We start from the raw sequence: 54,613 nt of genomic DNA, 5'->3' as shown, positions 1-54,613 counted from the left end.
CGAAGCGGTCGGCCGGCTTCTCGTAGAGCTCGCGCTGGGTGCCGATCTGGCGAACCTGCCCCTTTTCCATGACGACGAGGCGGTCTGCCATCGTCAGCGCCTCCTCCTGGTCATGCGTCACCATGATCGTGGTCAGGCCGAGCTTCTGCTGCAATTCGCGGATCTCGATTCGCACCTCCAGGCGCAGCTTGGCGTCGAGATTGGAGAGCGGCTCGTCCAGCAGCAGCACCTGCGGCTCCATCGCCAGCGCACGGGCCAAGGCGACGCGCTGCTGCTGTCCGCCGGAGAGCTGGCGCGGATAGCGCTCGTCGAAGCCGCCGAGCCGGACGAGACGCAGCGCTTCGGCGACGCGCGGACCGCGCTCGGCCTGCGGCACCTTGTGCATCTCAAGCCCGAAAGCCACGTTCTGCGCGACGGTCATATGCGGGAACAGCGCGTAGCTCTGGAAGACCAGCCCGCAATGCCGCTTCCACGGCGGCAGGTTGGTGACGTCCTGCTCGCCGATGGTGATCGCGCCGGAGGTCGGCGCGATGAAGCCGGCGATCATGCGCAGGGTCGTGGTCTTGCCGCAGCCGGACGGGCCGAGCAGCACGAGGAACTCGCCATCGGCAACGGCAATATCGACATCGTCGACGACCGTCAGCGCGCCGTACGTCTTCTTCAGATGCGAAAGAGAGAGACGTGCCACGTTAGGATCTCGCCATCGTTAGGAACTTGCCATCCGTTCACACCACCCGGCTCAATTTGACATAGCGATCGGTCACGACCATCGCGACGCCGATCAGAACGATCTGAATGAGCGAGGCCGCCGCTACCGTCGGATCGATCTTCCATTCGAGATACTGGAGGATCGCGATCGGCAGCGTCGTGCGCCCTGGCCCGACCAGGAACAGGCTCATCTCGAGATTGCCGAACGAGGTCACGAAGCTGAACAACGCGGCGGCCACGATGCCCGGCCGGATGCTCGGCAGCGTCACCCGCCAGAAGGTCGTGACCGGGCCGGCGCCCAGATTCTGCGCGGCTTCCTCGATCGAGCGGTCGAAGCCGACGAGGCTCGCCGTCACCAATCGCACCACCCAGGGGATCACGACCAGCGTATGCGCCGCGACGAGCCCGGCGAGCGAGCCCATCACCTGCCATTCCGTGGCGATCTCGACCTCGATCTGGAAGACATAGGTCGCGGTGCCCAGCACGATGCCCGGCATCACCAGAGGCAGCAGCAGGAGCGTGCTGATACCACCCCCTAAAGGGATGCGGTGGCGCACCAGGGCAAGGCTCGCCGGCACCCCGAGCAGCAGGCCGATCAGCGTCGCCGCCACGGCGACCTGCACGCTCAGCACGAAGCCGTCGATGAAGGATTTGTTCTCAGCGGCCCCGGAGAACCATTTCAGCGAGTAGCCCTCCGGCGGAAAGGAGGGAATCTCCTGCCGGAAAAAGGCGAGCCAGGTCACGAAGATCAGGGGAAGCAGGATGAAGCCGAGCGACAGCCCGGCGGCACCGTTCAGCGCATAGCGCCCGATGCGCGGCGAACGGCCGCTCATCCGGTTGTTCCCCTGTGGCAGGGCATTCCTGTTCCCTGCCGCCTTTTGTCCGCTCTGAAGGTCAAGACCATCCCCTCGTTTGAGCGGCAGTGTGCGACGCCACTTACAAACAGTGAAGCCTGCATTTCCGTCATGCCGCGCCCGATTGACGGGCAGGCTTTCAGTGCAGCGTGTTCTTGTGGAAGGCGCCGCCCTTCATGATCGCGGCCAGATGCTTGCCCTGCTCCTGGAACAGCGCGAGATCCTTCAACGGGTCGCCGTCGACGAGGATCAGGTCGGCGAAGGCACCGGTCTGGACCGTGCCGAGCTTGCCTTCCATGCGCAGGATCTGGGCGCCGACCGTCGTCGCCGAGCGGATGATCTCCAGCGGCGAGAGCACCTCGCGGCGCAGCAGGAACTCGCGCGACTGCTCGCTCTGCAACTGGCCGAGCAGGTCCGAGCCATAGGCGACCGGCACGCCGGCGCGCTTGCAGATTTCAAGGGAACGCAGGCCGCCGTCGATGACGAGATCGTTCTTGGCCAGCATGTCGCTGGTCATGCCGAACTCGGCCGCCCGCTCCTTCATCGCGTAATAGGCGACAAGATTGGCGGTCAGGAACATGTTGTTCTCGGCCATCAGCTTGGCCGAGGCGTCGTCGATCAGATTGCCGTGCTCGATCGCGCGCACGCCGCATTGCGCCGCCCGCGTGATCGCCTCCGGGGTGTAGGCGTGGGCGCAGACATAGCGGCCGAAGGCCTTCGCCTCCTCGACCGCGGTCTTCACCTCGTCGACGCTGAACTGCATCGAATCCAGCGGATCATAGGGGCTGGCGACGCCGCCGGACATCATGATCTTGATATGGTCGGCGCCAAGCCGCATCTGCTCGCGCACCGATTTGCGCACCGAGGAGACGCCGTCGGAGACGTTCATCGTATAGGCCATGGCGTTACAGCAGTGGCAGCGCGCGCCGAAATCGGTGCGCCGGCGCGGATCGCTATGGCCGCCGGTCGGGCCGATGGCGGCACCAGCGATGAACAGGCGCGGCCCGGCGACATCGCCCTTCTCGACCGCCTCCTTGATGCCCCAGTCGGCACCGCCCGTATCGCGCACGCTGGTGAAGCCGCGATCGAGCATGCCCTTCATCAGCCGGACAGCGCGCGCCGTCATCAGCGTCAGCGGCATGCTCTCCATCGTCCGGATATAGACCTCGGACAGGAAGACATGGACATGGCTGTCGATCAGCCCGGGCATCAGCGTGCGGCCGCCGCAATCGATCACATCGGCCTTGGCCGGCTTCAGCGGCTTGTCGGAAAGCTCGCGGATCTGGTCGCCCTCGACAACGAGCTCGTAGCCCTGGCGCAGCTCGGCGAAACCGGGTTCGAGCAAAGCGAAGTTCTTGAAATGCAGCATCGTCATCACCGCCTCCGAACATGCCTGTCAGCGAGAACCCGCTTCGGACGGCAGCATGATATGCACGCAGCATCCAAGTTGTCGACAGCGTAAAAAGCGCACTTTGCGGCTCCATGCCGCCCGCCGCGCGCGGGGCGGGGGTGCCCCCGTCTCGAGCAGCGTTGCGCCTCGGGTGGATGGCGGCTTCACTGCGTCCCGAACGGAGATTCGCACGCGCATGCCGGGACCGCTGGACGGGATCAAGATCGTCGACCTGACCACGGTCATCGCCGGTCCCTATGCGACCCAGACGTTGGGCGACATGGGCGCCGACGTACTCAAGATCGAGCCGCCCGGCGGCGACATCATGCGCGCGCCCGGCCCCGCCCGCACGCCGGGCATGGGTGCGGCCTTCCTCAACTGCAATCGCAACAAGCGCAGCATCGTGCTCGACATGAGATCGGCCGAGGACTTGGCGCATCTGCGCGAACTCATCGCCAGAGCCGACGTCTTCATCCACAACATGCGGATGGAGGCTGCCCGCCGTTACGGGCTCGATCCGGAGACGCTGCTCGCCCAGCATCCGCGCCTGATCTACTGCGCCATCGTCGGCTTCGGGCAGGACGGGCCCTATCGCGACCGGCCGGCCTATGACGACGTCATCCAGGCCGCCTCGGGTTGGGCTGCACTCGCACAACGCACCGGCGACGCGCCGGCCTATGCGCCGACCATCGTCGCCGACAAGACGACTGCTCTCTTCGCCGTCAGCGCGATCAATGCCGCCCTCTATCACCGGGCGGTCTCGGGCGAAGGCCAGGCGATCGAAGTGCCGATGTTCGAGGCGATGGTCTCCTTCCTCGCGGTCGAGCATCTCGGCGGCCGCAGCTTCGAACCCGCGCTCGGCGCAAGCGGCTATTCCCGCGTCCTCTCGCGGCATCGCCGGCCCTACCGCACTGCGGACGGCTTCATCGCCGTCATGCCCTATACGGCCACACATTGGCGCGCCCTGTTCCAGGCGGCCGGACGCGAGGATTGGGCGACCGAACCCGCGCTCGGCGAGAGCGCCGCCCGCGCCGCGATGATCGACACGCTCTATGAGCGCCTCGCGGAGTGCCTGTCGCATCGCTCTTCCGCCGAATGGCTAGCGATCCTCGGCCGGATCGACGTGCCTTGCTCCGCCGTCAACACGCTCGACGACCTGCTGGACGATCCGCATCTGAAGGCGACGGGCTTCTTCGAGACCGTGGAACATCCCCAGGAGGGTCGTCTGGTCACCACGAAGCCGCCGATCCGCTTCAGTCGAACGCCATGCGCGATTACGAAGCCGGCGCCGAGCCATCCCGCCAAGCACGAAACATCGCCACCGACATAGGGCGCAACGACATGACCGGCCGGCCCATCTCGCCCTTGCTGCGAACGCCATGGGATGCGAGAACGCCGGGCAGTGCCGAGAGGACCGGCCGTGCCGGAATGGAAGCACTGTTTCTCCATTCACCCGCTTGCGAGCCGAACGGCACATCTGCTGTGATTTCAAATCGATGACACACCGTTCGCTCCTGACAGCCGCAGCACTCCCATTGCCCGATCGCACGACCGGCGACGCCTTGCGGCTGGATTACGGATTGTGAGGCCTCGCTTGCGCATTCTCCTGCTGAACCCCAACACGATGCCGGAAATGACGGCGCTGGTGACCCGCGTGGTCCAGCCCTATCTGCCGGCTGGGGCTGAGCTCGTGCCGGCCACCGGCCGCTTCGGAGCGCATTACATCGCCAGCCGCAGTTCCGGCGTCATCGCCGCCCATGCCGCGCTCGAAGCCTTCGCCGAGCATGGCCAGGATTGCGACGGCGTCTACCTCGCCTGTTTCGGCGACCCTGGCCTGCTGGCACTCAAGGAAATGGCGCGGATCCCGGTGATCGGCATGGCCGAGGCCAGCAGCCGCTATGCCGCGAAGAAGGCCGAGCGCTTCGCCATCGTCACCGGCGGCGAGCGCTGGGGGCCGATGCTGCATGAATTCGTCGGCTCGATCGGGCTGGGTGACCGTCTCGCCGCCGTCGAGACCGTCGCCCCCACCGGCGCCGATATCGCCCGCGATCCCAACGGCTCGATCGCCATGCTGGCCGAGGCCTGCCGCCGGGTTGCCAAACGTGATGGCGCAGGCGCCGTCATCCTTGGTGGGGCCGGGCTTGCGGGGCTCGCGCCCCGCGTCCAGCCGCATGTCGACGTGCCCGTGATCTGCTCGGCCGAGGCCGGCATCCGCATGCTGCTGGCCGAACTTGACCGGCCCCGGCCGAAGCCGCAGGAGGGCGACCTCGCCTTCCCCGCACCGGTCGCCAGCGTCGGGCTTTCGGACGGCCTGTCACAACTGCTGGCGCAGCCTGAACGCGGCTGATCAACCCTTGCCGGCAAGCGAGGTGCCGTTGAGCCCCGCGATCCAGTCAGAGAGCATCGGCACGTAATCCTCGCCCTTGCCGCTTGCGACGGCCGCGGCATAGCTGTTCTTCACGGCATTGCCGACCGGATTGGCGACGCCGGCCTCGTTGGCCACGCTCTCCAGATAGCGCACGTCCTTCAGCGCGTTGCTCAGCGTGAACCTGTGGGCGTCTCGGTCGCGCTCCAGAACGTACTTCATGAAGGTCTGATAGAACCCGCAATCCATCCGGCTGCCGCGAATGACGCTGTCGAAGGTCTGCGGCGTGATCCCGATCTTCTGGCCGAGCGTCAGCGCCTCCGCATAGATCGCGGCATAGCCGAGCGACAGGAAATTGTTGATCAGCTTCATCTTGTGGCCGTCGCCGACCGGCCCAAGATGCACGATCTTCTGGGCCCAGGCCTCGCAGGCCGGCTTGATCCGGGCGAACACCTCGGAAGACGCCCCGACCATCGCCGAGAGCTGACCGAGCGCCGCCTGCGCCGGCGTGCCGCCGAGCGGAGCGTCGGCGAGATGCAGGCCCTTCGCCTCCAGCTCCGCCGCGAGCTTCACCGTCACCGTCGGATCGGAGGTCGAGCAGTCTACGATCACGGTGCCCGGCTTCGCTCCGGCGACGATACCGTTCTCGCCTTTCAGCACCGCCTCGACCTGGGCCGAGCCGGTCACGCACAGGAAGATGATCCCGGCGCGCGCAGCAAGCTCCTTCGGCGTCTTGGCCTCGACCGCACCGGCCGCGACCAGCTCCTCGACCGGCTTGCGGTTGCGATGTCCCATCACGGTCAGCGGGAAGCCCTTGTCGAGGAGATTGCGGGCCATGCCCTGCCCCATCAGGCCGACGCCGATGAAGCCCACGGACTCTTTGGTTGCAGTCATCTTCAAATTCTCCCGCTGATATGGTTGAGATGGAGCCGGAAGTCGGCGAAATGGCCGGACCGGAAGCCGGCCCTGAGGCCCGCGCTCAGTGTGGACGAGTCATGACTGCCAGCGACCCGCCCGGGCCCCGACAGCCCAATAGCCCGCCACCTGCCGGCCGCAGCCGCGTCACGCTTCAGGTCATCGCCGAGCGTCTCTCGGTCTCGACCGCAACGGTGTCGCTGGCCCTGCGCGGCTCGCCGCTCGTCGCAGAAGCGACCCGCAACCGCGTGCGCGAGATCGCCCGCGAGATGGGCTACAGCTACAACCGCAGCGCCGCCTCGCTGCGCACCGACCGCACCAACATCATCGGCGTCGGCTTCCACGACATCACCAATCCCTATTTCGCCGAATTGCTCGCGGCGATCGAGGAAACCGCTGGCCGCTACGACCGCTCGATCCTCCTCGGGACCTATGCCGAGGACCTCAACCGGCAGCAGCGCGTGCTCGGCACGCTCGCCGAATACCGGCCGGACGGTATGGTCCTGTGCTCGGCCGGCGGTAGCACGGCGGAGAGCCTCGCTCCCCTGATCGATGCCGGCGTCCCGATCGTGCAGCTCTCGCGCGAGATCCCCGAGCTCGGTCTCGATTTCGTCGGCGCCGACGATCGCCACGGCGCCAATCTGGCGGTGGAGCACCTGATCGGGCTTGGCCACCGCCGTATCGCCTTCCTCTGCGCCAACGAGAACATCTCGACCGGCCGCAACCGCTATGCAGGCTATCGCGACGCGCTCGCCCGCCACGGCCTGCCCTTCGATCCCGCTCTCGTCCATTTCGACTACGGCACCCGCGAGAACGGGCTGAAGGGCATCCAGAAGGTGCTCGATGCCCATGATCCGCCGACCGCCGCCACCTGCATGAATGATCTCGCCGCCTTCGGTGCCATGCTCGGCCTGCGCCATCGCGGGCTGGAGGCCGGCCGCGATTTCTCGATCGTCGGCTGCGACGACGTGAAGGAGGCCGCACAGTGGTTCCCGGCGCTGACCACCATCTTCAACTTCCAGAACGACATGGGCGCCAAATCGGCCGAGTTCCTGCTGAACCGCATCGCCGATCCCACCGCCCCGGCGCAACGCCTGCTGCTGACGCCCGCGCTCATCGTCCGCGGAACGACCTGCCCGCCGCCGCGCTAGAGGCCTATCTCTCAAGCCCTCATCCTGAGGAGGCCCGCAGGGCCGTCTCGAAGGAGGTTCCAGCGTGCTCGGGAGCCTCCTGGAACCTCCTTCGAGACGCGCTTCTCCGAAGCGCTCCTCAGGATGAGGGCTGAGGATGTCCGCCATCGAGCCAACGCCCTTCACTCATCGTTCGCGGGCTTCGCATTGAGCGCGCGGTAGGCCCGCACAACCTGCGAATCGTCGCGTCCGCCATGACCGAGACCGGACGCCGAGAGAAACATCTGATGCGCCGCCGCGGCCAGCGGCAGCGCCGTCTTCGCGGCACGTCCGGCATCGAGCACGATGCCGAGGTCCTTGACGAAGATGTCGACGGCACTCGCCACCACCGGATCGGGCTCGTGCATGCGCGGCCCGCGATCCCTGAGCATCCAGGACGAGGCGGCCGAGCCGCCCATGATCTCGAAGAGCAGGCGCCCGTCGATCCCGGCCTTCTCGGCCAGCGACAGGGCCTCGGCCGCGACCGCGATATGCACGCCGGCGAGGAGCTGGTTCACGGTCTTCACCGTCGCGCCCTGCCCGGCCTTTTCGCCGACATGGAAGACCTTGTCGCCGAGCGCATCGAGCAGCGGCTTCGCACGTGCGAAGCTGTCGCTGGGCGCACCGACCATGATGGTCAGCGTCGCATTGCGCGCACCGTTCACACCGCCTGAGACCGGCGCGTCGATAAAGTGCCGCCCGGTCTTCGTGACCTCCGCCGCAATCGCCTCGGCCTCGCCCGGCGGGCAGGTCGCCATCAGGATCACGATCGCGCCCGGCGCCAGAGCATCCAACGCCCCTGCCTCGAACAGCACGGAGCGCGCCTGCGCGGCGTTGACGACCATCAGCACCAGCGCCTCGGCACCACTGGCCGCGTCCTTCGCGCTCGCCGTCGCATGCCCACCTGCTGCGACGAGCGCATCACGCGCCGCTTCGCGCATGTCGAAGCCTGTGACGCGGAACTGCTTCTTGACGAGGTTCTCGGCCATCGGCGCGCCCATGGCGCCGAGCCCGACGAAGGCGATGCTGGATATCGGTTGAGCGGACATAAGGCAGACACTCTCGGAACGAAAGCGGGCACAGCTCACGCCATGCCCGCAAGAAATCCGGCGCGAACGCCGGTTACTCCTTCACGGCACCCGTCATGGACGCGACGTAGTAGTCGACAAAGAAGGAATAGAGGATCGCGACCGGGATCGAGCCGAGCAGCGCGCCGGCCATCAGCGAGCCCCAGTGATAGACGTCGCCCTCGACGAGCTGGGTCAGCACCGCGACCGGAACCGTCTTCTTCTCCGCCGACTGGATGAAGGCGAGCGCATAGATGAACTCGTTCCAGGACAGGGTGAAGGCGAAGATGCCGGCCGAGATCAAGCCGGGCATGGCGAGCGGCAGTGTGATTCGCCACAGCGTCTGCAGGCGCGTCGCCCCGTCGATCATCGCGCATTCCTCAAGCTCGTAGGGGATCGACTTGAAATAGCCGATCAGGAGCCAGGTGCAGAACGGGATCAGGAAGGTCGGATAGGTCAGGATCAGCGCCAGCGGCGAGTCGAACAGGCCGAACTGGAAGATCAGCGTCGCCAGCGGGATGAACAGGATCGAGGGCGGCACGAGATAGGCGAGATAGATCGCCAGACCCACATATTGCGAGCCCTTGAACCGCAGGCGCTGGATCGCATAGGCCGCAAGCACGCTGGAGAACAGCGAGAGCGCCGTCGCCACGGCGGCAACCATCATCGTGGTCCACAGCCATTGCGGATAGTCCGTCTGGAAGAGCAGCTTGTGGATGTTCTCCAGCGTCGGCGACTTCACCCAGAACGGGTTGTTGTTCTTGTAGTCGAGCAGTTCGGCGTTCGGTTTGATCGCCGTGATCGCCATCCAGTAGAACGGGAACAGCAGCACGAGCAGGAACAGCGACAGCGGCAGGTAGAGCGTGATGAAGCGCCGCGGGCCGGACGACCAGTCGATGACGCCTTCACGCTCCTTGTCGGTCAGATGCGGGCGCGCTCCCAGGGTCTGATCAGTCATTGTCTTCCCCCTGCTGCCACTTGCGCCGGGACAGGCCGAAATAGCTGAACAGCGTAGCCATCACGAGGAACGGGATCATCGCGACCGCGATCGCCGCGCCCTCGCCGAGCTGGCCGCCCGGGATGCCACGCTGGAAGGCGAGCGTCGCCATCAGATGCGTGGCGTTGACCGGCCCGCCGCGGGTGATCGCGTAGACGAGCTGGAAATCGGTGAAGGTGAACAGCACCGAGAAGGTCAGCACCACCGCCAGGATCGGCATCAGCATCGGCAGCGTGACATGCCGGAAGCGCTGCCAGGAATTGGCGCCGTCGAGCATCGCCGCCTCGTAGAGCGAGGGCGAGATCGTCTGCAGGCCGGCCAAGAGGCTGATCGCGACGAAAGGAATACCGCGCCAGATATTGGCGGCCATCAGCGAGAACCGCGCCGGCCAGGGCTGGCCGAGGAAGTCGATGTAAGTGTCGCGCCAGCCGAGCACGTCGACCAGCACATAGGAGATGATCGAGAACTGCGGATCGTAGATCCACCAGAAGGCGATCGCCGAGAGCACGGTCGGCACGATCCAGGGGATCAGGATGATCGCCCGGAGCAACGACTTGAACGGCAGATGGTTGTTGAGCAGCAGCGCCAGCCAGAGGCCGAGCGCGAATTTCCCGAAAGTCGCCACGCCCGTATAGAGCAGCGTGTTCCAGACCGAGGTGATGAAGACCCGGTCGTACCAGAGCGACTCGAAATTCTCGAAACCGATGAAATGCCCGACGCGGCCGATGCGCGTGTCGGTGAAGGCGAGCCAGATGCCCAGCCCCAGGGGATAGCTGAGGAAGACCAGCAGGAAACCCGCCGCCGGCAGCAGGCACAGGAAGATCAGGAACGGCTTGTAATCGAACAGACGCACCAGCCAGTTGTGTTGCAGGCTGTGGACGGTTCGGGCTTCGGCGGCAGCTATGGCCATGGCGCCCTCGCGTGCGGGTCGGCTGTGGCATCGGTCCCAAAAGCGGAAGCGGCTTTTCGGAGCGTATTCGATGCGATGTCTCGTCGGCCGCCGGACAAGCCGGCGGCCGCGCATATCCGGGTTAGCGCTATCTGCGTGTCAGGTCCGGTAGTAGCGCTTGGCCCGGCGCTCGGCTTCCTTGGCGGCCTCTTCCGGCGTCGCCTGGCCGGAGCAGACCGAAGCAACCATCTGGACGACCACGTATTCGGCATTGACCGTGCCGGCTGCCTCGTTGATCGAGCCCTTGTAGCCGCTCCACAGCGCGCGCTCCCAGGTGTCGCGATAGACCACGATCTTCGGATCGCTCGACCAGACCTTGCTCTCGGCATAGGCCTTCAGGGGCTGGGTCCAGTAGCCGTAGCAGCCGGTCAGCCACTTGTCGTACTGCTCCTTCTCCATCATGAAGCGGAGATATTCCTTGGCCGCGTTCGGGAACTTGGTGTGCTTGAACGCCATGGCGTTGATGATCAGCGCCGGCTCCGACGGACGCCCGAGCGGGCCGACCGGCATGGTCGCGTGGTTCAGGTCCTTGCCGATCGCCGCAGTCTTCTCGTCCTTCGAGTTCTTGATCGAGAAATAGAGCGAGACGCCGTTCTGGGTGACGCCGATTTCACCGGCCGTCAGCGCCTTGTTGTTGCTGATGTCGAGCCAGGAGAGCGTGCCGGGGATGAAGGTCTCGTAGAGCGCCTTGGCGTATTTCAGCGCCTCGATCGTCTCCTTCGAGTTGATCGCGACCTTGTTGTTCTCGTCGACCATGTAGCCGCCATGCGTCCAGACGAGCCAGTTGCAGAAGGCGTTGCCGTCGCCCACCGCATTGCCGAGCGCGAAACCGGCGGGATGCCCGATCTCCTTGAGCTTGCGGCAGAGCTTGAGGAAGTTGTCGAGATCCTTCGGGAAGGTGTCGAAGCCCGCTTCCTTGACCCAGGATTCGCGATAGACCGCCGGCGCGCCGGAGGCGCCCATCGGGATCGAGATCCACTGGTTGGTCTTGTCCTTCTTGCCGTATTTCTCGGCAATCGGGTACCAGCCGCCGTATTTCTTGCCGAGCTCGTCGGCGATATCGGTGAGATCGATCAGCTTGTCCGAGAAGATGTGCGGGTCATCGGCCCAGCCGACCACGACATCCGGACCCGCGCCGGTATTGGCGGTCACTGCCGTCTGCGGGCGCAGGTCTTCCCAGCCGGCATAGTCGACCTTGACCTGCACGCCGGTCGCCTTGGTGAAGGCCTCGGTGTTCTCGTTGAAGATGGCCTGGTCGGGATCGACGAACTTGGTCGGGCGCAGCACGCGCAGCGTCGCGCCCGGCTCAATCTTGGCCTGGGCGATGGACGGGGCGAGCGGCAGTGTCGCGCCCGCCGCGAGACCTGCACCACCGATCAGAACGTCTCTTCGTGAAATGCTCATGGAAACCGTCTCCTCCGTTGGCGCGGCGGCGGCCTGCATGGGACCACCGTCCTGCATGATTATGGGCGTTGACAGCGATCATCCGTCGCCCAGCCTTGGGGCGACGAATTCCTTTGAGCCGACCCCGATCGCAAATCGGAAAGGCCGGTTCTGAACTCTCGATAGAGAACGCCTGATCAACCGGGCCGCAAATGGTCCGGACGCTCGGCGTATACCCTCAGATCCGCTTGCCGGTGGCAGCGTCGAAGAGATGCGTGACGCTGGTATCCGGCGTGATGCCGATCGTCTCACCGGGCTTGGACGAGATGCGCTCGCGGAAGATACAGGTCAGGTCCTGCCCGCCGCAGCGGACGACGACCTGCGTCTCCGAGCCCATCGGCTCGATCACGACGACCTCGGCCTTCAAGCCATTGGGATCGAGCCGGATATGCTCGGGGCGGATGCCCAGCACGGCGGCCTGCCCGTCGGAACCGACCGGATGCTTGCCGATCGGCCAGATGGTGCCGCCTTCGGTCTCGAAGCCGGCGCCGGTGATCTTGCCCTTGAGCAGGTTCATCGAAGGCGAGCCGATGAAGGCCGCGACGAAGAGATTGGCGGGGTTGTCGTAGAGATCGAGCGGGGCGCCCATCTGTTCGACGATGCCGTCATGCATCACGACGATCTTGTCGGCCATCGTCATGGCCTCGATCTGGTCGTGCGTGACATAGACCGTGGTGGTCTTCAGGCGCTGGTGCAGTTCCTTGATCTCGGTACGCATCTGCACGCGCAGCTTGGCGTCGAGATTCGAGAGCGGCTCGTCGAACAGGAAGACCTGCGGATCACGCACGATGGCGCGGCCCATCGCGACGCGCTGGCGCTGGCCGCCGGAGAGCTGGCGCGGATAGCGGTCGAGCAGCTTGGTCAGGCCGAGGATCTGCGCCGCCTTGTTGACGCGCTCGTCGATCTCGCTCTTCGGCGCCTTCCGCAGCTTCATCGAGAAAGCCATGTTGTCGGCGACCGTCATATGCGGATAGAGCGCATAGTTCTGGAACACCATGGCGATGTCGCGCTCCTTCGGCGGAACGTCGTTCACCACCTTCGGACCGATGCGAATCTCGCCGCCCGAGATGTTCTCGAGCCCCGCGATCATGCGCAGCAGCGTCGACTTCCCGCAGCCGGACGGGCCGACCAGGATGACGAACTCGCCGTCGTTGATGTCGATATCGACGCCGTGAATGACCTGCGTCGACCCGTAGGCCTTGCGCACATCGGCGATCTGGACTGAGGCCATGCCGTCCTTCCCTGCTTTCCGTTCCCTGACCACACGCTCGCCCCTTAGGCGGCTTGTGACCACAATCGGCTTCTTGTGACCGAATGATGAAAGCGGACATGCCTGTTACCGGCGATTGTGTCCGTTCCAATCTGCGATAAAGTCATACGATAGAAGCGGCCCTGTCAAGCGCCGCCACAACCTTCGGGATGCCGCAAATTCAGGCTGGCCGAAGGCGCCCGAGGGAGGGGCACAAGCGATGCGCGTACGCGACTTCTCGCGGCCGACGACGCTCAATCCGGACCGGCTCTTCGGCCAGGTCGCCCAGAAGCTCGCCGTCGCGGTCATCTCCGGCCGCATCAAGGCAGGCGAGGTCCTGCCGAACGAGGACGACCTGCGCTCGGAGATCTCGGTCTCGCGCACTGCCTATCGCGAGGCCGTCAAGATCCTGACGGCCAAGGGCTTGGTCGAGGCGCGCCCGAAGAGTGGCACCCGCGCCGCGCCGCGCGAGCGCTGGAACCTGCTCGATCCGGATGTGCTATCCTGGCATTTCGAAGCCGATCCCAACGAGAAATTCATTCGCGATCTCTTCGAGTTGCGCCGCTTCGTCGAGCCCAGCACCGCCCGCCTCGCCGCGCAGCGCCGGACCTCGGCTGACATAGCCCGCATCGAAGCCGCCTATCGCGGCATGGCCGATGGCGCACCCTATGCCGAGGCCACGATTCGGGCCGACCTCGCCTTTCACGAGGCGATCTTCTCTGCCTGTCAGAACGCCGCGCTGCAATGCCTCTCCAGTGCGGTCATCGCCACGCTGCAATGGTCATTGCTGCTCAAGACCGGCGACGAGGCCGCCTATATCGAATCCCTGCCCGACCACGAGCATGTCCTGCTCGCGATCATCGACCGCGACGGCGATCTCGCCTCGGCCCGCATGGCCGGCCTCGTCATCGACAGCCTGAACACGACGCTGGCCTCGCTCGGCACGCATGTCGCGACAGAGACTGGGAAAACCGCCAAAATAAAGCATACTAAATGAGCGCCTCGCCTCCATCGGCGAGGCGTGATGGGATAGCGCTCATGCGGCGGCGGGGCTATGCCGCTCCAGCAGGCCGCGCCATGTTTTCCCGCGCCCTATCAATTTAATCGATTCAGACAAGCCGAATCAACGACCTTCGCCACCACAGACGGACAGCTCACGATGACAGCCTCCACCAAGCCCGAAATCGTCCAGACCGGCCCGCTGATGGCCTATGCGGCCGACCAGCTCAAGGCGCGCTTCACCGTCCATGAATTGTGGAAGGCGGCCGATCGCGACGCCCTGCTGCGCGAGGTCGCGGGCCGGGTGCGCGGCGTCGCCGCCGGCGGCGGGCATAACCGGGTCGACGGCGCGCTGTTCGACGCCCTGCCCAAGCTCGAGGTCATCTCCAGCTTCGGCGTCGGCTACGACCATGTCGACGCGGCCGAGGCCGGCCGGCGCGGCCTTGTCGTCACCAACACGCCCGACGTCCTGACCGACGAGGTCGCCGATCTCGCGCTCGGCCTGCTGATCGCCACTGTCCGCCAGTTGCCGCAGGTCGACCGCTACCTGCGCGAGGGCAAGTGGCTGCAGGGCAATTATCCGCTCACCACCTCGCTGCGCGGCCGCAAGGTCGGCATCGTCGGTCTCGGCCGCATCGGCAAGGCGGTGGCGCAGCGCGTCGAAGCCTTCGGCCTGCCGGTCGTCTACCATGGCCGCTCGCGCCAGCCGGACGTGTCCTATCCCTACTATCCCTCGCTGGTCGACATGGCCGCCGATGTCGACACGCTGATCTCGGTCGCGCCGGGCGGCGCCTCGACCCACCACATCATCAATGCCGAAGTGTTGAAGGCGCTGGGTCCGAACGGCATCCTGGTCAATGTCGGCCGCGGCACGGTCGTCGACGAACAGGCGCTGATCAAGGCGCTCAAGGACAAGACCATCCTCTCCGCCGGCCTCGACGTGTTCGAGGACGAGCCGCGCGTGCCGGCCGAGCTGATCGCGATCGAGCATGCCGTGCTGCTGCCCCATGTCGGCTCGGCCTCGGTCCATACCCGCGAGGCGATGGGCCAGCTTCTGGTCGACAACATGGTTTCATGGTTCGATGGCAAGGGGCCGCTGACGCCCGTGTCGGAGACACCATGGAAAAAGGCCTGATCCACCGGCTGCTGCCGCTCCTGATCCTCGCCGCCGGCTCTCTGCCGGCGGTCGCGCAGACGGCGCCGCTGCCGCGCGGCGCCGACAAGGCGCCCGAGGCAATCCGCCGCTGGCTCGGCGCCTGGGAGCTCGCCCTCGCCGATGCCTCGCGAAGCTGCACCGTCACGCTCGGCGCGGAAGCGGCCGGCAACAGGCGCCAGTTGCGCTTTCCGGCCACCTGCCGCCGCGCCCTGCCGATCCTCGATACCGCCGCATCCTGGACGCTGAACGGTGCAGGGCAGCCGCAATTCATGGATGCCGGCGGCAAGGAAGTCGTCGCGTTCCAGAGCGGCTCGCCCGAAACCGGCCTCGACGGAAAGGGAAGCGACGGCAAAGTCTACAAGCTGTCGTCGGGAGCCCATCCGCGCGTCTCCCCGCAGCGCGCGCAGAGCGCCGCCGCAACGGCAGCCCAGCGCATCACGCAAGTCGACCCCGCGACTGCACCGGCGCCTGCTTCCCTGCCCGGGCGCTATGTCCTGATGCGCCAGCAGAACCGCGAGGCCTGCCGCCTCGTGCTGTCACCAGCATCCGCCGATGGCCGCCAGCTAGCGGCCTTCGAGGGGATGTGCCCGGATACCGGGCTGACGATCTTCGATCCTGTCGCCTGGCGCTATGCCGACGGGCATCTGACACTGGTCGCGCGCAGGGGCCATGGCACCGATCTCGTCTTCGAGAATGGCCAGTGGCGCAAGGACCCGGCGGTCGGCGCGCCACTCATGATGCGCAAGCTCACGCCGTAATCCGCATGGCCGGCCGAGCCGGCCATGCGATTGATCATTACTCCGCCGCGGCGGGGCTGAGCACACCCCTGCGGATCTGGTCCTCCTCGATCGACTCGAACAGCGCGCGGAAATTGCCCTCGCCGAAGCCGTCATCGCCCTTGCGCTCGATGAACTCGAAGAAGATCGGTCCGACCACCGTGGCCGAGAAGATCTGCAGCAGCACCTTGCTCATCCGGCCTTGCTTCTCGCCGAGCGCGACCGCGCCCTCGCCGTCGATCAGGATGCCGTTGGCCTCGAGCCGCGCGACCGGCTCGCCGTGGTTCGGCACGCGGGCATCGACCTTCTCGTAATAGGTCGCGGGCGGCGACGGCATGAACGGCAGGCCGTTGCCTCGCAGGGCCTCGACGCTGGCATAGATGTCGCGCGAGCCCATCGCGACATGCTGGATGCCCTCGCCCTTGTACTGGCGCAGGTATTCCTCGATCTGGCTCTTGTCGTCGAGCGACTCGTTGATCGGGATGCGGATCTTGCCGCAAGGCGAGGTCAGCGCCCGCGAGATCAGGCCGGTCAGCTTGCCCTCGATGTTGAAGAAGCGGATTTCGCGGAAATTGAACAGTTTGCCGTACCAGTCGGCCCAATGATCCATGTGTCCGCGCATGACGTTATGGGTGAGATGATCGAGATAGTAGAGCCCGGCCTGCTCCGGATGCGGGTCACGCTCGCCGATCCATTCGAAATCGACGTCCCAGATCGAGCCCTTCTCGCCATAGCGATCGACGAAATAGAGCAGCGAACCGCCGATGCCGCGCACGGCGGGGATCGCCAGCTCGTCCGGCCCGATCGCGCTCTCATAGGGCTCGGCGCCGAGCGACACCGCCCGCTCGAAAGCGTGCTTGGCATCGACGACGCGAAAGGCCATGGCGCAGGCGCAGGGACCGTGCTCGGCCGCGAAGGCCTGGGCGAAGGAATCGGGCTCGGCATTGACGACGAAATTGACGTCGCCCTGCCGATAGAGCGTCACCTGCTTCGAGCGGTGGCGGGCGACCTTGGTGAAGCCCATCATCTCGAAGAGGGAGCCGAGCTTCTCCGGCTCGGGATGGGCGAACTCGACGAACTCGAAGCCGTCGGTTCCCATCGGGTTGGCGGCCGAAATCGCGGGCGGGGCAGTATCGTGCGGAAACGGACCCATGGGCATTCCTCCTGTCTGCTCTTGTCGGATTGCGCCAATGATCGCGCAGACATCAGGCAATTTGCATGCAAACTTGCCTCATTCAGAATTTTCGATGCATGATATGCGCATCAATAGTGCCATGGATACATGATATGGCCACGCTCGACGCGCTCGACTGGCGCCTTCTGGACGCGCTCCAGACCGACGCTTCGCTTACCAATGCGGCGCTGGCCGAGACGGTCGGCCTGTCGGCGAGCCAGGTCTCGCGCCGCCGGCAGCGCTTGGAACAGGAAGGCGTCATCCGCGGCTATCGCGCGGCGCTGGAGCCCTCCGCCGTCGGCCTCGGCGTGATCGTCTTCATCCATGTCGCGCTCGATACGCATACGCGCGACAATGCCCGCCGCTTCCGCGACCTCGTGCGCCTGACCCCGGCGATCCTCGAGGCCCATGCCCTGACGGGCGAGGCGGATTACCTGCTCAAGGTCGCGGTCGGCGACCTCAAGGCGCTGGCCCGGCTCGTCAACGAAATCCTGATGCCGCATGAAAGCGTCGCCCGCGTCCGCTCCGAAATCGCGCTGGAAACGCTGAAAGAGCCGGGCGTGCTGCCGCTGCCGATGACATAAGCCCGCGGCTATGCAAACTGGCGCCTTGGTCATGCCGCTTTCATGCGGCTGATCGATCCCGACTGTGCGGCGCGATGGCCGCCAACAGGAGAAATAGCGACATGTTCAACGCCAAATCCCTGCTCGACGCCCTGATCAGCGCCGGCAGCCAGGCTGGCGCGCAAGCCGGGCAACAGGGCGGAATCGGCGGCATGCTCGGCGGGCTGGCCGATCAGGTCCAGCGCTCGGGCGGGCTCGGCGGTCTCGCCGGCCAGATTCTGACCCAGGCGACGCAAGGGTTGGGCGATGCCGCGCGGCAGACGGGCGTGCAGCAGGGTGCCGGCGATGCGCTCGGCCGCGTCACCGGTGGCAGGACGCCCGAGCAGTTGATCGAGCAGGCCAAGGGCATGTTCAACAGCAATCCGGCCCTGGCGACCGCCGTGCTCGGCGGCCTCGGCGCGCTCGTCTTCGGCACGAGCACAGGCCGCGCGGTCGCCGGCTCCGCTGCCAAGCTCGGCGGCCTCGCGCTGATCGGCGGCCTCGCCTACAAGGCCTATCAGAACTATCAGGCCGGCAAACCGCTGCTCAACGCCGGCCAGCAGGAATTGCTGCCTGCGCCGGCTGGCACCGGCTTCGAGCCGCAGGCTGCAAGCGAAGCCACGACCCTGACCTTCATTCGCGCCATGATCGCGGCGGCAGCGGCTGACGGCCATATCGACGATGAGGAGCAGGGCGCGATCCTCGGCGGCCTCAAGGAAGCCGGCCTCGATCGGGAGGCCCACGACTGGCTGGCGAAGGAGATGGCGAACCCGGCTTCGATCGATACGTTGGTCGAGGCAGCCGAAAGCCCCGAGCTCGCGGCGCAGATTTACACGGCGGCGCGCATCGCCATCAACCCGGACAATGCCGCCGAGAAGGACTTCCTCGCGGGTCTGGCCGGCTCGCTCGGCCTCGATGCCGAACTCGTCGCGAATATCGACGCCGCCGCCAGCGCAGCGAAGGTCTGAAAATAATACCGCGTCTCCTTTGAACCGACCGATCGGAGCCCGCGACCAATGGGCATGGAGGGCGAGACCTTCGCCCTCGCAACGATCGGGAGAGACGAGCATGACCACGTTCCGCAAGACGCTGACCGCGACCCTCGCGGCCGTGACTCTGGCCGCCACCTTCGCGGCTTCCGGCGCCGAGGCGCGCCCGCGCTGGGGTTACCGCTATGGCGGCTGGGGCGTCGGAGCCGGCGTGGTCGGCGCGATCGCAGCGGGTGCCATCATCGCCGGCGCCACTCGCCCCGCCTATGGCTACGGCTACTATGACGCCCCTGCCCCCGTCCGCTCCTGCGACATGGTCGAGCGCTTCGACCGCTGGGGCAACGTCATCGGCTACCGCCGCGTCTGCGGCTACTACTGAGCGGCCCTAACCGAGCCGGGAAAGCCAGGCTTCGCTGACCCGGCCCAGGCGAGACGCTCCTGCAGCAAGACTTGGCGAATCTCCGAAGGGGACATTCCTTGGAATGTCCCCTTATTGCCGTGCAGTGCCACGGCCATGTCGCAGGCCAGCGGCCAAAAGCCGGCGCCCTAGCCCGGAGAGCAGGTCGACCTCACCGACGGTCAATGAGAGCTTGTTGTGAGCCTGGAGAATGCGGGCGGCCATGGCGGGGGCGCGGATATCGGCCAGGGACAGCTTCACCAGCTCGATCTCAAACCTGTCACAGTCTCGCGCCCTGGCAACATCGCAGCGCCAGCGGATGATGCGCTGTCGCCATCGCCTGGTTTCCTGTTCCAGCGCGTCGAGGCTGGCACGACTCGCATTGTCGATCATCGCGTCGATCGAAGCCGTGACCGTATCGAGAGCCCCGGGGCCGTCCGGCGCCTTCGACATGTCGCCGCCGATGCGCATCGAGGCATCGGCCACGACCACGACCACGCGCGTCACCCGTCGCGCCTGTTCCGCGGACAAAGGCGCCGGCGCCTGTCCGCGCATCGAGGCGATCAGGTGGCGGGTCGCCAGATTGTCGACCAGACCACCGTCCAGCAGCTTGAGATAGCGCAGATCAGGCGCCGCGACATAACGGGCTCGCACGTCCCGGAAGCCGGGCTCAGCCGCGGCTGCGGCAGGCCCGCTGGCCCCGACCGGGCAAGTCGGATTGTAGTTTTCCAGGACGACCGGCGCGAACAGGACCGGCACGGCCGCCGAAGCAGCGACCGCATGGGACAGCGGAAAGGCGCTGAAATCGCTGCAGATCGCCTGGAAGCTGGCTGGATCGAAGGGAAACGGCGCACGGTTGTAGAGATCGGTCGCGTGGAGCAGCAGACGAGGCCTACCGGAAGACTGCAGATCGCCGAGCGTGGCGCCATGGTAGAGATGCTGGTCGAGCCAGCCGGCGAGGCCTTCGAGATCATTCACCCCACCCCGGTAGCCGCGCAGCAGGTTGGCCGGTGTGATCGTGGTTCGCAGCGACGCCTCTGGATCCCGGTCGAGAAAATCGCGCTTGAAGGCCGGTATCGCCGAAGGCCCGTGCAAGGCGACATAGGCGGCCAGCATGCCGCCGCCCGAGACCCCCGCCAGGACGGCGATGTCATCGGCGAGCGTCCGCCCTCCACCCTCGGCAGCCGGCTGCTCGGCAAGTGCCGACAGGACGCCATATCCGAACGCGGCCGAGCGTGCCCCGCCGCCCGAAAGCGCCACGATCACCGCCGTCTTCCCGATCCGCGCGCCCGACCTCGCGTACGAGGCCTGTCCGATCGTCGCCGCCAGGGGAGCGTTCGACGGCGGATTGGATGGGCTTGCGCAAGCTGACAGACCGGTAACCAGCATGCCGAGCAACGGCAGGACCCTTAGCCGATTGAGGATCATTCCGCGCGACCTCCGCCGCGCGTCGTCCGTCGCGAAACGCAGGCGGGGCAGAACTCGCCCTGCTGGATTATCTCTGCATTATGCCTGGGTAACCGGCCTCATTTCGCCAGCCGGTTCCGGTAGGGTCAAGCGAAAGCAGGCTCCTACCGCCCGATCCTGGACCGTGATCGCGCCGCCATGGAGCAGGGCGATTTCGCGAACAAGATGCAGCCCGAGGCCGGCGCCCCGGTCGCGATGCGCAAGACGAGCGAAGGGCTCGAAAATCCGCTCACGCTCGACGGGAGCGATACCGGGCCCCTCATCGATCACATCGACGGTCCGCCCCTTTCCGACGGCGATGGTGATCGTTCCAGACCGGCCGCCATGCTGGATGGCATTCTGCACGAGATTGGCCAGCGCCCGTTCGAGGCCAGGGGCATCACCGATGGCGCAGACAGACTCGGCTTCGGTCTCGAAGGCGAGCGCACAGCCGGCGGCGATCGCGAGGGGGGCGAGATCGATCGCCACTCTCCGGCCTATCGCAACGAGGTCCAGCGAAACGAAGACGCCGCGGCCACCTTCCAGACGCTGCAGATCGAGCAATTGCTCGGCCATGACGGCAAGCCGCGCATTGTCCTCAAGCAACCTGCTGCGCTGATCCGTATCCGGCAGCGTTTCGAGCCGTGTCTGCAGGATCGCGATCGGCGTCCGCAGCTCATGCGCAGCATCGGCGAGGAAGCGCCTGCGCCTGGAGTGCCCGTCGTCGAGCCGCTGCAAGGCGCGGTTGACCGCGTTCACCAGCGGGGTCACCTCGGCCGGTACCGTCGCGATCGGCAGGCGCGTCCCCTGGCGCTCGATGTCGATGCGCTCCGCTTCGGCTGCGACGGCATCGAGCCCGGCGAAGGCGCGGCCGACGACGAGGGGTGTCGCGATGAACGTCGCCAGCGCCATGATGAGGAGCGCGGGCAGCACGAAGCTTGCGAATACGACGAGGACGCCCTGGACCAGCCAGCTCAACGACGCCTCTCCGCCGGGGCCGGTCAGAACCTGGATCTCGCCGGCCGGACTCGTGATCCAGCGCATCAGCGCCGTCGGGCGTGGCGGATCACCGAGATTCCAGCCCATGCGTGCGTTGCCGACCTCGTCAAGCGCAGCGCCGATCCGCGCGAAGCTCGATGGCGGCGCCCCCTCGACGAGCTGCCGCCCCTGACGGTCGCGAACGATGAACCAATGATCCGGCACCGTCCTGCGCAGCTCGGTCATGGCAGGCGTCGGGCCGATCGTGAGATCGCCGGCGGCGTCGCGCATGACGGCGCCCTTCAGCGCATCGACCGTCACGTCCTCGGACTCGAAATTAAGGAGATGGCCGCCGCCATAGAGCGCAGCGATGACTCCCACGACCAGAAACGAGAGCACGGCCGCCTGAAGCGTGAGAAGCCGCCGGACCAGCCGCCATTTCAGCGAATGCACGCGTCGCGCGCGCGGCCTCATCGCGCTGGTTTCAGCAGGTAGCCGATGCCCCGGACGCCATGGATTTCAAGCTGCGCGCCGGCATCCCTGAGCTTCCGTCGCAGCCGCGAGATATGCATGTCGAGCGCGTTCGACTGGATTTCGTCATCGAAGCCATAGACCGCATCTTCAAGAGTGGCGCGTTGGACGACGCGCCCTTGTCGCCGCAGCAGGCCCTCCAGCGCCAGCAGCTCCCGACGCGCCAGGCCGAGTGGCTGCCCGCCGACGCTGGCGCTTCGGTTCTGCCAGTCGAACGTGAAGAGGCCGATGCGCAGGAAATCCGGCGCCAGCTCGATCGACCGACGCAGAACCGCGCGCAACCGCGCCAGGAGCTCGTCGATCGCGAAGGGTTTCGGCAGATAGTCGTCCGCGCCGGCATCAAGCCCCTCGATGCGATCGTCCGTTTCGCCGAGCGCGGTCAGAACGATGACCGGAACAGCCGTTTTTCGGGCGCGAATATACGGGAGCAGGCGGAGCCCATCACCATCGGACAGGTTGCGGTCGAGCAGCACCGCGCTGTGAACGCCCGCGAGGATCGCCTCCTCGCCCTCCGCCAAGGTGGCGACGTGATCGACGAGCATGCCGCGCTGCCCGAGGGCGGTCCGCAGCGCCGCAACCAGTTCCGGCTCGTCCTCGACAAGGAGAATGCGCATGGCGCGACGCTCAGCGGCCGCGTACCGACGACGGGACCGGCCTTCGACGCAAAGACCCCCAACGAAGAAGTCCGGCGGAGCTTTCAGCTGCCCGGGCCTGCAGTCCGGCCCAGGTCCTGGCGATGCGCTTCAATGATGCGAGCGCGGGCTCGGACGCCGTTCGAAGCGGCAGAGAATGAGAAGGCGGAAGCATTGCGGTCTTCCTGCACCGGTCCGTGTTCCGCCAATGCAGTACATCCTCCTTGCCGCAACATTGCGCGTAGGCGAACCGAACGAAGCATGGTCAAAGGTCATTTCGCATCGCGACAGACAAGCGCGGCCCGTGCAGGTTCAGGCCACCAACCTACGTGCCTCTGGAGCGCAGGACGGCGACGAACTTGATCGCGCTGGCCGAGAGAGGCCGGTCCTTCAGCCATGTCATGCCGATGCTGCGCTCGATCGTCGGCGCGACCAGCGGCACCACCGCCAGTTCATCGGCATTGAACATGGCGAAGGTCATCGTCGGCAGCGCGGTTATGCCAAGCCCGGCCGCGGCCAGCGCCGCGGCGCAGGAAATCTGGTCGACCTCGTAAGTCGGCGCGATCGGCAGATTGGCGTGGATGAAACCGGCATCGGTCAGGCGCCGGACGGAAGATGACGTGGACATGGCGATGAACTTGAAGTTCGCCAGTTCGCTCCAGCCGACACTGTCGCGCCCGGACAAGGAATGCCGGCGCGATACGACCAGCTTGAGCCGATCGCTGGCGATCTCCTCGAAGATGAAGGAGCCCTGCCCGGCAGGCCTCCCGGCGATGACGAGATCGACGCTGCCGTCTTCCAGCATCGTCGTCGCCCGGTCCTGCAAGGCATCGCGCACGGAAACCTCGATGCCCGGATAACGTTCGCGAAAGGCGCGCAGCACCGGCGGCAGGAGAGTGCAGACGGCCGATGGCAATGCCGCGATGGACAAGCGGCCACGAACGCCGTCGCCTCGGTGCGCGATCGCCTCGAAGGTGCCGGCCAGGCTGCGCATAGCCTCCCGCGCGCTCGCCACGACATGCTGGCCTTCATAGGTCAGGGCCAACTGCCGCGTCGCCCGGTCGACCAGCTTGCAGCCCAGCTCACCCTCGACGCGCCTCAAGGTTTCGCTGACAGAGGGCTGCGATACGCCGAGCTTCTCCGCGGCGGTGGTAAGGCTCAAGGTATCGCCGATGGCGACGAGGATTTCGAACTGGCGCAGAGTGAGATTCATGATGGGAGCCAAAGCCAAGGACGGCAAACTTCATAGGCTAAGCCTATACATAAATTAACAGCCATTATTTGACATTTTGATCAGCGGACGTTTGCTGCCTTCCACCGTGCACTGAGCGCGGGTGGGACGGAAAAGCGATCGTGGCACAACAGGTTTGGATCGGCGCCGCGGCCGGTTTCGCAGGTGATCGCGCCGATGCTTCGGCCCCCCTGATCGAAGCGCTCGCGCGTCACGACGGGCCGCGCTTCCTGATCTTCGAGACGCTGGCGGAGCGCACGCTTGCACTCGCACAGCTCGACCGCCTGGCGGATCCGGCGCGTGGCGAGGTGCCTGCCCTGAAACGCCTGCTTTGGCCGGCGCTGGCGCCCTGCGCAGCGGCGGACATCAAGATCATTGGCAATTTCGGCGGGGCCAATCCCTTCGGAGCAGCCGCCAGGATCAAGGCCTGGGCTGCCGAGCTCGGCTGTGCCGATCTCAAGATCGCGGTCGTCACAGGCGACGATCTGCGCGATACCTTCACGGCGGCCGACTTCGCCCGTCTGGAATCGGACGGCACGCTGCTGAGCGGCGAGCCTGCGATCATCTCGGCCAATGCCTATCTGGGCGCGGATGCGATTGCCGAGGCATTGGCAGAGGGAGCCGATATCGTGGTGACCGGACGCGTCGCCGATCCCGCCCTCGTCCTCGGCCCGCTCAAATATTGCTTCGGCTGGGCGGATGACGATTGGGACAGGTTGGCGGCCGGCATTCTCGCAGGCCATCTCCTCGAATGCGGATCGCAGGTGACGGGTGGCTATTTTGCCGATCCCGGCGTCAAGGACGTGCCGGGGATGGATGTGCTGGGCTATCCGATCGCCGAGGTCGATCCCGACGGCACTTTCACCATCACCAAGCCGGCCGGGACAGGCGGACTGGTCGACCGCCGGACGGTCACTGAACAGATCCTCTACGAGATTCACGATCCGGCCGCCTACCTGACACCTGATGCGATCCTCGATCTCACGCAGGTCGAGCTAACGGAGATTGGGCCTGATCGCATCCGGGTGGCCGGCGCGCGCGGGCGGGCCCGGCCCGAAGCGTTGAAGGCGACGGTGTGCTTCGACGGCGGGTTGCTGGCCGAGGCCGAGATTTCCTATGCCGGCCCGAACGCGAGGTCCCGCGCTGCGCTCGCCATCGAAACGGTGACGAAGCGCCTGGCCTTCCTTCATCCATCCCTGCATGTCCGCGCCGATCTGATCGGGGTCGTCAGTGTCTTCGGCGATACGGCCGGCTCGCTGCTAAGTGCCGAGATGCCGAGTGTCAGCGACGGGGATCTGCGCGTCCGGTTCGCGGCCGAGACCACCGATCGTGCTGCAGCGGAATGCCTGCTCGACGAGGTCGAAGCCTTGTATTGCACCGGCCCCGCCGGTGGCGGCGGCGTTCGCAGGCGCCTGACCCCGCGGCTGCGCAGTGCGTCCTGCTTGGTCGACCGCAAGCATGTCACCCCGCAGATCTCGCTTCTGGACACGGAATGAACCGCGCAGTTTCCCTTTACGAGCTCGCCCATGCCCGCTCCGGTGACAAGGGCAACCGGCTCAACATCGCGGTCATTTGCCGCGAGCCGCGGTTCTTCGAGCCACTGCGCGAGCGGCTGACTGAAGATTTCGTCGCGCGCGTCTTCCGCGAGCGCAAGCCCACCGCCGTCAGGCGCTACGAGCTCCCGAAGCTCCACGCCTTCAATTTCGTCCTAGACGACGTGCTGGACGGCGGCGTCAACGGCAGCCTCGGGCTCGATGGCCACGGCAAGACGCTCTCCTTCCTGCTGCTCGCGGCCGAGATCGAGATGCCGGCCGCGTTGCTGGCGCCGGCCGAAGAGCCGTCTCCCGAACTCATGAGCGGAGGCACGCGATGAGCGCCGAACCCGTCGTCGACTATCTGCAGCGCCGCCATGATGACGTGATGGCCCGCCTCGATGCCTTCCTCAGGCTGCCGAGCGTCAGCACCGATCCCGCCTATGCACAGGGCATGGCCGATACCCGCACCTTCCTGCTCGACTGGCTGAAAGGCATCGGTCTGACCCACGTCCAGCTTCTCGATGGTGGCGGGCAGCCTGCCGTCTACGGCGCCTGGGTCGGTGCGCCGGGCGCGCCAACCATCATCGTCTACGGCCATTACGACGTGCAGCCGCCGGACCCGCTGGCGTTCTGGCAATCACCGCCCTTCGAGCCGACGATCCGCGATGGGCGCCTCTATGCGCGGGGGGCCTCGGACGTGAAGGGCTCGACCACGATCGCGATCGAGACGGTGGCGGCCTTCCTCGTGGTCGAAGGCCGCTGCCCGGTCAATATCAAGCTGTTCATCGAGGGCGAGGAAGAGACCGGCAGCCCGAGCCTGCACGAGATCGTGCGCCGCTACGGCGACCTGCTCAAAGCCGATGCGATGATCTCGGCCGATGGCGGCCGGGCGAGCCCGACCGTGCCCACGATCAATGTCGGCGCGCGCGGCCTGACCAAGCTCGAACTCGTCGTCCGGACCGCCGACAAGGAGCTGCATTCCGGCCGCTACGGCGGCTCGGTCCGCAATGCCCTGCACGAACTCGCGGCCATCGTCGCCTCTCTCCACGACGCGGACGGCGCCATCGCCGTGCCTGCCCTGATGGATGCCGTACGCCCGCTCTCCGAGCGCGACCGGCGCGATACGGCGGCCTTGCCCTTCGACGAGGCTGCCTTCGTCGCCGATGTCGGAGGTATCGCGGCCGGCGAGCCCGGCTACAGCATCCGCGAGCGTTTGGCGCTGCGCCCCGCGATCGACGTGAACGGCCTATGGGGCGGCTACACCGGCACCGGCTCCAAGACCGTCATCCCCGACGAAGCGCGCGCCAAGATCACGATCCGCCTCGCGCCGGGGCAGGATCCGGACCAGGCGAGCAAGGCGGTGAAGGAGCACATCCTCGCGGCGGCACGGCCAGGCGTTAAGGTCGGCTTCGAGGCGATCGGCGGCGGTTCGCCTGCGTCCACGCTGGCGGCGGATCATCCGCTGGTCCAGGCGGCGACGGCCGTGCTGCGCCAGACCTCTGGGCAAGAGCCCGTGCATGTCCGGCTCGGCGCGACGGTGCCGATCACCGCGATCTTCAAGGAGACGATGGGCCTGGACACGCTGATGTTCGGTTTCAACCTGCCGGACGAGGATGTCCACGCGCCCAACGAGTTCTTCCATGTTCCTTCGGTCGCGCTCGGGCTCCGGGCCTGGCCGATGCTGCTGCAGGAACTGGCGCAATACGCGCCCTCGGCGTTCCATCAGCAAGCCGGTTGAGGAGCGCGTCGCCATGGCCGGAATGATCGTCGCCGCCTGAAGCCGTCGAGGCCGGAGCCCTGGTTCTTCGCCGGGGCGGCAATGCCATCGACGCCGCGATCGCCGGCGCCTTCGTGCAGAGCGTGGTCGATCCGCAGATGACCGGCATCGCCGGCTACGGCTCGATGCAGATCTACATGCCCCGGCGCGGCGTGCATGAGGTGCTGGAATTCCATGCGCGCCGACATGTGGGCCGACAAGGTTCTGGGCGAAGCGCCGGACGGCTTCTCCTTCATCGTCGAGGGGCAGATCAATGAGATCGGCTATCAGTCGATCGGTTCGCTCGGAAATCTCAGGGCTATACGACGGCCCTGTCCGACTACGGCACGATGGACCTCGCCGACATCGATGCGCCGGTCATCGCCTATGCCCGCGACGGCTTCATGATCCGCCCCTATATGCATTACCCCATGGCGCTCGACCCATCGGCCATGGGCCGGGTGCCGAATGAGAAGCTGCTGCGCTTCAGTGCGACCGGGCGCGACGTCTATTTCCGCGCTGACTGCAACATGAAGCGACCGGGCGACATCGTCGCCAATCCAGACCTCGCCCGCACGCTCGAACTCATCGCCGTGGCCGCGCCGCGCCTCAGCGTGACCGGCAATGCGATAGACGTTTCCAACCGCATCCCGCGCTACGTGACCGCCGAGCTGAAGCGCGAGGGCTATCGGGTTGCCCGCTCCTATCAAGGCTTCGCCTTCGCGGCCCTGCACGCTGCGCTGAATCAAGATGCGCGCCTGTCGGCGGGGGCGAGCCGCGCGACAGCATGTGGCTACGCGGGGGAAGCCGCGGATCGGCAATTGCCACCGGGATCGCAGGCCGCAACCGGCATGACCTATTGGCTCGGCACCGACGAGCAGGGGCGCGACATGCTCTCAGCCATCCTTTACGGGCTTCGCATCTCGCTCCTGGTCGGCTTCAGCTCCGCCGTCGCCGCCGCAGCCATCGGCACGACGCTCGGCCTGGTCGCAGCCTATGCCGGTGGGCGCACGGACAGCGCGATCATGCGGCTGGTCGACCTGCAGCTGTCGTTCCCCGCCATCCTCGTCGCGCAGATGATCCTCGCCTTTCTCGGCAAGGGCGTCGGCAACGTCATCCTCGCGCTGGTGATCTGTGCGGAACGTGCTCGATCCCCGCAATGCGGATTGATACGGCGATATATCAGGGCTGGGGAGCAAGCGGAGCGTAAGGTCAAACCCGATCCGGGCCGCGCGCCATTTCAGCGCTCCTTCAGCGTCCCGGGGATTGACGGGCGCGAAGATCCAGGGCCCGAAAAGGCGACGCCGATGGACGTCGCGTCGCGCCATTTGACGACGGCAGCACGGCTGGTCCCCACGGTATCGGACGTGATCAGCACCGAGCCCGAGATCTGCGCATCGGCCGGAATGCGCACCATGGCTCCCCCGGCCGAAATATCCCTGATGATGCAGTTGTACGGGACGCCGGATTCCGTGACGAGCCTGGCCATTTCGACCATGCGTTCGCGCACGAATTTTCTTTGTTTGGAGGACATGTCGCGGAGATATCACGGCGGCGCTGACATGGCATAAAGCCGATGGCTTGGAATTTAGATATCCCCATCCATCGGCATGGCTCAACTATGAGGCGTGTCGGGCCGGAAGACAGCGCCCTTGCGCGGTGTCGCCGTGGGCCGCTCGATCGACAGCGTCATTTCCGGCGCCTCATGCCCCATGTGCAGATCAACGAGGCTGGAATCCAGCGCCCTGTCGGCAGCGGTCCGGCGGTAGTTGAAACGCAGGTAGTCGTTCCAGGTCGGCGTGCGGAACGTCTCGGTCCAGATCGCCGTATCGTGCAGATTGCGCGTCAGAATCCATCGCCTTGCGCCGTTGCGCCCCTGCGCGCGCCGGCGCTGCAGCATCAGGGCGAGGAAGGACTCGACCTGATCGGCGGCGATCCGATACTCGATTTTCACCGCGATCGGCCCGCTTCTCGGCTTCAGGTCCAGGCTGATCGCGGGCGCCTCGAAGTGATCCGGCGTCGAGACATCGGCATCCTTGCGCTGATGGATGGGCAGGATCAAACCGAGAATCGCAACACCGAGGGACGCCACGGTCGACGCCTGCAAGGCGAAACTCAGGGAATAGCTCTCGGTAACCATGCCCCAGAGCCAACTCCCGACGGCAAGACCGCATGAGGTGAGAGCGTAGTAGAGCGAGATCGTACGGCCGACGACCCAGCGGGGGCTCGCCCATTGCACGCTGATGCTGAGGCCCGACCACCCCAGGACCCACCCGGCTCCGCCCAGCATCAGAGCGGGCACGGCGAAGACGGCGGTTTGCGTCAGCGAAAGGCTGATCGTGCAGATCGCACAGGCGATGCAAGCCAGTTTCAACAATTGCTCGTCCGACAATTTCCGCCTGAGCACCGTCGAGGTCAGGCCTGCCAGCAACGCGCCGGCGCCGAAGCCGGCCATGAGAACACCATAAGCGACGGCTCCCTGTTTCAGCTGGTCGCGGACGACCAGCGGAAGAAGGGCGAGGATCGCGATGCCCGCCAGGCCGAAGAGGAAGCCGCGTGCGAGCGCCGTCTTGATCTCCGCCGACAGAGACGTGAAGCGAAGGCCGTCGGAGATCGCCGTCAGCATCGCTTCGGGCGGCAGCCGCGACACCGGCACTTTCCATTTGGACCGCCAGACCACGATCAGCGGCGCGAAATGGCCGAGGGTGTACAGGCAGAAGGCCGTCAGAGGGCCGAAACTCGCGAGAATGATGCCGCCGAGCGCCGGCCCCACGCTGCGCACGGTGTTGAACCCGACGGATGTCAGCGTCACCGCCGCAGCCAAGTCCTTCCGCTCGACGATATCGCCCACCGATGCCTGCCAGGCCGGGTCGTTGAAGGCGATGCAGCATCCCGCCAGGAAGCTGAAGAACAGGATTATCCAGGGATTGATCAGCCCGACCGCAACGAGGATCGTCAGCGTGGCCGCCGTCAGGGCCATCAGCGAGCGTGCGACGAGCATCACCCTGCGGCGATTGAAATTGTCGACGATGGCTCCCGCGAAAATCGACAGGATGAAGGCTGGCAGGTTCGTCGCCGCTTGAACCAGCGCGACCATCACGCTGGAGGGCGTGATCGTCGCCATCAGCCAGCTCATGGCGATGGTCTGGATCAGCCATCCCAATCCGGAGATCAGCCCGGCGAGCCAGATCGCCCGGAAGGTGACGTTCCTGAGCGGCGCAAACGGCCCCGTGCCTGCCGCAGGCTTTCGCACATCCATAACCGGCTTATGTCCGACGTCTGTTCATGGGGCGCCGGCATTGATTCCGAGCGTGACACCGCAACTTACGTCACGATTCCCGTTTGGAAAGCGCCGGCAGCGGGTGTCGGGCCATGTCCAGGAAGCGGAGCGTCCTGAACATGGCAGGGCTCCGGATTTGACGATTTGCCGCCGACGCCCCCATCTCGCTCGTCGGTCCGGCGCGCAATGGGCGTGCTCGCGTGCCGCGCCCGACTGCGTCAGCCCCTCGGATCAATCCGCCGAGGAGGGTTACGATCGCGCACCGGCACGGGAATGGGCTGCGGCGCGACGGGCGGCGCGAGGAGAGCGCCGAGACGCAGGAACAGGCGCACGATCAGATCCATGTTTCCCTCAACTCCGGGCAATGACGACATGTTGTGTCGCCCCAGGAATGCACCCGAAACCCCTTCAAATGCCTTAGGCACCGGAGCCGAACTGCTCCCAGCGTTAAGGCTCTGCTGACGAGATCGTGGAAATGCGGCTCAATTCTGTCCGCGCGCGCTCAACTTTCGTGATGCCCGCGCCGGATACGCCTGACCGCCAGCCAGACACCGGCCAGCGCCACCGGCACGAACAGGGCCGTCGTGATGCCGATATCCGGCATCGGCCAGCCCGCCTCCTTGGCGCCCTTGGCGAGATAGCCGAACAGGCTGACGACGTAATAGGCAATGGCCGCGACCGACAGCCCCTCGACCGTATGCTGCAGACGCAATTGCAGCCGCGTGCGCTCGTTCATCGCAGCGAGCAGATCGCGGTTCTGCTGCTCCAGCGCGACATCGACGCGGGTGCGCAGCAGGTTGGAGGCACGCCCCAGATTGCGCGAGAGATCGGCCAGCCGCCCGACCAGCATCTGGCAGGTCCGCATCGCCGGCGCCATCCGCCGCGACAGGAAGGCGGAGATCGTCGGCCAGCCCTCGTGCTGCTGCTCGCCGATTGCAGCCAGTCGTTGCTGCACGATGTCGTTATAGGCGCGGCTGGCACCGAAGCGGTAGCCAGCGACGGTCGCCTCTGCCTGCAGCTTGGCCGCGAGCGCCGTCATCTCGTCGAGCAGAGCATTGTCGGCGGCGAGCCCATCGGTCCGCGTCATCGTGCTAGCGATGCGCACCAGCGCCTCCTCCGTCGATCGAACGAAGGGGCCGATACGATGGGCCTCGGGCAAGCCGAGCAAGGCCAACGTCCGATAGGTCTCGATCTCCAGCAGACGTTGCGCGAGCGCGCCTGCCTGTGCCGGCGTCAGCGAACGATCCCGCACCAGGATGCGCACGAAACCATCGGCACAAGCGCGGAAATCCGTCGCCGCCATCGCCGCACCACCATCGACCGAGACAACCGCCAGGCTGGAGGCATCGAAAAGCCGGTCGAAAGCCTCGGTCGGCCGCTCGACGACCAGATGCAGATCGACCGCTACGAGATGCGGCCCCGGCTGCGGCAATTCCAGCATCGGCTGCGGCAGCATCGTCGGCGGCGGCTCGAAAGGCTGGCCGCCATTCGCCGGCAGCTCCCAGCTATAGGTGGTGAACTCGCTATGCTGCTCCCAGCGTAAACCGGTGTCGTTGAGTCGGGCACGATGATGCTTCGCTCCCTCGGGCGGCCCCGCGACGCCGCGCTCGGCACAGAAGCGCGCCAGTGCCGCGCGGTCCGCGGCAGCCTGCTCGGCATCGGTCAGGAAGGCGAAATGCAGGACGCGGCTCGGCGTCGCCATCGGCGCGAAAGGGCGGGCATGCACCTCGCCCAGGATCATGCCGCGGTCGGGATGCGCGATCAGCCGCGAAGGCGCAGGCTGTGGCACCTGAATCTCATTCGCATTGCGCGCGTCTTCCATCGCAGCCCCCGCTCCGGACGAAGCAGATTGCCTGAGGTCACCTCATGCGCCAACACGCTCCAGCGTCGCAGGGCCGGGCGCTGCTGCCATGACCTGTCGCCCCAAGTCGCGATGCTGACAGCCATCAAGCTCCGGTCGAAGTTCCATGCCCCTTCCAAACCGCGTGAGACCCGATGGCTCGCTTTTCGCCGATCCTGCGCGCGGCACCTTCTACGGCAATCGCGGCGGCCGCTTCCACGATCCCACCGCGCATGAGGTCCCCACCCGCATCCAGGCGACGCGGCAATGGCTCTGCTGTGTCCTCTCGTTCAAGGGGCGCAAGCGCAAGGTCTGGGGCCGCGGCTATACCGAATTGTTCTTCTGCGACGAGGTGACGGCGCTCGCTGCCGGGCACCGCCCCTGCATGGAGTGTCGCCGGCAGGACGCGCTCGCCTATCGCGCGGCGCTGGTCCGGGGCCTCGGCCTCCCGGAAACACCGCTCTTTCCCGAGATCGACCGCATCCTCGATGCCGACCGCCGGGACGGCCACAGGAAGCGCACCCATGGAATGCCGGCGGAGCGATTGCCCGATGGCGCGATGCTGCTCACCGATGACGGCGCAAATTTCCTGGCGCTGCGCGGAACTTCAGCCCTGCTCTGGTCGGCCTGTGGCTACATCGCTCGACGCGAGCGCCCGACAGGTATGGTCACGGTGCTCACGCCGCCTGCCACGCTCGCGGCCCTGGATCATGGCTACAACCCGCAATGGCACCCGAGCGCCGGGGCTTTCAGTGCAGCCTGACGCCTCGACAGCAGGAACTTTCCCCTTCGGAAAAGCGTTGCCGCAGCATCATCGATCCAACGAGGGGCTGCACATGCGTTCCATCATCCTGTGGCTTGTAGGCGTTCCGATTCCGATCATCATCCTGTTGTGGTTCTTCATGAAGTAGCGTTCGGCTGCGTCGCGTGAAGAAGGCCGGGCCCAGCGCCCGGCCTTCTCGTTTGCGCAGTGCTTCCCGCCATGAACTGACAGGCGATCATGCTTTCCCGGCATGACCCCGCCATCGCAACGCAGCTTCGGCTGCCCTATATGCCGCCCATGCCAGACACGACTTCGCCGATCATCTCGGTCTCCGGTCTCTCGAAGACCTACGCCACCGGCTTCAGCGCGCTGAAGTCAATTAACCTCGCCATCAGGCGCGGCGAGATCTTTGCGCTGCTCGGCCCAAACGGTGCCGGCAAGACGACGTTGATCAGCATCGTCTGCGGCCTGGTCAAGCCAAGCACCGGCACGGTCACGGCCGACGGCCATGACATCCTCAGAGATTATCGCGCAGCCCGCTCGGCCATCGGCCTCGTGCCGCAGGAGCTGACGACCGACGCCTTCGAGACGGTGTGGTCGACGGTGAATTTCAGCCGCGGCCTTTTCGGCAAGCCGAAGAATCCGGCCCTGATCGAGCGTATCCTCAAAGACCTCTCGCTCTGGGACAAGAAGGACACCCAGATCCGCCGCCTCTCCGGCGGCATGAAGCGGCGCGTGATGATCGCCAAGGCGCTCTCGCACGAGCCACGCATCCTCTTCCTCGACGAGCCCACCGCCGGTGTCGATGTCGAACTCCGCCAGGACATGTGGCAGATGGTGCGGCGCCTGCGCGACGAGGGCGTCACCATCATCCTGACCACCCACTATATCGATGAAGCCGAAGAGATGGCCGACCGCGTCGGCGTCATCTCCAAGGGCGAGATCATCCTGGTCGAAGAGAAGGCCGAGCTGATGCGCAAGCTCGGCAAGAAGCAGCTTTCGCTCCAGCTCCAGCAGCCGATCGCCGCGATCCCCGAGCCCCTGGCGAGCTTCGACCTCAAGCTCTCGGCCGCGGGCGACGAGATCGTCTACACCTATGACACGCAGGCCGAGCGCACCGGCATCACCACCTTGCTGCAGGGCCTGGCCGAAGCCGGCATCCGCTTTAGGGACCTCAGTACCAGCCAGAGCTCGCTTGAGGACATCTTCGTGAGCCTCGTCAGGGAGCGCCGCTGATGACCGGTCTCAACCTTCACGCCATCGCTGCGATCTACCGCTTCGAGATGAACCGCACCTGGCGGACCCCGCTCCAGAGCATCGTCTCGCCCGTACTTTCGACCTCGCTCTATTTCATCGTCTTCGGCGGCGCGATCGGCTCGCGCATGCAATCGGTCGAGGGCGTGCCCTATGGCGCCTTCATCGTGCCCGGCCTGATCATGCTCTCGCTGCTGACACAGAGCATCGCCAACGCCTCCTTCGCGATCTATTTCCCGAAATTCACCGGCACGATCTACGAACTGCTCTCCGCGCCCGTCGCCTGGTGGGAGGCGGTGATCGCCTATGTCGGCGCCGCGGCATCGAAATCGATCCTGCTCGGACTGATCATCCTGGCGACGGCCGCGTTCTTCGTGCCACTTCGGATCGAGCATCCCGTGATGATGCTGCTCTTCCTCGTGCTGACGGCGACGACCTTCAGCCTGTTCGGTTTCATCATCGGCATCTGGGCCGACGGCTTCGAGAAATTGCAGGTCATCCCGCTCTTGATCGTCACGCCGCTCGCCTTCCTCGGCGGCTCCTTCTACTCGATCTCGATGTTGCCGCCATTCTGGCAGACGGTGACGCTGTTCAATCCCGTGGTCTACCTGATCAGCGGCTTCCGCTGGAGCTTCTACGGGCTGGCCGATGTCAGCCTGGGGGTGAGCCTCGGCATGACCCTGATCTTCCTCGCCGCCTGCATCGCGGTCGTCGGCTGGATCTTCAAGACGGGCTATCGGCTGAAGAACTGACGCGGATCGTCGTTGACTTCCGCCCCCCTTCCGTCTTCATGCGCGCCATGACCGATCTTTCGACCCTTGAAGCGTCCGCGGCCTCCGCCGCGCCGCATGCGCGCCGGCGCACCTTCGCCATCATCTCGCACCCGGACGCGGGCAAGACGACGCTGACCGAGAAGCTGCTCTATTTCGGCGGCGCCATTCAGCTCGCAGGCGAAGTGCGCGCCAAGCAGGGCCGCCGCCAGACCTCCTCGGACTGGATGAAGATCGAGCGCCAGCGCGGCATCTCGGTCGTCACCTCGGTGATGACCTTCGAGTACGGCGGTCACGTCTTCAACCTGCTGGATACGCCGGGCCACGAGGACTTCTCGGAAGACACCTACCGCACGCTGACCGCCGTCGACGCCGCCGTCATGGTGATCGACGCGGCCAAGGGCATCGAGGACCGCACCAAGAAGCTGTTCGAGGTCTGCCGCCTGCGCGACATCCCGATCGTCACCTTCATCAACAAGGTCGACCGCGAGACGCGCGATCCCTTCGACCTGATCAACGAGATCGAGACGACGCTGGCGCTCGACGTCGCGCCGATGACCTGGCCGGTCGGCCGCGGCCGCGAATTCGTCGGCACCTACGATCTCAAGGCCAATACCTTCCGCCGCAACCAGAAGGGCGACGAGCGCGCCGAGGACCGTCAAGTGTCCGGCTGGGACGATCCGCTCTTCGACGAACTGCTGCCGCATGGCGCCGCCGAGACCTGGCGCGAGGAGGTCTTCCTGGCTGCCGAGGGCCTGAAGCCCTTCGACCTCCAGGCCTTCCGCGAGGGCCATCTGACGCCGCTCTATTTCGGCGCGGCCTTGCGCGACTACGGCGTGCGCGACCTGATCGATGCGCTCGGCGCCTATGCCCCGAGCCCGCGCGCGCAAGCGTCCGACAAGCGCCCGATCGAGGCGGATGAGCCGAAGATGACCGGCTTCGTCTTCAAGATCCAGGCGAATATGGATCCGAACCACCGCGACCGCATCGCCTTCATGCGCATCTGCTCGGGCAAGCTGAACCGCGGTATGAAGGCGAAGCTCGTCCGCACCGGCAAGCCGATGCCGCTCAACGCGCCGCAGTTCTTCTTCGCCCGCGACCGCTCGATCGCTGAGGAAGCCTTCGCCGGCGACATCGTCGGCCTGCCCAACCACGGCACCTTGCGCATCGGCGACACGCTGACCGAGGGCGAGGATATCGTCTTCAAGGGCGTGCCGAGCTTCGCCCCGGAAATCCTGCGCCGCGTCAAATTGAAGGACGCGATGAAGGCCAAGAAGCTGCGCGAGGCCCTGCAGCAGATGGCCGAGGAAGGCGTCGTCCAGCTCTTCCTGCCGCATGACGGCGCGCCCGCCATCGTCGGCGTCGTCGGCGCACTCCAGCTCGACGTGCTCAAGGAACGGATGGATGCGGAATATTCGCTCCCCGTCGATTTCGAGCCCTGCCAGTTCTCGATCGCGCGCTGGGTCTCCTCGGACGACAAGGCGGCTCTCGCCAAATTCGTCGGCCTCAAGCCCTCGGCCATGGCCGATGACTTGGACGGCGACCCGGTCTTCATGGCCTCCAGTCAGTTCACGCTGAAATACGATGCCGAGCGCGCACCCGACATCACCTTCTCGGACGTGAAGGACTATCAGAAGGTCACGAAGGCCTGATCGGTAGCCGTGACCTGGAAGCCACAGCAGGCGACAGCCGCTCCTGTGGTTGATCCGCATCAATTCGCGTTACGCGAAACAGGCGCTGATGGAGATATGAGCCGCTGGCGCCGATCGGCAGCACGGCTCTCCACTCCAGGGGCTGTTGCTATGACGTTTCGCTCGATCCGCCTTTCCCTCGCCGCCGCGCTGCTCGGTGCCACCGCTCTCACCGGCGCACAGGCCGCCGACCTGCCCTCCGCCAAACTGGCCCCGATCGCGCCCGTCCTGACGCAGTGGAGCCCGTGGATGATCCGCGGCCGCGCGCTGTTCGTCGTCCCGCAGGAAAAGGCCAGCCTGAACATCGGCGGCGCGCCCATCGTCGGCGGCAAGGTCGACATCTCCAACTCGGTCGTGCCCGAGCTCGACATCACCTATTTCTTCACGAAGAACATCGCAGCCGAGCTCATCCTCGGCGTCACCCCGCATAACGTGAAGGGCGCGGGCAGCCTGGCCGGCGCGCGCATCGGCTCGGCCTGGCTGCTGCCGCCGACCCTGATGCTGCAGTACCACTTCACCGATCTGGGCGCCTTCAAGCCCTATATCGGCGCGGGCGTGAACTACACGGTCTTCTTCAACGAGAAGGCCAAGGGCGGCTTCACCGCTTTCGACCTGAAGGACTCTTTCGGCTTCGCTCTCCAGGCCGGCTTCGATTACATGATCGACCAGCACTGGGGCTTCAATTTCGACGTCAAGAAGCTGTTCCTGGAACCGAAGGTGAAGGTGAACAACGGCCTCATCAGCGGCAAGGTCAAGATCGACCCCTGGTTGATCGGCGCAGGCGTGACCTACCGCTTCTGACGATCAGACCCGCTGGAAACCCAAAAGGGAGCGGCCTGCCGCTCCCTTTTCATGAGATTGCATGTCAACCCTCGGCGAACCCCAGCGGGATCGCCGAGGTCGATTTCAGTTCTTCCATCGCGAACATCGAGGTCACATCGCTGAGATCGATGCGCGAGATCAGCTTCTTGTAGAGCGCGTCATAGGCCGCGATGTCGGCGACATAGGCCTTGAGCAGATAGTCGATCTCGCCGCTCATCCGGTAGAAATCGACGATCTCGGGCAGATCGTGCACCGCCTGATGGAAGCGCTCCAGCCATTCCATCGAATGGCGCGCCGTCTTGACCGCGATGAAGACGGTGACGCCGGCCTTGAGCTTGTCGCGGTCGAGCAGCGCCACGCGGCGCTTGATATAGCCGCCCTCCTCCAGCTTCTGCACCCGCCGCCAGCAAGGCGAGGACGACAGGCCCACAGCCTCGGCGAGTTCGGCGAGCGGCAGGCTCGCATCCTCCTGCAACCGCGCCAGGATACGCAGGTCGAAAGCATCGAGCTTGGCCATGACACCTCGACAATCCAGAATCAACTACCTTCCATAAGAAGGAAGCAGAGAATAATTTCCACATATCATCCCATATCGAGCAATTGATTCCAATTGGGGATGAAAATTCTCCAACTCTGCAAACCGCTGCCCGCGTTCGGCGCATATCATTTCTCCAGTGATCCAGAGGGGAATGGCATGCAGGGTTTTCTGAGCGAAGAGCGGCGCGGGGCCGTGTTGCGCAATCTGCGGACCGATGCGGGCACGCTGACGCGCGACTACCTGAGCGCCGCCCGCGAGGTGCTGCGGGAGCTCGTCGCCATGCCCGACCTGATCCAGCGTCTGCCGCTGGAGCGCAAGGCCGGCTGCTATAGCCGCAACCTGCTCGCGGGCAACGAGGCCGTCAGCGTCTGGGCGATCGTCTGGGGCGAGGGCTCGGCGACCTCGATCCACGACCACCACTGTTCCTGCTGCTTCGGCGTCGTCTCCGGTACGGTGACCGAGACCTGGTATCGCGCCATCGACGCCAATCGCGCCGTGCAGACCGAGGAACTGGAGCGCAAGCCCGGCTATGTCGCCTGCATGCTGCCCTCGGGTCCGAATATCCACCGGATGCGCAATTTCGGGCCGGGTGAAGCGATCTCGATCCATATCTACGGCTTCGATCACGAGGTCCACGCCTCCTCGATCGAGACCGAATACACCGCCGTCAGCGGCTGAGTTCATTCAGCCGGGCATCTTATCCCCGGCCTCGTCACTGCGGTCATGATGCCCTCCTTCTCGGGAGGGCATTTTCATGTCGATGCGCGCCATCGGAACCTGGATCGGTCTTGGCCCGTCCGCCGAGCCGGCTCTGGCAGTCACTCGCGAACGCCTGCTGCGCCTCGCACCCTCGGCAAATCCTGTGATCGTCGCCGGTATTGCCGAGCGCTTCGATGCGCTGGCCGGCGAGCACGCAATCACGACGCGCTTGCGCATCTGCCATTTCCTCGCGCAGGCCGCCCATGAGACCGACGGTTTCCGCACGCTCGAGGAATATGGCGGCCCGACCTATTTCATCCGCTACGAAGGCCGGCGCGATCTCGGCAACACGCAGGCTGGCGACGGCCTCCGTTACCACGGCCGCGGCATCTTCCAACTGACCGGCCGGACGAATTACCGCCGCTTCGGCCAATTGCTCGGCATCGACATCGAGGCCGAACCCGAGCGCGCCAAGGAACCGGCGACCTCGCTGCGGGTCGCCTTCGCTTACTGGAGCGAGCGCACCATCAACGCCGCTGCCGATGCCGACGAGGTCGAGCGTGTGACCAGGCTGATCAATGGCGGCCGCAACGGGCTGGCCGAGCGGGCGCGCTATCTGGCAAAGGCGAAGCAGATCTGGCTGTAGTGCACGTCGAACGGCGCGATCGAAAAACGTTCCATGAAGGACGGGAATGCCCGCGGGAAGAAGGCGCATAGCGCAGGCAGGCGCAGCGTCTTGCTAGGCCTCGCGGCACTCCCCATCATCGAATCATGACGTCACTGCCCCAGACCTCGACCGTTCACCGCCCACCGCTCTGGGCAGCTTTGGCCATCGCGATCCTGCCAGTCGTGGCTGCATCGGTCGCCGGCAGCGCCGTCACCGTCCCACAAATTCCGGCTTGGTATGCGGGGCTCGTCAAACCGCCCTTCAACCCGCCGAACTGGATTTTCGCGCCGGTCTGGACCACGCTCTTCGCGCTCATGGCGCTCGGCGCTTTCCGCATCCTGCGCCTGCCGGTCGGCACGCCCGGCCGTCGCCGCGCGCTGCTGGTCTACCACCTGCAGCTTCTCTTCAATATCGGCTGGTCCTTCGCCTTCTTCGGCGCCAACAGCCCCGTGGCCGGCCTCGCGGTCATCCTGCCGCTGATCGTGCTGATCGTCGCGACGATCGCGGCCTTCAGGCCGCTCGACTGGCTGGCCTCGAACCTGCTCTGGCCTTATCTCGCCTGGGTCGCCTTCGCGACGCTGCTCAACGCCTCGATCTGGTGGCTGAACCGCTAGCCAATCGAGCGCTCGATCACCCTCATCACGGTCGCGCGCAGGTCTGCGATGGTGAAGGGCTTGGCCATCACCTCTGCGACGATCGATTCCAGACTCTTAGCGCGCTCGCGCTGCTCGGCATATCCGGTCATCAGCATGATCGTCAGGTCCGGGAACTGCTGCTTGGCGGCGAGCGCCAGCGCGATCCCATCCATCAGGGGCATGCGGATATCGGTCAGCAGCAGGTCGAAGCGGCCCCGCTCGGCTTCGAGGATATCGAGCGCCTCGGCCCCGTCGGAGGCCATAAGGCAGCTATGTCCGTCAAGAGCGAGGCCGCGCGCGACCAGCAGGCGCAGCGGCTCCTCGTCATCGACGACCAGAATACGCGACATGGATGCTCCTCAGATGCCGGGTAGCCCGGCCTGATCATCTGTCTCGACCACCCCGACATAGGGCAGTTGCCGATAGGAATGGGCCACATCCATGCCGTAGCCGACCACGAAATAGTCGGGGCATTCGAAGCCGACATAGTCCGCCTGGATGTTGACCGCACGCTTGTGAGGCTTCTCCAGCAGCACGGCGGTGGAGACCTTCCCGGCGCCCCGCGCCGCCAGCAGATCCTTGGCGAAGGCCAGCGTCCGGCCGGATTCGAGGATGTCGTCGACCAGGAGTACGTCGCGGCCGCGCACCTCGCTCTGGACGTCGCGCAGGATCTCGACCTGGCCCGAGGACACGGTTCCCGAGAGATAGCTCGACAGATGGATGAACTCGACCTGTGGCGAGAGACCAACACGGTGCATCGCCCGGATCAGGTCGGCGGCGAACATGAAGGAGCCCTTCAGGACCGCGACGACGAGCAGGTCCTTCGGATTACTGGCCGCGATGGCCTCGGCCATCTCCTCGTTGCGCCGCGCAATCGCCGCTTCGTCGTAGAGAACCCTGATGCGCCGTTCCGGCATGATGACTCCGTTTCGATACTCGGCCGCAACCAGCCCCTGCGCGTTTCAGATGCGCCAAAGGCCGATACAGGCGATGATCCGTTAAAACCGTCCGGCTGCAGGTCCGGCCCGGTCGACAGGCCCTGTCCTAGCAGCCTCAGTGCTTGCTGGCGAGATTGGCCGTGGTCTGAGCCGAAGTGAAGCGTACCCTGACCGATTGTCCCTGCTCGGGCGGGGAGGCCAGGCGCGCCCGGAAGCGGACGAGTTCCGCCGGTTCCAGGCTCGCGCGCGGCGGCTCGGTCGTCCAGGTGTAGAGCGTCGCGCCGCCTGCATCCTTGATCGCAACCTCGATCAGCGGCACCGCCGTCTTGCTCTTGGCGACATTGGTGACGTCGCCCTCGACGACCAGGAAACGGTTCTGCCCGTCATCGACGACCCCGCTCTCGACCGCGCTCAGGCTCAAGCCCCGGATATTGACGGGCATGCCGAGCTTCTCGAACAGCCCCGCGAGCTGCGGAGCCGCGCGCACCGTCGCCTCGCGCTGCCAGGCGACGACGCCGAGCAGGACAAGTCCCGCAAGCGCGGCGGCGGCCGGCAATCCGGCCCCTCCGTGGCGCAGAGAGGCGCCTTGCTGCTTGCGCGCCTTGCCGGAAGCCTTGCCACGGCGCTTCGGCCCGGCGGCAGGTGGCGCCTCCACGACAGGCAGCGCCTCAACGGCAGGTGTCTCCCCGGTCGCGTCCTGCTGCGCCCCTTCGGCGGCAATCGCGGTAATCTCGGCATCGATCGATGCGGCGCGCGCGAGCTCCTCAGCGAGCAACGCCTGGGTCTCCGCCTCGCTGGGCGGCTCCGGAAGCACGGCGGGCTCGACATGCCAGGACGTCTTGCAGTTGGCGCATCGCACCTTGCGCCCTTCCGGCCCCAGTTTGGCCGCGTCGAGTTCATATTGGCTCGCGCAGGATGGGCAGACGATCAGCATGGGTGCGAGCCAACTCCTTCAAACCGATGGCCGTGAGCGAATCGGCGCAGCCGACGATGCGTCCGCGCCTTGCCCGGCGGCAAGGCGCCGCAGGATGGCAACCGTCGCGCGTGGTTCCATTGGCGCGATTTATGGTTAACGCACCGTGAAGAATCTTCGGGGCAGACTGGCCGCATCACGATCTTTCCGCGCGCCTCTGCTTGCGGTGTAGGATCGGACACGGATTCGGTTCAACGAGGAAGACCGCTTGGTTCGGTTCGAGAATGTCGGCCTGCGATACGGCATGGGTCCGGAGGTACTGAAGGACATCAACTTCAGCATCGAGCCGCGCTCGTTCCAGTATCTGACCGGTCCCTCCGGGGCCGGCAAGACGACGCTGATGCGCCTGATCCTGATGGCGCTGAAGCCGACGCGCGGGCTGGTCAACCTGTTCGGCCAGGACGTCTCGCGGCTCGATCCCGACACGCTCACCGCCTTCCGCCGCCGCATGGGCGTCGTCTTCCAGGACTTCCGCCTGCTCGACCACCTTACCGTCTACGAGAACGTCGCGCTGCCACTGCGTGTCCTCGGCAAGGAGGAGGCGAGCTATCGCGCGGAGGTAGTCGAGCTGCTGCGCTGGGTCGGCCTCGGCGAGCGCATGCACGCCGTGCCGCCCGTCCTCTCCGGCGGCGAGAAACAGCGCGCGGCCATCGCCCGCGCCCTGATCAGCCGGCCCGAACTCCTGCTCGCCGACGAGCCGACCGGCAATGTCGATCCCGGTCTTGGCCGGCGCTTGCTGCGCCTGTTCATGGAATTGCAATCGCTGGGAACCGCCGTCGTCATCGCGACCCACGACCTCAACCTGATGGACATCTACGACGCCCCGCGTCTCGTGCTCGCCGACGGACACCTGCATGTCGACGCCTGAGGCCAGCGACCGGGAACCGGCTAGGAAGGAGCGCGGCCTGCCCGCCAATCTGCGGCGGGACCAGCCGCTCGTCCCCGTCGACAATGTCGCCGGCCGGGCGCTGATGGCTGTGATCGCGATCCTGACCTTTCTCGCCTCGCTCAGCGCGGGCGCCGCCGTCCTCGCCGCGCGCGCTTCCGATCAATGGCGCGGTGCGATCTCGAACGAGATGACCATCCAGGTCCGCCCCGATTCGCATCGCAAGATCGACGACGACGTGGCGCGTGCCGTCATGCTGGCGAGCGGATTGAAGGAGGTCGAGAGCGTCCGCGCCGTGCCCAAGGCCGAATCGGACAAGCTGCTCGAACCCTGGCTCGGCACGGGGCTCGACCTCGTCGAGCTGCCGGTGCCGCGTCTGATCGTGCTCAAGCTCAAGTCGGATGCCGGCCCCGACCTTGCCGGCTTCGGCGCGACGCTGCGCCGCGAAGTGCCGACCGCGACGCTCGACGACCACCGGCTCTGGGTCCGCCGCCTCTCCGCCATGGCCGGCACCATCATCGCCTCGGGCTTCGCCATCGTCCTGCTCGTACTGACGGCGGCGGCGCTGGCCGTCGCCTTCGCCACCCGCGGCGCCATGGCCGGCAGCCGCGACAGCGTCGAGGTCCTGCATTTCGTCGGGGCCGACGACGATTTCATCGCGCGCGAATTCCAGAGCCGCTTCATCCGGCTCGGCCTCCGCGGCGGCCTGTTCGGCGGCGTCGCTGCGATTGCCACGATCGGCATCCTCGGCTTCCTCGCCTCGCGCTGGAGCGCGACGCCCGAGGCGGAGCAGTTGCAGGCCCTGTTCGGCGCCTTCGAGATCGGCTGGACGGGCTATGGCGCCGTCATCCTCGTCGCGCTGGTCGTGGCCGCAATCGCCGGCCTGGTCTCACGCTTCACGGTGCGCCATCACCTGAGGATGCTGGCGTGAGCATCCCGACAGGCGCGCGCCGTCAACCAAGCTTTAACGCCTGCGGCAAGGCCGGACGCCAGCGTGCCGCCGTTATGCCCGATTGGCAGGCTACGACGGCGGCGTCATGGCCATGATCGGCAGCACGAACGACCATCTTGCGATGGCCCCTTCCGATTCCGCGCCCCGGGACGGCAAGCCCGCCCGGGCGACTTCGCTGCGCCGCATTCTCGGGCTGGCAGCGGTGGCCATTGCCGGCCTTGGCGTGCTGCTTTTCGGCATCGGCTATGTGCGTTTCGCCGCGATGATCGACGGGCGCGAACGGACGGATACGCCGCGCACCGACGCGATCGTGGTCGTGACCGGCGGCGCCCAGCGTGTCGGCGATGCCATCGGCCTGCTCGGCGCCGAGCGTGGCCAGCGGCTGCTGATCAGCGGCGTCAACGAGAAGACAGGCCGCGAGGAACTCGCCAAGCTGAACCCGGCTTCACGGGACCTTCTCACCTGCTGCGTCGACCTCGACTACCGCGCCCGCAACACCATCGGCAACGCGATCGAGACCAGGCGCTGGGTGCGCCGACACGGCTTCCGCTCGCTGCTCGTGGTGACCTCGAACTATCACATGCCACGCACGCTCGCCGAATTCGGGCATGCGATGCCGGGCGTCGAGCTCGTCGCCCATCCGGTCGTCACCGATCATGTCGACACCTCCGGCTGGTGGAACCGCTGGTCGGTCGTGAAGGTGCTGGCGCCCGAATATGCGAAATACCTCGTCGCACGCGTGCGCAGCCTCCTGGAGACCGATCCCGAAACCTCGCGCCTCTCGGTCATCATCGGCGGCCGCAAGCCGGTCTCGCCGAAGCCGGCCGACATGCTCGGCCCCGCCGCCGAGAAGCGCACGCGCCTGCTGGGCCAGCATCGCCACGAAGGTTGATGCCGAAACGGCAACGCTGCGCTTGACCGAAGCGGTGTCTCGGGCTCATTGCGCTGCATGCTCGTTCTGCGCTCCCTCGTCTTCAATGTCCTGTTCTATGCCAATCTCATCCTCTGGCTGATTTTCGGCGTCCTGCCCGCGATGCTCCTGCCACAGCGAATGCTGCTGGCCGTCGCGATCGGCTGGGCGCGCTCGGCGCTCTGGCTGATGCGCGTCGTCGCCGGCATGCGCTGCGAGATCACGGGCCTGGAGAACATCCCGCAGGGCGGCCTGATGGTCGGCGCCAAGCACCAGTCCTTCCTGGAAACCTTCGCGCTGATCACGATCTTTCGGAATCCTGTCTTCATCCTGAAGCGCGAGCTGACCTGGATTCCGGTCTTCGGCTGGGCCCTGAAGAAGCTGCGGATGATCCCGGTCAATCGTGGCGCCCGCGCCCGCGCCCTTTCCGACGTCACGCGCCGCGCCAAGGTCGAACTCGGCCAGAACGGCCGCCAGCTCCTGATTTTCCCGGAAGGCACCCGGCGTCCGCCCGGCGCCCCGCCGGCCTACAAGTTCGGCGCCGCCCATCTCTATGCCGAGCTCGGCGTACCCTGCGTTCCGGTTGCCCTGAACACTGGCCTCTATTGGCCGCGCCGCAAGTTCCTGCGCCGCCCCGGCACGGTCCGCATCGAGATCCTGCCGCCGATCGAGCCGGGGCTCGACAAGGTCGCGTTCCAGAACCTTCTGCAGGAGCGCGTCGAGGCCGCGAGCGACCGCTTGTTGGCGCAGGGCCGCGCCGAGCTCGCCGCGCGCGGCATGGATCCGCTCGCCAACTCCTGACATCCCCTGACAGCAGGCATCGAACCGAGGCGCGGTCTCGCGATCGCCAGCGCTTGACTTATCCCCATGTTGTTCCCATTTTGTTCCTATCCCAGGAGGAACGGACATGGCCGCTCTCGCCTATCGCTACACCCCCGATCTCTTCGATGAGGCGCCGGCCGCCCGTGAAATGCCCTTGCGCAGCGCGACCGCGCTCAGCGAACGCCGCTTCACAGCATGGCGCGGCCGCTCGGGCCGGCGCTATGTCGCCTCGGTCTTCTCGGTCGACGACACGCATGCCCTGAGCTTCACCGATGCGGTCTTGCTCGCCATCTCAGCCGACCGGCGCGTCATCGCCGCCCGTGATTCCGGCCCCTTCGGCATCGAGGCCGCACTCGGCCGCTGGCAGCGCGCGGTGATGGCCGCCGGCGCCTGCGAAATCCACGTCCATCTGCTCGCCGAGGACGGGATGAGCCGCCGCGCCGCCCTGCTCGACCTGATGCCGGAGGCGAACCCGGAAGGCTGATCAGCCCGCCAAGCATCGGCCCGAAAAGTGGAATGCGGCTTTCAGGCAAGCCGATGCAAGATCAAACCCCTCTGGCATCGGATCGATGCTAGAGGGGCGGATGCGGCGCACCGAGCCCCGGCGCCAGTTGTTGCGCCAGCTCGGCCAGCACGGGATCGAAGATTCCCATCTTGCGCAGGTGCTCGTGCGTCTGCAGCACATAATCCGGGTTCTCCCCGGACTGGCCCCTGCCCTCTCGCACGAGCTTGAGAAGCTGTTCCGGCGGCAGCTTGCCGGCATATTGCAGGTGCTTGCGGTCGGCGACATAGACGATGCCGCGCACCTGCCGGCCATCCTCCAGCTTCAGCGCGACATGGCGCTCGAGATAGACCGCCGTCGCCTGCTCGCGCGCTCGCAGATAGTCCACCGTCTCCTGCGCCTTCGAGGCCGCGACGCGGAAGGCGAGCCCGCGGCAGACCCCACCGCGATCGAGCCCCAGCACCAGCCCCGGCCGCTCCGGCGTGCCGCGATGCACATGCGAGAACACGCAGAGCGAACGGTGATAGCCGTGCAGGCGCGCCTGCACGCTCTCCTCGAAGGCGAAGCCCGGCCGCCAGATCAGCGAGCCATAGCCGAAGACCCAGAGATCGGTTGAGCCGAATGCGGTCGTCATCCTCGTCCCATAATTTAGCCGCGCCGGCCTGCTTGCTGGGCCTGTCGGTTCGGTCGGGTCGCTTGCTCTGGCGCCTTCCCGTCCGGCGAGCTAAACCATCGAGCCGAAGAGCGTGATCCGCTTTTCGAGCAAATCCGGTGCCACGACAACGCGATAGACCGCCCGCGAAAGCAGTCCGGGCGATCTAGCGATCCGCCCGCCTTCGCGCAAGGAATGCCTGCCGCATGACCGATCCCCTTCCGACGCGCCGCCGCAGCCGCTTCTGGCTCTACGGGCCCTTCATGCTGCTGGTCCTCCTCGCTGCCGCCTGGTCCGCCTTCTGGTTCTACGCACGCGGCCGCATCGCGACCGAGATCGACACCGCCCTGGCCCGCGAGGTCGAACGTGGCCGCACCTGGACCTGTACCGATCGCAGCATCGGCGGCTTTCCCTTCCGCATCGAATTGCGCTGCAATGCGCTGAGCCTGACGTCCACCCGCTGGGGCGATGCCGTGCGCGTCGAGACCGGTCCCGCGGTCGTGGTCGGCCAGATCTATTCGCCCGGCCTCGTCATCCTGGAGGCATCGAGCCCGGCGAAAGTCACCCTGCCCGAAGGCCGCGTGCTCGACCTGACCTGGAAGAATCTCGACGCCAGCTTTGCCTGGCGCAACCCGGAGCGTTTCGCGCTCGTCGCCAGCGAGCCGCGCGGCGTGCTGACCACGCCCGGCCTGACGACCGAGACCTGGGGCGCCGCCACGCTCGAAGCGCATCTGCGCCGCAACCCGACGCGCCCTGCGGCGGATCAAGCGGTGGATATCGCGGTCGCCGCCAAGGGCACCATCCTGCCACCGATCGACGCGCTGCTCGGTAATACCGAGGCCGGTGAAATCGACCTGCAGGCGACGCTCACCCAAGCCGAGAGCTTCCGCAAGGGCTTCAACCCAGACGCCCTCGAAAGCTGGCGCACGGCCAACGGCACCTTCGAGCTGACCCGCCTCGTCTCGACCAAGGGCAAGGCCCGTGTCGACGGCAGCGGGCAGTTGATCCTAGACCCGCTGCACCGCGTCTCCGGCGATCTTCAGTTGGCAGCCGCCGGCATCGAGCAGATCGGCGGCCTGCGCGTCGGCAATCTGCTTGGCGGCCTCGGCGGCTTGTTGGGCGGGCGTGGCGGCAATGCCGGAACGGCTCCCGGCCTGACGACGCTGCCTCCGGTTTCGCTGCGCGAAGGCCGGGTCTTCATCGGCCCCTTCCGCATGCCCCTCCAGCCGCTGCCGCCGCTCTATTGAGGCCAAGAAAAAGGGGCGCCTCGCGGCGCCCCTTGAACTTCATTGAAATCCGACTGCGCTCAGGCCGCCGGCAGCGCCGCGCGCGGCGCCTCGATACGGGTGATCGCCTTCTTCACGGCTTCCTGCACCTTCTCGAAGGCACGGACCTCGATCTGCCGGACGCGTTCGCGCGACACGCCGAACTCCTCTGAGAGCTGCTCCAGGGTGATCGGATCCTCGGCCAGGCGGCGCGCCTCGAAGATACGCCGTTCGCGCGGGTTCAGCACCTCCAGCGCCTCACGCAAGGCCGAGTGGCGGTTATCCGCCTCTTCGGAATCGGCGAGGCGGCGTTCCTGGCTCTCCGAATCGTCGACCAGCCAGTCCTGCCACTCCCCTTCGCCATCCTCGCGCAGCGGCGTGTTGAGCGAAGCGTCACCCCCGAGGCGGCGATTCATGTCGACCACGTCCTGCTCGTTGACGCCGAGCTTGGTCGCGATTTGCTGCACCTGGTCGGGACGCAGGTCGCCCTCGCCAAGCGCCGAGATCTTGCTCTTGGCCTTGCGCAGATTGAAGAACAGCTTCTTCTGATTGGCCGTGGTGCCCATCTTCACCAGCGACCACGAGCGCAGGATGTATTCCTGGATCGAGGCCTTGATCCACCACATCGCGTAGGTGGCGAGGCGGAAACCCTTCTCGGGCTCGAAACGCTTGACCGCCTGCATCAGGCCGACATTGCCTTCCGAGACGACTTCGCCGATCGGCAAGCCGTAGCCGCGATAGCCCATGGCGATCTTGGCGACGAGGCGTAGATGCGAGGTGACGAGCTTGTGCGCCGCATCGCGGTCGCCATGCTCCCGCCAGCGCTTGGCCAGCATGTATTCCTCGCTCGGTTCCAGCATCGGGAACTTGCGGATTTCATCGAGATAACGTGACAGCCCGCCTTCGGCGGACAGGACGGGCAGCGAAGCACTCGCCATGCTCGTTCTCCTCATCGAGGCCCCCGCTTCGCGGCAGGCCCTCCGCGCGATCAACCTTCGCGCAGGCTTCGGATCCGGCAAAACGATCCAACGCAGGAAACCGTCATCGGTTCGGTTGGAACGTTCGCTTGCGGCGCCCCCTTGGCCATCCGCATCCGAACAACCCCAGTATATGCGAACTCACTCTGGCGGAAAGGTGGCAAAACCGCCGGGTTCGCTTACAGCCGCGCGAGTGCTGCTTGCAGATTCGCAAAATCCTCGGGCGGCTCGGATTCGAACAGCATCTCCTCGCCGGTCGCCGGATGCTCGAAGCCGAGGATCGCCGCATGCAGCGCCTGCCGGCCGAGCGCAGCCAGAGCGGCTTGCGCATCCGCGGGCAGGCGCACGGCCTTGGTGGCGAAGCCTGAGCCGTAGAGCTGGTCGCCCAGCAGGGGATGGCCGATATGGCTCATATGCACGCGAATCTGGTGCGTGCGCCCGGTTTCCAGACGGCACTCGATCAGGCTCGCCAGCGGTTCGGTCTCGTTCAGGCCTTTCAACAGCGGCGGATAGCGTTCGAGCAATTCGATATGTGTGATCGCCTCGCGCCCGCGCCCTTCCTTCACCACGGTCATCTTCTCGCGGTTGCGGGCCGAGCGCTCGATCGGCGCGTCGATCGTGCCCTCCCGCAGGCGCGGCACGCCCCAGGCGATGGCGAGATACGCGCGCTGGAGCGGCCCGGTGCGGCCATGATCGGCGAACTGCTTGGCGAGCTTCTGATGCGCCCGGTCGTTCTTGGCGACGACGAGCAGACCGCTGGTATCCTTATCGAGCCGGTGGACGATGCCAGGCCGCCGGACGCCGCCGATGCCGGAGAGGCTCTCGCCGCAATGGGCGATCAGCGCATTGACCAGCGTGCCATCCTCATGGCCGCCGGCCGGATGGACGACGAGCCCCGCCGGCTTGTCGATGACGATCAGGTGCTCGTCCTCGTAGACGACATCGAGCGGAATATCCTGCCCGACCGGATCGGCCGGCTTCGCCGCCGGCATGACGAGCGCAATGGTGTCGCCCTCGACGACCTTGCGGCTGCCATCGCTGAAGAGGGTGCCGTTGAGGCTGACGCCGCCCTCCTTGATGACTTGCTGCAGGCGCGCACGCGAAATCTCGCCGGCAAGCAGCGCGAGCGCCTTGTCCAGACGCTGGCCGGCCTGCTCGGGGCCGACCGTCAGCGTGACGGCGGCATTCGGATCGGAAACGGATGTCATCGCGCCGCTATAAGGCGCATGGCCGCCGGCCGCACGCCTTTTCCGCTCAGCCAAACAGCCTGAAACCGCTCTTCTTCGGCTCCGGTGGCGGTTCTTCCTCCGGGCCGGGGTCGTCAGGCGCATGCGAGACCGGGAAGATCACCGGCTTCGGCGGCGCTGCCTCGCGCGCAGCCGCTGGCTTGACCTCGGCGGATTTAGCTTCGACGGGCTTGGTCTCGGAACTTGCCACCGGCTCGACCGGCTTCGGCTCGACGACCGGCTTCGGCTCCTCCTTGGAAACCGGCGCCGCGGCAACCGGCTCCGGCTTGGGCTCTTCCTTCGGCGCGGGCGCAGGCGGCGGAGGCGGAGGAGGTGGCGGCGCAACGGCCGCAGGCTCGATCGTCGTGACGTTCTCGGCCTTGACCTCGATCAGCCTGGTCGAATCGTCGAGATCCGCCAGCACGTCATCGACGGCCTGCGCCCGGCTCCCCAGTGTCGCCGGCGGCACGGTCCAGACGAAGGCGTCGAGCCGCCCGGTGATCGGCGAGACCGGCATCCAGTGGTCGGAGACCAGCCCGTCCGCCACCCAGGCCGCATCGCGCGGCGCCCGCGTCGCCCGCGCCAGCCATTCGCGCACGCGGCCGGCGGCGCCGTGCTCGGCATCCTCCAGTTCGGCCATCAGCAGGCAGGCACGCACCGAGGCACCGCCCGCCAGCAGCGGCTTCAGGGTCTCGCGCGCCTTCTGGAACTCGCGCGCCTGGATCGCTGCTCCTGCCAACGCCAGCACGCTTTCCGGGTCGGAAGGACGCAGTTTCGTGAGCATGACTGCCCGGGCGAGACGGTCGAGCGCGCTGTCGCCCGGCCGTGCATCGAGATAGGCGGCGGCGATGTCGGGATGGGGCGCGTCCTTCCAGGCGGCTTCCAGCAGCTTCGACGCCTTGCGGACATCGCCGCGCTCGGCGAGCATCCGGCCGGCCAGAGCGGCCGCCGGCGTCAGGGCCGGCGCGAGCTTCACCGCCTCGAGCGCAGCGGCGAGCGCCTTCTCGGGTTCGTGGTCGCGCGCTTGCAAGGCTTCGGCCGCCAACAGCACGGCGCGCTGGCGACGCGCCTCGGCCTTGTCGGCCAGCCTGAGCGCGGCGCGCCGCTCGACCGCAGTGCGGGCCGCCTGCCAGTCACCGGCCTGGGTATGGAAATCGAGCAAGGCGTCATTGGCCCAGGCGAGCGAGGGCGAGCGGCGCACCGCATCATCGGCAAAGGCGCGCGCGGCAGTGACGTCGCCGCGCCGCTTGGCCTCGACAAAGAGGCCACGGAGGCCGAGCACGCGCGTCTCGGATTTCTCCAGCATCGCCTTGAAGGCAGCCTCGGCCTGTGCCCGGTCGCCGCTCAATTGTGCGGTCTGCGCCTCCAGCAGCAGGGTCAGCGGCTCGTTCGGAACGAAGCGGCGCGCCTCGCCGGTATAGCGACCGGCGGCGATGGGATCGCCTGCGCCGATCGCGACCATGCCGCGTGAGACGGCCTCGAAGCCGCGCGCCCGGCGCCGCGCCCGCGAGGACAGGCTGAAAGCCGAGGGCAAACCGAAGACGAAGCGGAAGATCGCCCAGACCAGCAGGACGAGAAAGGCGAGCGCGACGACGCCGATCGCCGCCAGCGCGACGCTGGTTTCGATCCGGTAGCCCTGCCAGAGCACGGAAACCTCGCCCGGCCGGTCGGCGAGCCAGACGGCGCCGAAGGCAAGGCAGGCGAAGACGGCGAGGTAGACGAGAACGCGAACCATGGACCCCTCAACCCTCCGTCAGCCGGCCACGCCGAGCGCCGCAACCGCATCCTGCGCGATTTTGGCGATCGCCGCATCCGCAGCGGCACGCTTCTGCAGATCGGCGCCGAATTCCGCACTGGCACGGCGGGCCGGCTCAGGCAACTGGCCCCACAGGGCCGCAGCCTTGACCATGTCCCCGGCGGCTATGGCGCTTTCCAGCCGGAGCGGCAGCGTCGCGGGATCTGTCGAGCCGCTGTCACCGACCGGGCGGACCGTGACGACGCGGCTGGTCAAAGCCAGCAGCTTGTCGCTCCAGCTATCGGAGGCCGGCATCACCTCGCGCTGGAACATCGCGCCATGCTTGCGGAAGCCTGCTTGCAGCGCCTCGCGTGTCGGTGCGCCGCCCGACGAGACCACCGCCAGGGCGGCGACATCGGCCTGCGCCACGCCGCTTTTCGTCAGCGCCGCGATATCGCCGGCAAAGGGCCGCCCGCCGGCAAGCGCGCGCTGCACCCGCTCGGCAAGGACGATCCGCGCCGCCGCCATCGCTTCCGGGCTGGCGCCCGATGCTGCCTTCGCCTGCGTCTCGACATTGCCGAGCCGTCCGGCAATCTGGTCGAGCCGCTGGCCGACCGCTGCGGCTGCCGCCTCGGCGCGCTGGGCCTGGGCCGTGAAAGCGCTTGTATCTGCCGCTGGCGCGTTACCGAGCGAAGCCAGCTTCGCCGTCACCGCCTGCAAGTCTGCGCCAGCCTTGGCGGCCACCTCCGTCGCAGCGGCCGCCTTGCGGTCAGCCGCGGCTGCGCCAGCCTGCAAGGTCTCGATCCGACCGCGCAATTCGGCGATCGCTTCCGTGCTTCCCGACGGCGCGGACCTGGTCAGGGCGTAACTGACGAGCGCGCCGCCGATCACCCCCCCAACGAGTCCAGCCGCAGCAACGGCAAGCCAGGGCGTGCCGGCCGGTGCTTCGCGCTCGACAGGTGGCCGTGCCGGCTCGACAGGCGGCGGCGAAAATTCTTTGGGCAAGGCTTCGGTCGGCGCCGCCGCTTCCGGCGAGGGCTTCGCTGCGCCCGCCCCCTCGGCGGCTTCCGGCACCGGCACCGCCTTCAACTCGACTGTCGGCGGTGTACGTTGCAGGCTCCCGCGCGGCTGCTGCCGGGCCGGATCAGTGAGCCGTTCGCGCGCCGAGACCTGCTCCAGCGCTGCCAGCATTCCAGCCTCTTCCGGATGCTCGGCGACCAGCACCGTGCTGGCGCCAGCCGAGATCAGGGGCGAGGCGACATCGGCGGAGAGCGCGACGTGGGTCAGTTCGAGCGCCTCGTCAGCAACGCCAGCCGCCTGCGCCAGCGCAATGAAGGTTCGGGCACCACGCGCCGAATAATGCAGCGCAGCCCCTCCGCCGCCATGTCGCAGCGCTGCCTGCATATCCTCCGGCAACGCAGAGACCGGCTCGGCCGCATAGGCTGTCCAGAGCGTCACCTCATAACCGGCCTCGCGCAGGCGACCCGGCACATCCTCCTTGCGGTCGCGCCCGACGATCATCAGCAGCTTCGCCGGCGCCGGCAGCACCCGCTTGATCAGCTCGATCAGGTCGTTGCGGTCGCCATCGGCGCTGCGGGTATCGTCGAGCCCGGCCTCGCGCACCTTGGCGGCCGTGCGGCTGCCGACGGTGAAAACCGGCAGGTCGTGCCACGTCGCCGGCCCATCCGCCAGCGCCGGCACGCCGTTGCCGCTGGTCAGAACGATCGCATCGAACGCACCTTCGGGCGCGGCATCCGTCAGGCGGATCACCTCGAAGAGCGGTGCGACCACCGGCTCGAAACCGTGCTCGGCGATGGCGCGTGCCGTCCGTTCGGCATCCGGGCGGGGTCTAAAGACGAAAACGCGCATTCACAGCTCCTGACAAAACCGGCGGCGACCGCAGGACGATCCGCGAACCGTGCAGCATTCCGCGATCACGCTGCATTGAGGCGGAACAATGATCCTGCGCATGCCGTCTCCTTTTCCCGTTCCTGCCATCACGGCGGTCGAGGCGCCTCTTGCGACGCACCTCTTGGCCTTGCGCCCCCTCGCGCACTATACGAAGGAATTGCCGGCACGGAACCGCCGGACGCTTCCTAGAGTCTGATCCCTCATTCCGCGAGACAAGTCGACCGATCATGCGTGTACTGGGGATAGAGACGACCTGCGACGAAACGGCTGCCGCGATCGTCTCCGTCGAGCGCTCCGGCGAGAGCAAGATTCTGTCCAACGAGGTGCTGAGCCAGATCGCCGCACATGCCGCCTATGGCGGCGTGGTGCCTGAGATCGCGGCCCGCGCCCATGTCGAGGCGATCGACCGGATCATCGCCCGCGCCTTCGCCAATGCGGATCTGAAGCCGGGCGATATCGACGCGGTCGCGGCGGCGGCCGGTCCCGGCCTGGTCGGCGGCGTCATGGTCGGCCTCACCGCCGGCAAGGCGATCGCGCTCGCCACCGGCAAGCCCTTCATCGCGATCAACCATCTCGAGGCGCATGCGCTGACCGCGC

At 66.5% G+C, this 54,613-nt stretch carries 53 protein-coding genes and 3 pseudogenes (1 of these 56 cut by a window edge); 29 read left to right on the top strand and 27 right to left on the bottom strand.

The features are described 5' to 3' along the window. The 3 genes from Q0Q36_RS15460 to Q0Q36_RS15450 all read right to left on the bottom strand — a co-directional run. Positions 1-688 carry the 5' portion of an ABC transporter ATP-binding protein gene (locus Q0Q36_RS15460; protein ID WP_293799119.1) on the bottom strand. It extends 371 nt beyond the left edge of the window, so 688 of the gene's 1,059 nt are visible here — the first part of the coding sequence; its start codon is at positions 686-688; its stop codon lies off the left edge, out of view. Positions 689-725: 37 nt separating this feature from the next. Next, entirely contained in the window at positions 726-1,541 is an 816-nt protein-coding gene (locus Q0Q36_RS15455) for an ABC transporter permease (RefSeq protein ID WP_293799117.1), read from the bottom strand. Between the two features lie 160 nt (positions 1,542-1,701). Beyond that, positions 1,702-2,937, bottom strand: coding sequence for an amidohydrolase family protein (locus tag Q0Q36_RS15450; RefSeq protein ID WP_293799115.1), 1,236 nt, complete (start codon positions 2,935-2,937; stop codon positions 1,702-1,704). Positions 2,938-3,148: 211 nt separating this feature from the next. On the opposite strand from Q0Q36_RS15450, the gene Q0Q36_RS15445 reads away from it, so the two are divergent. Together Q0Q36_RS15445 and Q0Q36_RS15440 are read left to right on the top strand one after the other, a co-directional pair. Beyond that, a complete protein-coding gene (locus Q0Q36_RS15445) occupies positions 3,149-4,282 on the top strand; it encodes a CoA transferase (protein WP_293799114.1) in 1,134 nt (377 codons plus the stop codon). Between the two features lie 264 nt (positions 4,283-4,546). Further along, positions 4,547-5,299, top strand: a complete 753-nt coding sequence (locus Q0Q36_RS15440; protein WP_293799113.1) for an aspartate/glutamate racemase family protein — start codon at positions 4,547-4,549, stop codon at positions 5,297-5,299. Here the strand turns inward: Q0Q36_RS15440 and Q0Q36_RS15435 are convergent, their stop codons facing one another. Continuing rightward, positions 5,300-6,211, bottom strand: a complete 912-nt coding sequence (locus Q0Q36_RS15435; RefSeq protein ID WP_293799112.1) for an NAD(P)-dependent oxidoreductase — start codon at positions 6,209-6,211, stop codon at positions 5,300-5,302. It abuts the gene before it with no gap. Between the two features lie 101 nt (positions 6,212-6,312). On the opposite strand from Q0Q36_RS15435, the gene Q0Q36_RS15430 reads away from it, so the two are divergent. Then, positions 6,313-7,383 carry a LacI family DNA-binding transcriptional regulator gene (locus tag Q0Q36_RS15430; RefSeq protein ID WP_293799110.1) on the top strand — a complete coding sequence of 357 codons (1,071 nt, stop codon included), beginning with the start codon at positions 6,313-6,315 and terminating at the stop codon, positions 7,381-7,383. Positions 7,384-7,544: 161 nt separating this feature from the next. Here the strand turns inward: Q0Q36_RS15430 and Q0Q36_RS15425 are convergent, their stop codons facing one another. From Q0Q36_RS15425 to Q0Q36_RS15405, 5 genes are all read right to left on the bottom strand, one after another. After that, positions 7,545-8,450: an NAD(P)-dependent oxidoreductase gene (locus tag Q0Q36_RS15425; RefSeq protein ID WP_293799108.1), complete on the bottom strand. Its 906-nt coding sequence runs from the start codon at positions 8,448-8,450 to the stop codon at positions 7,545-7,547. 73 nt (positions 8,451-8,523) lie between these two features. Further along, on the bottom strand, positions 8,524-9,426 hold the full coding sequence (locus Q0Q36_RS15420; protein WP_293799107.1) for a carbohydrate ABC transporter permease: 903 nt from the start codon (positions 9,424-9,426) through the stop codon (positions 8,524-8,526). Continuing rightward, positions 9,419-10,375: a carbohydrate ABC transporter permease gene (locus Q0Q36_RS15415; RefSeq protein WP_293799106.1), complete on the bottom strand. Its 957-nt coding sequence runs from the start codon at positions 10,373-10,375 to the stop codon at positions 9,419-9,421. Before Q0Q36_RS15415 ends, Q0Q36_RS15420 begins: the two co-directional genes overlap by 8 nt. Before the next feature lie 138 nt (positions 10,376-10,513). Then, entirely contained in the window at positions 10,514-11,818 is a 1,305-nt protein-coding gene (locus tag Q0Q36_RS15410; protein WP_293799105.1) for an extracellular solute-binding protein, read from the bottom strand. A 217-nt stretch (positions 11,819-12,035) separates the two neighbouring features. After that, positions 12,036-13,088 carry an ABC transporter ATP-binding protein gene (locus Q0Q36_RS15405; RefSeq protein ID WP_293799104.1) on the bottom strand — a complete coding sequence of 351 codons (1,053 nt, stop codon included), beginning with the start codon at positions 13,086-13,088 and terminating at the stop codon, positions 12,036-12,038. A gap of 238 nt (positions 13,089-13,326) precedes the next feature. Here Q0Q36_RS15405 and Q0Q36_RS15400 point away from each other — a divergent pair, with 238 nt between their 5' ends. From Q0Q36_RS15400 to Q0Q36_RS15390, 3 genes are all read left to right on the top strand, one after another. Further along, complete coding sequence (locus Q0Q36_RS15400; protein WP_293799103.1) at positions 13,327-14,103, top strand: FadR/GntR family transcriptional regulator; 777 nt, start codon at positions 13,327-13,329, stop codon at positions 14,101-14,103. A gap of 207 nt (positions 14,104-14,310) precedes the next feature. Then, entirely contained in the window at positions 14,311-15,240 is a 930-nt protein-coding gene (locus Q0Q36_RS15395) for a 2-hydroxyacid dehydrogenase (protein ID WP_293799138.1), read from the top strand. Further along, complete coding sequence (locus tag Q0Q36_RS15390; RefSeq protein ID WP_293799102.1) at positions 15,225-16,019, top strand: AprI/Inh family metalloprotease inhibitor; 795 nt, start codon at positions 15,225-15,227, stop codon at positions 16,017-16,019. Before Q0Q36_RS15395 ends, Q0Q36_RS15390 begins: the two co-directional genes overlap by 16 nt. Before the next feature lie 37 nt (positions 16,020-16,056). Here Q0Q36_RS15390 and hppD read toward each other — a convergent pair whose 3' ends face one another. After that, positions 16,057-17,190 carry a 4-hydroxyphenylpyruvate dioxygenase gene (hppD, locus tag Q0Q36_RS15385; protein WP_293799101.1) on the bottom strand — a complete coding sequence of 378 codons (1,134 nt, stop codon included), beginning with the start codon at positions 17,188-17,190 and terminating at the stop codon, positions 16,057-16,059. 134 nt (positions 17,191-17,324) lie between these two features. Between hppD and Q0Q36_RS15380 the strand changes: the two genes are divergently transcribed. The 3 genes from Q0Q36_RS15380 to Q0Q36_RS15370 all read left to right on the top strand — a co-directional run bounded on the left by Q0Q36_RS15380 (position 17,325) and on the right by Q0Q36_RS15370 (position 19,181). After that, the gene (locus Q0Q36_RS15380; RefSeq protein WP_265056265.1) at positions 17,325-17,795 is read left to right on the top strand and encodes an Lrp/AsnC family transcriptional regulator; all 471 of its coding nucleotides are present in this window, start codon (positions 17,325-17,327) and stop codon (positions 17,793-17,795) included. Positions 17,796-17,896: 101 nt separating this feature from the next. Beyond that, the gene (locus Q0Q36_RS15375; protein WP_293799098.1) at positions 17,897-18,781 is read left to right on the top strand and encodes a DUF533 domain-containing protein; all 885 of its coding nucleotides are present in this window, start codon (positions 17,897-17,899) and stop codon (positions 18,779-18,781) included. 100 nt (positions 18,782-18,881) lie between these two features. Then, a complete protein-coding gene (locus tag Q0Q36_RS15370) occupies positions 18,882-19,181 on the top strand; it encodes a hypothetical protein (protein ID WP_265056267.1) in 300 nt (99 codons plus the stop codon). A 111-nt stretch (positions 19,182-19,292) separates the two neighbouring features. Here Q0Q36_RS15370 and Q0Q36_RS15365 read toward each other — a convergent pair whose 3' ends face one another. From Q0Q36_RS15365 to Q0Q36_RS15350, 4 genes are all read right to left on the bottom strand, one after another. Next, positions 19,293-20,627 carry a patatin-like phospholipase family protein gene (locus Q0Q36_RS15365; protein WP_293799095.1) on the bottom strand — a complete coding sequence of 445 codons (1,335 nt, stop codon included), beginning with the start codon at positions 20,625-20,627 and terminating at the stop codon, positions 19,293-19,295. Positions 20,628-20,705: 78 nt separating this feature from the next. Beyond that, the gene (locus Q0Q36_RS15360; protein ID WP_293799094.1) at positions 20,706-22,097 is read right to left on the bottom strand and encodes a HAMP domain-containing sensor histidine kinase; all 1,392 of its coding nucleotides are present in this window, start codon (positions 22,095-22,097) and stop codon (positions 20,706-20,708) included. Continuing rightward, positions 22,094-22,768, bottom strand: coding sequence for a response regulator transcription factor (locus Q0Q36_RS15355; protein ID WP_293799092.1), 675 nt, complete (start codon positions 22,766-22,768; stop codon positions 22,094-22,096). The genes Q0Q36_RS15360 and Q0Q36_RS15355 overlap by 4 nt, the downstream gene beginning before the upstream one ends. A 343-nt stretch (positions 22,769-23,111) precedes the next feature. Continuing rightward, on the bottom strand, positions 23,112-23,999 hold the full coding sequence (locus Q0Q36_RS15350; protein WP_293799091.1) for a LysR substrate-binding domain-containing protein: 888 nt from the start codon (positions 23,997-23,999) through the stop codon (positions 23,112-23,114). A 140-nt stretch (positions 24,000-24,139) separates the two neighbouring features. On the opposite strand from Q0Q36_RS15350, the gene Q0Q36_RS15345 reads away from it, so the two are divergent. From Q0Q36_RS15345 to Q0Q36_RS15325, 5 genes and pseudogenes are all read left to right on the top strand, one after another. Continuing rightward, positions 24,140-25,513: an acyclic terpene utilization AtuA family protein gene (locus Q0Q36_RS15345; protein WP_293799090.1), complete on the top strand. Its 1,374-nt coding sequence runs from the start codon at positions 24,140-24,142 to the stop codon at positions 25,511-25,513. Further along, positions 25,510-25,890 carry a hypothetical protein gene (locus Q0Q36_RS15340; protein WP_293799089.1) on the top strand — a complete coding sequence of 127 codons (381 nt, stop codon included), beginning with the start codon at positions 25,510-25,512 and terminating at the stop codon, positions 25,888-25,890. Before Q0Q36_RS15345 ends, Q0Q36_RS15340 begins: the two co-directional genes overlap by 4 nt. Then, positions 25,887-27,290: a dipeptidase gene (locus Q0Q36_RS15335; protein ID WP_293799088.1), complete on the top strand. Its 1,404-nt coding sequence runs from the start codon at positions 25,887-25,889 to the stop codon at positions 27,288-27,290. The genes Q0Q36_RS15340 and Q0Q36_RS15335 overlap by 4 nt, the downstream gene beginning before the upstream one ends. A gap of 59 nt (positions 27,291-27,349) precedes the next feature. Beyond that, positions 27,350-27,892: pseudogene (locus Q0Q36_RS15330) on the top strand (gamma-glutamyltransferase); the annotation flags it as partial. A 228-nt stretch (positions 27,893-28,120) separates the two neighbouring features. Next, positions 28,121-28,441, top strand: a pseudogene (locus Q0Q36_RS15325) (ABC transporter permease); the annotation flags it as partial. A gap of 107 nt (positions 28,442-28,548) precedes the next feature. Here Q0Q36_RS15325 and Q0Q36_RS25125 read toward each other — a convergent pair. From Q0Q36_RS25125 to Q0Q36_RS15310, 4 genes are all read right to left on the bottom strand, one after another. Further along, positions 28,549-28,797, bottom strand: a complete 249-nt coding sequence (locus Q0Q36_RS25125) for a PilZ domain-containing protein (RefSeq protein ID WP_367187178.1) — start codon at positions 28,795-28,797, stop codon at positions 28,549-28,551. 126 nt (positions 28,798-28,923) lie between these two features. Continuing rightward, positions 28,924-30,567 carry an MFS transporter gene (locus tag Q0Q36_RS15320; protein ID WP_293799086.1) on the bottom strand — a complete coding sequence of 548 codons (1,644 nt, stop codon included), beginning with the start codon at positions 30,565-30,567 and terminating at the stop codon, positions 28,924-28,926. A 239-nt stretch (positions 30,568-30,806) separates the two neighbouring features. Beyond that, on the bottom strand, positions 30,807-30,932 hold the full coding sequence (locus Q0Q36_RS15315) for a hypothetical protein (RefSeq protein ID WP_265056278.1): 126 nt from the start codon (positions 30,930-30,932) through the stop codon (positions 30,807-30,809). A gap of 158 nt (positions 30,933-31,090) precedes the next feature. After that, positions 31,091-32,377 (bottom strand): DUF3422 family protein, encoded by a 1,287-nt coding sequence (locus tag Q0Q36_RS15310; protein WP_293799085.1) that lies wholly within the window; start codon positions 32,375-32,377, stop codon positions 31,091-31,093. 178 nt (positions 32,378-32,555) lie between these two features. On the opposite strand from Q0Q36_RS15310, the gene Q0Q36_RS15305 reads away from it, so the two are divergent. From Q0Q36_RS15305 to Q0Q36_RS15285, 5 genes are all read left to right on the top strand, one after another. Then, positions 32,556-33,191 carry a hypothetical protein gene (locus Q0Q36_RS15305; protein WP_293799084.1) on the top strand — a complete coding sequence of 212 codons (636 nt, stop codon included), beginning with the start codon at positions 32,556-32,558 and terminating at the stop codon, positions 33,189-33,191. A gap of 297 nt (positions 33,192-33,488) precedes the next feature. Further along, entirely contained in the window at positions 33,489-34,427 is a 939-nt protein-coding gene (locus Q0Q36_RS15300) for an ABC transporter ATP-binding protein (RefSeq protein ID WP_293799137.1), read from the top strand. Next, entirely contained in the window at positions 34,427-35,197 is a 771-nt protein-coding gene (locus Q0Q36_RS15295; RefSeq protein ID WP_293799082.1) for an ABC transporter permease, read from the top strand. Before Q0Q36_RS15300 ends, Q0Q36_RS15295 begins: the two co-directional genes overlap by 1 nt. Before the next feature lie 47 nt (positions 35,198-35,244). Beyond that, entirely contained in the window at positions 35,245-36,867 is a 1,623-nt protein-coding gene (locus Q0Q36_RS15290; RefSeq protein WP_293799081.1) for a peptide chain release factor 3, read from the top strand. Positions 36,868-37,017: 150 nt separating this feature from the next. Next, positions 37,018-37,707: an OmpW family protein gene (locus tag Q0Q36_RS15285; RefSeq protein ID WP_293799080.1), complete on the top strand. Its 690-nt coding sequence runs from the start codon at positions 37,018-37,020 to the stop codon at positions 37,705-37,707. A 64-nt stretch (positions 37,708-37,771) separates the two neighbouring features. Here the strand turns inward: Q0Q36_RS15285 and Q0Q36_RS15280 are convergent, their stop codons facing one another. After that, a complete protein-coding gene (locus Q0Q36_RS15280; RefSeq protein ID WP_293799079.1) occupies positions 37,772-38,245 on the bottom strand; it encodes an Lrp/AsnC family transcriptional regulator in 474 nt (157 codons plus the stop codon). Between the two features lie 177 nt (positions 38,246-38,422). On the opposite strand from Q0Q36_RS15280, the gene Q0Q36_RS15275 reads away from it, so the two are divergent. The 3 genes from Q0Q36_RS15275 to Q0Q36_RS15265 all read left to right on the top strand — a co-directional run bounded on the left by Q0Q36_RS15275 (position 38,423) and on the right by Q0Q36_RS15265 (position 40,246). After that, complete coding sequence (locus tag Q0Q36_RS15275) at positions 38,423-38,944, top strand: cysteine dioxygenase family protein (protein ID WP_293799077.1); 522 nt, start codon at positions 38,423-38,425, stop codon at positions 38,942-38,944. A gap of 76 nt (positions 38,945-39,020) precedes the next feature. Beyond that, positions 39,021-39,611, top strand: a complete 591-nt coding sequence (locus tag Q0Q36_RS15270; RefSeq protein WP_293799076.1) for a glycoside hydrolase family 19 protein — start codon at positions 39,021-39,023, stop codon at positions 39,609-39,611. 125 nt (positions 39,612-39,736) lie between these two features. Further along, positions 39,737-40,246, top strand: coding sequence for a TspO/MBR family protein (locus Q0Q36_RS15265; RefSeq protein WP_293799074.1), 510 nt, complete (start codon positions 39,737-39,739; stop codon positions 40,244-40,246). On the opposite strand, the gene Q0Q36_RS15260 is transcribed toward Q0Q36_RS15265, so the two are convergent. The 3 genes from Q0Q36_RS15260 to Q0Q36_RS15250 all read right to left on the bottom strand — a co-directional run bounded on the left by Q0Q36_RS15260 (position 40,243) and on the right by Q0Q36_RS15250 (position 42,139). Continuing rightward, on the bottom strand, positions 40,243-40,617 hold the full coding sequence (locus Q0Q36_RS15260; protein WP_293799073.1) for a response regulator: 375 nt from the start codon (positions 40,615-40,617) through the stop codon (positions 40,243-40,245). The genes Q0Q36_RS15265 and Q0Q36_RS15260 overlap by 4 nt on opposite strands. A gap of 9 nt (positions 40,618-40,626) precedes the next feature. Continuing rightward, the gene (gene hpt, locus Q0Q36_RS15255) at positions 40,627-41,184 is read right to left on the bottom strand and encodes a hypoxanthine phosphoribosyltransferase (protein ID WP_293799072.1); all 558 of its coding nucleotides are present in this window, start codon (positions 41,182-41,184) and stop codon (positions 40,627-40,629) included. A gap of 136 nt (positions 41,185-41,320) precedes the next feature. After that, positions 41,321-42,139 (bottom strand): DUF3426 domain-containing protein, encoded by an 819-nt coding sequence (locus tag Q0Q36_RS15250; RefSeq protein ID WP_293799071.1) that lies wholly within the window; start codon positions 42,137-42,139, stop codon positions 41,321-41,323. A 247-nt stretch (positions 42,140-42,386) separates the two neighbouring features. Between Q0Q36_RS15250 and ftsE the strand changes: the two genes are divergently transcribed. The 5 genes from ftsE to Q0Q36_RS15225 all read left to right on the top strand — a co-directional run bounded on the left by ftsE (position 42,387) and on the right by Q0Q36_RS15225 (position 46,232). Next, the gene (ftsE, locus tag Q0Q36_RS15245; protein ID WP_257732655.1) at positions 42,387-43,046 is read left to right on the top strand and encodes a cell division ATP-binding protein FtsE; all 660 of its coding nucleotides are present in this window, start codon (positions 42,387-42,389) and stop codon (positions 43,044-43,046) included. Then, a complete protein-coding gene (locus Q0Q36_RS15240; protein ID WP_293799070.1) occupies positions 43,033-43,995 on the top strand; it encodes an ABC transporter permease in 963 nt (320 codons plus the stop codon). The genes ftsE and Q0Q36_RS15240 overlap by 14 nt, the downstream gene beginning before the upstream one ends. A 112-nt stretch (positions 43,996-44,107) precedes the next feature. Beyond that, positions 44,108-44,908: a YdcF family protein gene (locus Q0Q36_RS15235; protein WP_293799068.1), complete on the top strand. Its 801-nt coding sequence runs from the start codon at positions 44,108-44,110 to the stop codon at positions 44,906-44,908. Positions 44,909-44,965: 57 nt separating this feature from the next. Beyond that, entirely contained in the window at positions 44,966-45,727 is a 762-nt protein-coding gene (locus Q0Q36_RS15230) for a 1-acyl-sn-glycerol-3-phosphate acyltransferase (RefSeq protein WP_293799067.1), read from the top strand. Positions 45,728-45,833: 106 nt separating this feature from the next. After that, positions 45,834-46,232, top strand: a complete 399-nt coding sequence (locus Q0Q36_RS15225) for a hypothetical protein (RefSeq protein WP_265056294.1) — start codon at positions 45,834-45,836, stop codon at positions 46,230-46,232. Between the two features lie 88 nt (positions 46,233-46,320). Here the strand turns inward: Q0Q36_RS15225 and Q0Q36_RS15220 are convergent, their stop codons facing one another. Then, the gene (locus Q0Q36_RS15220) at positions 46,321-46,884 is read right to left on the bottom strand and encodes a gamma-glutamylcyclotransferase (RefSeq protein ID WP_293799066.1); all 564 of its coding nucleotides are present in this window, start codon (positions 46,882-46,884) and stop codon (positions 46,321-46,323) included. Positions 46,885-47,108: 224 nt separating this feature from the next. Here Q0Q36_RS15220 and Q0Q36_RS15215 point away from each other — a divergent pair, with 224 nt between their 5' ends. Beyond that, entirely contained in the window at positions 47,109-48,149 is a 1,041-nt protein-coding gene (locus tag Q0Q36_RS15215; protein WP_293799065.1) for a DUF2125 domain-containing protein, read from the top strand. 59 nt (positions 48,150-48,208) lie between these two features. Here the strand turns inward: Q0Q36_RS15215 and rpoH are convergent, their stop codons facing one another. The 4 genes from rpoH to Q0Q36_RS15195 form a co-directional block, all read right to left on the bottom strand. Then, positions 48,209-49,105: an RNA polymerase sigma factor RpoH gene (gene rpoH / locus Q0Q36_RS15210; protein WP_257732662.1), complete on the bottom strand. Its 897-nt coding sequence runs from the start codon at positions 49,103-49,105 to the stop codon at positions 48,209-48,211. A gap of 218 nt (positions 49,106-49,323) precedes the next feature. Then, positions 49,324-50,352, bottom strand: a complete 1,029-nt coding sequence (locus tag Q0Q36_RS15205) for an RluA family pseudouridine synthase (RefSeq protein ID WP_293799063.1) — start codon at positions 50,350-50,352, stop codon at positions 49,324-49,326. Positions 50,353-50,398: 46 nt separating this feature from the next. After that, a complete protein-coding gene (locus Q0Q36_RS15200) occupies positions 50,399-52,105 on the bottom strand; it encodes a heme biosynthesis HemY N-terminal domain-containing protein (protein ID WP_293799061.1) in 1,707 nt (568 codons plus the stop codon). Positions 52,106-52,123: 18 nt separating this feature from the next. Next, on the bottom strand, positions 52,124-53,974 hold the full coding sequence (locus Q0Q36_RS15195) for a uroporphyrinogen-III synthase (protein WP_293799060.1): 1,851 nt from the start codon (positions 53,972-53,974) through the stop codon (positions 52,124-52,126). A gap of 269 nt (positions 53,975-54,243) precedes the next feature. Between Q0Q36_RS15195 and Q0Q36_RS15190 the strand changes: the two are divergent. Continuing rightward, positions 54,244-54,613 (top strand): annotated as a pseudogene (locus tag Q0Q36_RS15190) (tRNA (adenosine(37)-N6)-threonylcarbamoyltransferase complex transferase subunit TsaD); the annotation flags it as partial.

It is taken from the genome of uncultured Allobosea sp., from assembly GCF_945957345.1.
Taxonomy (GTDB): Bacteria; Pseudomonadota; Alphaproteobacteria; order Rhizobiales; family Beijerinckiaceae; genus Allobosea.
Note: the sequence above shows the minus strand (reverse complement) of the source record. Positions and strands in the feature narration are given on the sequence as shown.

What these genes read in the sequence shown, in the direction of transcription:
- Q0Q36_RS15230 (WP_293799067.1), top strand. Translation starts at nt 44,966, where the DNA reads ATGCTCGTTCTGCGCTCCCTCGTCTTCAATGTCCTGTTCTATGCCAAT.
- Q0Q36_RS15280 (WP_293799079.1), bottom strand. Translation starts at nt 38,245, where the DNA reads ATGGCCAAGCTCGATGCTTTCGACCTGCGTATCCTGGCGCGGTTGCAG.
- Q0Q36_RS15220 (WP_293799066.1), bottom strand. Translation starts at nt 46,884, where the DNA reads ATGACGACCGCATTCGGCTCAACCGATCTCTGGGTCTTCGGCTATGGC.
- Q0Q36_RS15200 (WP_293799061.1), bottom strand. Translation starts at nt 52,105, where the DNA reads ATGGTTCGCGTTCTCGTCTACCTCGCCGTCTTCGCCTGCCTTGCCTTC.
- Q0Q36_RS15410 (WP_293799105.1), bottom strand. Translation starts at nt 11,818, where the DNA reads ATGAGCATTTCACGAAGAGACGTTCTGATCGGTGGTGCAGGTCTCGCG.
- Q0Q36_RS15215 (WP_293799065.1), top strand. Translation starts at nt 47,109, where the DNA reads ATGACCGATCCCCTTCCGACGCGCCGCCGCAGCCGCTTCTGGCTCTAC.
- Q0Q36_RS15335 (WP_293799088.1), top strand. Translation starts at nt 25,887, where the DNA reads ATGAGCGCCGAACCCGTCGTCGACTATCTGCAGCGCCGCCATGATGAC.
- Q0Q36_RS15260 (WP_293799073.1), bottom strand. Translation starts at nt 40,617, where the DNA reads ATGTCGCGTATTCTGGTCGTCGATGACGAGGAGCCGCTGCGCCTGCTG.
- Q0Q36_RS15445 (WP_293799114.1), top strand. Translation starts at nt 3,149, where the DNA reads ATGCCGGGACCGCTGGACGGGATCAAGATCGTCGACCTGACCACGGTC.
- Q0Q36_RS15315 (WP_265056278.1), bottom strand. Translation starts at nt 30,932, where the DNA reads ATGGATCTGATCGTGCGCCTGTTCCTGCGTCTCGGCGCTCTCCTCGCG.
- Q0Q36_RS15195 (WP_293799060.1), bottom strand. Translation starts at nt 53,974, where the DNA reads ATGCGCGTTTTCGTCTTTAGACCCCGCCCGGATGCCGAACGGACGGCA.
- Q0Q36_RS15350 (WP_293799091.1), bottom strand. Translation starts at nt 23,999, where the DNA reads ATGAATCTCACTCTGCGCCAGTTCGAAATCCTCGTCGCCATCGGCGAT.
- Q0Q36_RS15205 (WP_293799063.1), bottom strand. Translation starts at nt 50,352, where the DNA reads ATGACATCCGTTTCCGATCCGAATGCCGCCGTCACGCTGACGGTCGGC.
- Q0Q36_RS15405 (WP_293799104.1), bottom strand. Translation starts at nt 13,088, where the DNA reads ATGGCCTCAGTCCAGATCGCCGATGTGCGCAAGGCCTACGGGTCGACG.
- Q0Q36_RS15375 (WP_293799098.1), top strand. Translation starts at nt 17,897, where the DNA reads ATGTTCAACGCCAAATCCCTGCTCGACGCCCTGATCAGCGCCGGCAGC.
- Q0Q36_RS15390 (WP_293799102.1), top strand. Translation starts at nt 15,225, where the DNA reads ATGGAAAAAGGCCTGATCCACCGGCTGCTGCCGCTCCTGATCCTCGCC.
- Q0Q36_RS15425 (WP_293799108.1), bottom strand. Translation starts at nt 8,450, where the DNA reads ATGTCCGCTCAACCGATATCCAGCATCGCCTTCGTCGGGCTCGGCGCC.
- Q0Q36_RS15285 (WP_293799080.1), top strand. Translation starts at nt 37,018, where the DNA reads ATGACGTTTCGCTCGATCCGCCTTTCCCTCGCCGCCGCGCTGCTCGGT.
- Q0Q36_RS15355 (WP_293799092.1), bottom strand. Translation starts at nt 22,768, where the DNA reads ATGCGCATTCTCCTTGTCGAGGACGAGCCGGAACTGGTTGCGGCGCTG.
- Q0Q36_RS15250 (WP_293799071.1), bottom strand. Translation starts at nt 42,139, where the DNA reads ATGCTGATCGTCTGCCCATCCTGCGCGAGCCAATATGAACTCGACGCG.
- Q0Q36_RS15395 (WP_293799138.1), top strand. Translation starts at nt 14,311, where the DNA reads ATGGCCTATGCGGCCGACCAGCTCAAGGCGCGCTTCACCGTCCATGAA.
- Q0Q36_RS15340 (WP_293799089.1), top strand. Translation starts at nt 25,510, where the DNA reads ATGAACCGCGCAGTTTCCCTTTACGAGCTCGCCCATGCCCGCTCCGGT.
- hppD (WP_293799101.1), bottom strand. Translation starts at nt 17,190, where the DNA reads ATGGGTCCGTTTCCGCACGATACTGCCCCGCCCGCGATTTCGGCCGCC.
- Q0Q36_RS15270 (WP_293799076.1), top strand. Translation starts at nt 39,021, where the DNA reads ATGTCGATGCGCGCCATCGGAACCTGGATCGGTCTTGGCCCGTCCGCC.
- Q0Q36_RS15455 (WP_293799117.1), bottom strand. Translation starts at nt 1,541, where the DNA reads ATGAGCGGCCGTTCGCCGCGCATCGGGCGCTATGCGCTGAACGGTGCC.
- Q0Q36_RS15235 (WP_293799068.1), top strand. Translation starts at nt 44,108, where the DNA reads ATGATCGGCAGCACGAACGACCATCTTGCGATGGCCCCTTCCGATTCC.
- Q0Q36_RS15360 (WP_293799094.1), bottom strand. Translation starts at nt 22,097, where the DNA reads ATGAGGCCGCGCGCGCGACGCGTGCATTCGCTGAAATGGCGGCTGGTC.
- Q0Q36_RS15265 (WP_293799074.1), top strand. Translation starts at nt 39,737, where the DNA reads ATGACGTCACTGCCCCAGACCTCGACCGTTCACCGCCCACCGCTCTGG.
- Q0Q36_RS15225 (WP_265056294.1), top strand. Translation starts at nt 45,834, where the DNA reads ATGGCCGCTCTCGCCTATCGCTACACCCCCGATCTCTTCGATGAGGCG.
- Q0Q36_RS15450 (WP_293799115.1), bottom strand. Translation starts at nt 2,937, where the DNA reads ATGACGATGCTGCATTTCAAGAACTTCGCTTTGCTCGAACCCGGTTTC.
- Q0Q36_RS25125 (WP_367187178.1), bottom strand. Translation starts at nt 28,797, where the DNA reads ATGGCCAGGCTCGTCACGGAATCCGGCGTCCCGTACAACTGCATCATC.
- rpoH (WP_257732662.1), bottom strand. Translation starts at nt 49,105, where the DNA reads ATGGCGAGTGCTTCGCTGCCCGTCCTGTCCGCCGAAGGCGGGCTGTCA.
- Q0Q36_RS15365 (WP_293799095.1), bottom strand. Translation starts at nt 20,627, where the DNA reads ATGATCCTCAATCGGCTAAGGGTCCTGCCGTTGCTCGGCATGCTGGTT.
- Q0Q36_RS15240 (WP_293799070.1), top strand. Translation starts at nt 43,033, where the DNA reads ATGTCGACGCCTGAGGCCAGCGACCGGGAACCGGCTAGGAAGGAGCGC.
- Q0Q36_RS15400 (WP_293799103.1), top strand. Translation starts at nt 13,327, where the DNA reads ATGCGCGTACGCGACTTCTCGCGGCCGACGACGCTCAATCCGGACCGG.
- Q0Q36_RS15370 (WP_265056267.1), top strand. Translation starts at nt 18,882, where the DNA reads ATGACCACGTTCCGCAAGACGCTGACCGCGACCCTCGCGGCCGTGACT.
- Q0Q36_RS15300 (WP_293799137.1), top strand. Translation starts at nt 33,489, where the DNA reads ATGCCAGACACGACTTCGCCGATCATCTCGGTCTCCGGTCTCTCGAAG.
- Q0Q36_RS15415 (WP_293799106.1), bottom strand. Translation starts at nt 10,375, where the DNA reads ATGGCCATAGCTGCCGCCGAAGCCCGAACCGTCCACAGCCTGCAACAC.
- Q0Q36_RS15305 (WP_293799084.1), top strand. Translation starts at nt 32,556, where the DNA reads ATGCCCCTTCCAAACCGCGTGAGACCCGATGGCTCGCTTTTCGCCGAT.
- Q0Q36_RS15275 (WP_293799077.1), top strand. Translation starts at nt 38,423, where the DNA reads ATGCAGGGTTTTCTGAGCGAAGAGCGGCGCGGGGCCGTGTTGCGCAAT.
- Q0Q36_RS15380 (WP_265056265.1), top strand. Translation starts at nt 17,325, where the DNA reads ATGGCCACGCTCGACGCGCTCGACTGGCGCCTTCTGGACGCGCTCCAG.
- Q0Q36_RS15290 (WP_293799081.1), top strand. Translation starts at nt 35,245, where the DNA reads ATGACCGATCTTTCGACCCTTGAAGCGTCCGCGGCCTCCGCCGCGCCG.
- hpt (WP_293799072.1), bottom strand. Translation starts at nt 41,184, where the DNA reads ATGCCGGAACGGCGCATCAGGGTTCTCTACGACGAAGCGGCGATTGCG.
- Q0Q36_RS15420 (WP_293799107.1), bottom strand. Translation starts at nt 9,426, where the DNA reads ATGACTGATCAGACCCTGGGAGCGCGCCCGCATCTGACCGACAAGGAG.
- Q0Q36_RS15435 (WP_293799112.1), bottom strand. Translation starts at nt 6,211, where the DNA reads ATGACTGCAACCAAAGAGTCCGTGGGCTTCATCGGCGTCGGCCTGATG.
- Q0Q36_RS15320 (WP_293799086.1), bottom strand. Translation starts at nt 30,567, where the DNA reads ATGGATGTGCGAAAGCCTGCGGCAGGCACGGGGCCGTTTGCGCCGCTC.
- Q0Q36_RS15295 (WP_293799082.1), top strand. Translation starts at nt 34,427, where the DNA reads ATGACCGGTCTCAACCTTCACGCCATCGCTGCGATCTACCGCTTCGAG.
- Q0Q36_RS15430 (WP_293799110.1), top strand. Translation starts at nt 6,313, where the DNA reads ATGACTGCCAGCGACCCGCCCGGGCCCCGACAGCCCAATAGCCCGCCA.